51 protein-coding genes (2 of these 51 cut by a window edge) are annotated in these 57,671 nt (G+C 63.9%); 26 read left to right on the forward strand and 25 right to left on the reverse strand.

Annotated elements, in window-relative coordinates; translation table 11 throughout:
- The 4 genes from FJ948_RS25785 to FJ948_RS25800 all read right to left on the reverse strand — a co-directional run.
- Positions 1-414, reverse strand: the 5' portion of a protein-coding gene (locus FJ948_RS25785; RefSeq protein ID WP_140709421.1) for a glucoamylase family protein. The gene continues 927 nt to the left of window position 1, outside the view; 414 of the gene's 1,341 nt are visible here — the first part of the coding sequence; the start codon lies at positions 412-414; its stop codon lies beyond the left edge, outside the window.
- Positions 407-1,885, reverse strand: coding sequence for a glycosyl hydrolase (locus FJ948_RS25790; protein WP_140709423.1), 1,479 nt, complete (start codon positions 1,883-1,885; stop codon positions 407-409). Before FJ948_RS25790 ends, FJ948_RS25785 begins: the two co-directional genes overlap by 8 nt.
- Positions 1,886-1,946: 61 nt before the next feature.
- Positions 1,947-2,699, reverse strand: coding sequence for an SDR family NAD(P)-dependent oxidoreductase (locus tag FJ948_RS25795; protein WP_140709425.1), 753 nt, complete (start codon positions 2,697-2,699; stop codon positions 1,947-1,949).
- Between the two features lie 124 nt (positions 2,700-2,823).
- Positions 2,824-3,633: an IclR family transcriptional regulator gene (locus FJ948_RS25800; protein WP_140709427.1), complete on the reverse strand. Its 810-nt coding sequence runs from the start codon at positions 3,631-3,633 to the stop codon at positions 2,824-2,826.
- 184 nt (positions 3,634-3,817) lie between these two features.
- Between FJ948_RS25800 and FJ948_RS25805 the strand changes: the two genes are divergently transcribed.
- Genes FJ948_RS25805 through FJ948_RS25830 form a run of 6 tightly spaced genes read left to right on the forward strand, consistent with a single transcriptional unit; the run spans position 3,818 to position 10,562 of the window.
- Positions 3,818-4,831 carry an ABC transporter permease gene (locus FJ948_RS25805; RefSeq protein WP_140709429.1) on the forward strand — a complete coding sequence of 338 codons (1,014 nt, stop codon included), beginning with the start codon at positions 3,818-3,820 and terminating at the stop codon, positions 4,829-4,831.
- 4 nt (positions 4,832-4,835) lie between these two features.
- Positions 4,836-5,678 carry an ABC transporter permease gene (locus FJ948_RS25810; protein WP_140709431.1) on the forward strand — a complete coding sequence of 281 codons (843 nt, stop codon included), beginning with the start codon at positions 4,836-4,838 and terminating at the stop codon, positions 5,676-5,678.
- Between the two features lie 3 nt (positions 5,679-5,681).
- Positions 5,682-6,752: an ABC transporter ATP-binding protein gene (locus FJ948_RS25815; RefSeq protein WP_140709433.1), complete on the forward strand. Its 1,071-nt coding sequence runs from the start codon at positions 5,682-5,684 to the stop codon at positions 6,750-6,752.
- On the forward strand, positions 6,749-7,786 hold the full coding sequence (locus FJ948_RS25820; RefSeq protein WP_140709435.1) for a dipeptide ABC transporter ATP-binding protein: 1,038 nt from the start codon (positions 6,749-6,751) through the stop codon (positions 7,784-7,786). Before FJ948_RS25815 ends, FJ948_RS25820 begins: the two co-directional genes overlap by 4 nt.
- Positions 7,787-7,836: 50 nt before the next feature.
- A complete protein-coding gene (locus FJ948_RS25825; RefSeq protein WP_140709437.1) occupies positions 7,837-9,108 on the forward strand; it encodes a CaiB/BaiF CoA-transferase family protein in 1,272 nt (423 codons plus the stop codon).
- A gap of 17 nt (positions 9,109-9,125) precedes the next feature.
- Complete coding sequence (locus FJ948_RS25830) at positions 9,126-10,562, forward strand: NAD-dependent succinate-semialdehyde dehydrogenase (protein WP_140709439.1); 1,437 nt, start codon at positions 9,126-9,128, stop codon at positions 10,560-10,562.
- Between the two features lie 24 nt (positions 10,563-10,586).
- On the opposite strand, the gene FJ948_RS25835 is transcribed toward FJ948_RS25830, so the two are convergent.
- Positions 10,587-11,225, reverse strand: a complete 639-nt coding sequence (locus FJ948_RS25835) for a class II aldolase/adducin family protein (protein ID WP_140709441.1) — start codon at positions 11,223-11,225, stop codon at positions 10,587-10,589.
- Entirely contained in the window at positions 11,225-12,589 is a 1,365-nt protein-coding gene (gene otnK / locus FJ948_RS25840; protein ID WP_140709442.1) for a 3-oxo-tetronate kinase, read from the reverse strand. The genes FJ948_RS25835 and otnK overlap by 1 nt, the downstream gene beginning before the upstream one ends.
- Before the next feature lie 98 nt (positions 12,590-12,687).
- Between otnK and FJ948_RS25845 the strand changes: the two genes are divergently transcribed.
- Entirely contained in the window at positions 12,688-13,458 is a 771-nt protein-coding gene (locus FJ948_RS25845) for a GntR family transcriptional regulator (protein ID WP_181173826.1), read from the forward strand.
- 32 nt (positions 13,459-13,490) lie between these two features.
- Here the strand turns inward: FJ948_RS25845 and FJ948_RS25850 are convergent, their stop codons facing one another.
- From FJ948_RS25850 to FJ948_RS25860, 3 genes are all read right to left on the reverse strand, one after another.
- On the reverse strand, positions 13,491-14,720 hold the full coding sequence (locus FJ948_RS25850) for an aminotransferase class III-fold pyridoxal phosphate-dependent enzyme (RefSeq protein ID WP_140709446.1): 1,230 nt from the start codon (positions 14,718-14,720) through the stop codon (positions 13,491-13,493).
- Positions 14,721-14,838: 118 nt separating this feature from the next.
- A complete protein-coding gene (locus tag FJ948_RS25855) occupies positions 14,839-16,401 on the reverse strand; it encodes an ABC transporter substrate-binding protein (RefSeq protein ID WP_181173833.1) in 1,563 nt (520 codons plus the stop codon).
- Positions 16,402-16,485: 84 nt separating this feature from the next.
- Positions 16,486-18,660 carry an alpha-ketoacid dehydrogenase subunit alpha/beta gene (locus FJ948_RS25860; RefSeq protein ID WP_140709450.1) on the reverse strand — a complete coding sequence of 725 codons (2,175 nt, stop codon included), beginning with the start codon at positions 18,658-18,660 and terminating at the stop codon, positions 16,486-16,488.
- Between the two features lie 465 nt (positions 18,661-19,125).
- On the opposite strand from FJ948_RS25860, the gene FJ948_RS25865 reads away from it, so the two are divergent.
- Positions 19,126-20,424, forward strand: coding sequence for an O-antigen ligase (locus tag FJ948_RS25865; protein ID WP_140709452.1), 1,299 nt, complete (start codon positions 19,126-19,128; stop codon positions 20,422-20,424).
- A gap of 188 nt (positions 20,425-20,612) precedes the next feature.
- Here the strand turns inward: FJ948_RS25865 and FJ948_RS25870 are convergent, their stop codons facing one another.
- Positions 20,613-21,869: a polysaccharide biosynthesis/export family protein gene (locus tag FJ948_RS25870; RefSeq protein WP_181173827.1), complete on the reverse strand. Its 1,257-nt coding sequence runs from the start codon at positions 21,867-21,869 to the stop codon at positions 20,613-20,615.
- Positions 21,870-21,956: 87 nt separating this feature from the next.
- A complete protein-coding gene (locus FJ948_RS25875; RefSeq protein ID WP_140709456.1) occupies positions 21,957-22,634 on the reverse strand; it encodes a sugar transferase in 678 nt (225 codons plus the stop codon).
- 598 nt (positions 22,635-23,232) lie between these two features.
- Here FJ948_RS25875 and FJ948_RS25880 point away from each other — a divergent pair.
- A complete protein-coding gene (locus FJ948_RS25880; RefSeq protein WP_140709458.1) occupies positions 23,233-23,508 on the forward strand; it encodes an exopolysaccharide production repressor exox in 276 nt (91 codons plus the stop codon).
- A gap of 16 nt (positions 23,509-23,524) precedes the next feature.
- Here the strand turns inward: FJ948_RS25880 and FJ948_RS25885 are convergent, their stop codons facing one another.
- The 6 genes from FJ948_RS25885 to FJ948_RS25910 form a co-directional block, all read right to left on the reverse strand.
- Positions 23,525-25,366: an ABC transporter ATP-binding protein gene (locus FJ948_RS25885; protein ID WP_140709460.1), complete on the reverse strand. Its 1,842-nt coding sequence runs from the start codon at positions 25,364-25,366 to the stop codon at positions 23,525-23,527.
- Positions 25,359-26,336, reverse strand: a complete 978-nt coding sequence (locus FJ948_RS25890; protein WP_140709462.1) for a serine kinase — start codon at positions 26,334-26,336, stop codon at positions 25,359-25,361. Before FJ948_RS25890 ends, FJ948_RS25885 begins: the two co-directional genes overlap by 8 nt.
- Positions 26,333-28,255, reverse strand: a complete 1,923-nt coding sequence (locus FJ948_RS25895; RefSeq protein ID WP_140709464.1) for a lasso peptide isopeptide bond-forming cyclase — start codon at positions 28,253-28,255, stop codon at positions 26,333-26,335. Before FJ948_RS25895 ends, FJ948_RS25890 begins: the two co-directional genes overlap by 4 nt.
- Positions 28,252-28,644, reverse strand: coding sequence for a lasso peptide biosynthesis B2 protein (locus FJ948_RS25900; protein ID WP_224690642.1), 393 nt, complete (start codon positions 28,642-28,644; stop codon positions 28,252-28,254). The genes FJ948_RS25895 and FJ948_RS25900 overlap by 4 nt, the downstream gene beginning before the upstream one ends.
- A 109-nt stretch (positions 28,645-28,753) precedes the next feature.
- Complete coding sequence (locus FJ948_RS25905) at positions 28,754-29,053, reverse strand: PqqD family protein (protein ID WP_140709468.1); 300 nt, start codon at positions 29,051-29,053, stop codon at positions 28,754-28,756.
- Between the two features lie 132 nt (positions 29,054-29,185).
- Positions 29,186-29,338, reverse strand: a complete 153-nt coding sequence (locus FJ948_RS25910) for a lasso peptide (protein WP_140709470.1) — start codon at positions 29,336-29,338, stop codon at positions 29,186-29,188.
- A gap of 516 nt (positions 29,339-29,854) precedes the next feature.
- On the opposite strand from FJ948_RS25910, the gene FJ948_RS25915 reads away from it, so the two are divergent.
- From FJ948_RS25915 to FJ948_RS25950, 8 genes are all read left to right on the forward strand, one after another.
- Positions 29,855-30,982, forward strand: a complete 1,128-nt coding sequence (locus tag FJ948_RS25915; protein WP_140709472.1) for a nucleotidyltransferase family protein — start codon at positions 29,855-29,857, stop codon at positions 30,980-30,982.
- A gap of 65 nt (positions 30,983-31,047) precedes the next feature.
- Positions 31,048-32,070: a glycosyltransferase family 2 protein gene (locus tag FJ948_RS25920; RefSeq protein ID WP_140709474.1), complete on the forward strand. Its 1,023-nt coding sequence runs from the start codon at positions 31,048-31,050 to the stop codon at positions 32,068-32,070.
- A 289-nt stretch (positions 32,071-32,359) separates the two neighbouring features.
- Positions 32,360-32,758 carry a hypothetical protein gene (locus tag FJ948_RS25925; RefSeq protein ID WP_140709476.1) on the forward strand — a complete coding sequence of 133 codons (399 nt, stop codon included), beginning with the start codon at positions 32,360-32,362 and terminating at the stop codon, positions 32,756-32,758.
- Between the two features lie 143 nt (positions 32,759-32,901).
- Complete coding sequence (locus tag FJ948_RS25930; RefSeq protein ID WP_140709477.1) at positions 32,902-33,768, forward strand: glycoside hydrolase family 16 protein; 867 nt, start codon at positions 32,902-32,904, stop codon at positions 33,766-33,768.
- A gap of 49 nt (positions 33,769-33,817) precedes the next feature.
- Positions 33,818-35,149, forward strand: a complete 1,332-nt coding sequence (locus FJ948_RS25935; protein ID WP_140709479.1) for a UDP-glucose/GDP-mannose dehydrogenase family protein — start codon at positions 33,818-33,820, stop codon at positions 35,147-35,149.
- Positions 35,150-35,231: 82 nt separating this feature from the next.
- Positions 35,232-36,674: a GMC family oxidoreductase gene (locus FJ948_RS25940; protein WP_140709481.1), complete on the forward strand. Its 1,443-nt coding sequence runs from the start codon at positions 35,232-35,234 to the stop codon at positions 36,672-36,674.
- Between the two features lie 17 nt (positions 36,675-36,691).
- Positions 36,692-37,141, forward strand: a complete 450-nt coding sequence (locus FJ948_RS25945; RefSeq protein WP_140709483.1) for a hypothetical protein — start codon at positions 36,692-36,694, stop codon at positions 37,139-37,141.
- A 65-nt stretch (positions 37,142-37,206) separates the two neighbouring features.
- The gene (locus FJ948_RS25950) at positions 37,207-38,286 is read left to right on the forward strand and encodes a glycosyltransferase (protein ID WP_140709485.1); all 1,080 of its coding nucleotides are present in this window, start codon (positions 37,207-37,209) and stop codon (positions 38,284-38,286) included.
- A gap of 8 nt (positions 38,287-38,294) precedes the next feature.
- On the opposite strand, the gene FJ948_RS25955 is transcribed toward FJ948_RS25950, so the two are convergent.
- Positions 38,295-39,317 (reverse strand): phosphoribosyltransferase family protein, encoded by a 1,023-nt coding sequence (locus FJ948_RS25955; protein WP_140709487.1) that lies wholly within the window; start codon positions 39,315-39,317, stop codon positions 38,295-38,297.
- Positions 39,318-39,369: 52 nt separating this feature from the next.
- A complete protein-coding gene (locus FJ948_RS25960) occupies positions 39,370-40,866 on the reverse strand; it encodes a lipopolysaccharide biosynthesis protein (protein WP_140709489.1) in 1,497 nt (498 codons plus the stop codon).
- Between the two features lie 184 nt (positions 40,867-41,050).
- On the opposite strand from FJ948_RS25960, the gene FJ948_RS25965 reads away from it, so the two are divergent.
- The 6 genes from FJ948_RS25965 to FJ948_RS25990 all read left to right on the forward strand — a co-directional run bounded on the left by FJ948_RS25965 (position 41,051) and on the right by FJ948_RS25990 (position 48,733).
- Positions 41,051-42,223, forward strand: a complete 1,173-nt coding sequence (locus FJ948_RS25965; RefSeq protein WP_140709491.1) for a glycosyltransferase family 4 protein — start codon at positions 41,051-41,053, stop codon at positions 42,221-42,223.
- Between the two features lie 15 nt (positions 42,224-42,238).
- Positions 42,239-43,228 carry a glycosyltransferase family 2 protein gene (locus FJ948_RS25970; RefSeq protein WP_140709493.1) on the forward strand — a complete coding sequence of 330 codons (990 nt, stop codon included), beginning with the start codon at positions 42,239-42,241 and terminating at the stop codon, positions 43,226-43,228.
- Entirely contained in the window at positions 43,228-44,178 is a 951-nt protein-coding gene (locus FJ948_RS25975; RefSeq protein WP_140709495.1) for a glycosyltransferase family 2 protein, read from the forward strand. Before FJ948_RS25970 ends, FJ948_RS25975 begins: the two co-directional genes overlap by 1 nt.
- Positions 44,168-45,136: a glycosyltransferase family 2 protein gene (locus FJ948_RS25980; protein ID WP_140709497.1), complete on the forward strand. Its 969-nt coding sequence runs from the start codon at positions 44,168-44,170 to the stop codon at positions 45,134-45,136. Before FJ948_RS25975 ends, FJ948_RS25980 begins: the two co-directional genes overlap by 11 nt.
- Positions 45,137-45,210: 74 nt before the next feature.
- Entirely contained in the window at positions 45,211-46,107 is an 897-nt protein-coding gene (locus tag FJ948_RS25985; RefSeq protein WP_140709499.1) for a UTP--glucose-1-phosphate uridylyltransferase, read from the forward strand.
- A 235-nt stretch (positions 46,108-46,342) separates the two neighbouring features.
- Positions 46,343-48,733: a polysaccharide biosynthesis tyrosine autokinase gene (locus tag FJ948_RS25990; RefSeq protein ID WP_140709501.1), complete on the forward strand. Its 2,391-nt coding sequence runs from the start codon at positions 46,343-46,345 to the stop codon at positions 48,731-48,733.
- A gap of 55 nt (positions 48,734-48,788) precedes the next feature.
- Here the strand turns inward: FJ948_RS25990 and FJ948_RS25995 are convergent, their stop codons facing one another.
- Positions 48,789-49,871 (reverse strand): acyltransferase, encoded by a 1,083-nt coding sequence (locus FJ948_RS25995; protein ID WP_140709502.1) that lies wholly within the window; start codon positions 49,869-49,871, stop codon positions 48,789-48,791.
- Between the two features lie 135 nt (positions 49,872-50,006).
- Positions 50,007-51,914, reverse strand: coding sequence for a propionyl-CoA synthetase (locus FJ948_RS26000; RefSeq protein WP_140709504.1), 1,908 nt, complete (start codon positions 51,912-51,914; stop codon positions 50,007-50,009).
- A gap of 825 nt (positions 51,915-52,739) precedes the next feature.
- Between FJ948_RS26000 and FJ948_RS26005 the strand changes: the two genes are divergently transcribed.
- Genes FJ948_RS26005 through FJ948_RS26015 form a run of 3 tightly spaced genes read left to right on the forward strand, consistent with a single transcriptional unit; the run spans position 52,740 to position 54,457 of the window.
- On the forward strand, positions 52,740-53,030 hold the full coding sequence (locus FJ948_RS26005; RefSeq protein WP_140709506.1) for a PqqD family protein: 291 nt from the start codon (positions 52,740-52,742) through the stop codon (positions 53,028-53,030).
- Positions 53,031-53,042: 12 nt separating this feature from the next.
- Complete coding sequence (locus FJ948_RS26010; RefSeq protein WP_140709508.1) at positions 53,043-53,477, forward strand: lasso peptide biosynthesis B2 protein; 435 nt, start codon at positions 53,043-53,045, stop codon at positions 53,475-53,477.
- Positions 53,474-54,457 carry a serine kinase gene (locus tag FJ948_RS26015; protein WP_140709510.1) on the forward strand — a complete coding sequence of 328 codons (984 nt, stop codon included), beginning with the start codon at positions 53,474-53,476 and terminating at the stop codon, positions 54,455-54,457. The genes FJ948_RS26010 and FJ948_RS26015 overlap by 4 nt, the downstream gene beginning before the upstream one ends.
- Before the next feature lie 8 nt (positions 54,458-54,465).
- On the opposite strand, the gene FJ948_RS26020 is transcribed toward FJ948_RS26015, so the two are convergent.
- The 4 genes from FJ948_RS26020 to ptsP form a co-directional block, all read right to left on the reverse strand.
- Complete coding sequence (locus FJ948_RS26020; protein ID WP_181173834.1) at positions 54,466-55,488, reverse strand: nucleotidyltransferase family protein; 1,023 nt, start codon at positions 55,486-55,488, stop codon at positions 54,466-54,468.
- Positions 55,489-55,557: 69 nt separating this feature from the next.
- Complete coding sequence (gene dhaK / locus FJ948_RS26025; protein WP_140709514.1) at positions 55,558-56,544, reverse strand: dihydroxyacetone kinase subunit DhaK; 987 nt, start codon at positions 56,542-56,544, stop codon at positions 55,558-55,560.
- 39 nt (positions 56,545-56,583) lie between these two features.
- Positions 56,584-57,006: a hypothetical protein gene (locus tag FJ948_RS26030; protein WP_140709516.1), complete on the reverse strand. Its 423-nt coding sequence runs from the start codon at positions 57,004-57,006 to the stop codon at positions 56,584-56,586.
- 9 nt (positions 57,007-57,015) lie between these two features.
- On the reverse strand, positions 57,016-57,671 hold the 3' portion of the coding sequence (ptsP, locus tag FJ948_RS26035) for a phosphoenolpyruvate--protein phosphotransferase (protein ID WP_181173828.1). The gene runs 919 nt beyond the window's last position; the window shows 656 of its 1,575 coding nt (coding positions 920-1,575); the start codon falls outside the window, past its right edge — the gene reads right to left on this strand; the stop codon is at positions 57,016-57,018.

Genomic DNA, 57,671 nt, shown 5'->3' on the forward strand with positions numbered 1-57,671 from the left:
AAAATAGGCGCCCGCCACCAGCATGCCGGCGATCAGCAGGGCGGTATCCACCATCGACAGTTCGCAGCGCCAGACCCGCAAACCGGTGCGCATGTCGAGGAAGTGGTAGTAGAAACCCTTGTGGCCGGTGACGTCGTGGCCACTGCCTTGCGTGCTGGCCTGGAAAAAACGTAGCGCCGCAAGGGTCAGCCGGGCAGCCGCGTCGCGTGCCATCCAGCCACGTTCGACGCCGATCGGATAGCAGGACAGGGCGAAACCGACGACGGCGATGCTGCACGGTGAATTCGGTCGCGACGTGTCGGCGACCAGCCCGTTGTCGGGGTTCACATTCTCCAGGAAATAGCCGAAGGCGGCGCGTTGATAGCGGTCCAGCAATTCGTCATCGGCCAGCGCGGCGGGATCTGCTCTAAGCAAACGACAAACACTCCAGCCTGATGGCCGCAACGCCCTGCGCAGGTACGGTGACATCGAACAGAACGGTATGATCGCTAAAGGCGATCGCTTGCGCCTGTTCCGGCATCGCAGAGGCCGCATGCAAATGCTCTACCATTGCTGGGCTCAGGTAATCTGGACTTCCCATTGTCAACCATAGCGCCTTGGGGTTGGCATTTGCTGCATCGACGCGTCGGATAGTCGCCGTGCCGGGCTGCCGTGCATTCTCAAGATGAATATGCACGGTCTCGTTCGCGATCGGATGCCGAGGCAAGGCGAAGTTGGAAATCAGCACGGTCAACGAATTTCCGTCGCGCACACACCAACTGTCGACGGTGGGGTGATTGCCTTGCGTGGACAGGATTTCGGTTCCAAGGCCATGCAGCATTTCGAAGGCACGGTAAGCCGGTTTGGCGACGCCGTGAAGGTTCATCAGGCCGAAACCGCCATGAAAGGGCCGGGATGGAAAATAATTCTCTTCGAAAATATCCGAAAACGTCCAGTAGCTGTAGCCCTGAACCAGCCCTTTCGCCTCCATGACCGTCTTGATGATGAACGCGGCGGCATAAGGCTCGTCGTGCATGTGGTCGCGCGGGTTCGACGATGTGCACCATTCGGTGTAGTAGAGCGGGCGGTCGCCTGCCTGCCGTCGCGCGGTGCGCGCTTCCTCGCGCAGGACGCTTCGCCTGCTTTTCGAGAGCTGGGCTTCGGTGTCGTCGCCAGGCTGGCCGAAGGCATCGGTTGGATAATGGTGGGTGCTGACGAAGTCCGCGGGAAGGCTGTTCTGGCCACAGTAAGCGATGAACTCATCGATCCAGGCATTGTCGGCCGTGGCTGGTCCGCCGACCTTCAACTGCGTGTCAACGGATTTGATAGCTCTTGCCGTGTAAGCGTATAGCTTGAAATAGTCATCCTGTTTGCCGCTGCCGAACGCCTTGAGATTGGGCTCATTCCAGACCTCAAAGAACCATTGCCGCACTTCGTCGAGGCCGTAGCGATCAACCCAGTGAGCGACGAGCTTCGAAATCAGCGTCGACCACTGATCGTAGTCCTTCGGTGCGCTGACATTGGCGCGATAGCGGAAGGCTATCTTTCCGGACGACGACAGCATTGTCGGCATGAAGCTCAGCTCGACGAAGGGGCGCATGCCGATCGACAGCAGGAAATCGAAGATTTGATCGGCATTGAAGAACGAATAGAGCGGCTGGTCGTCCTGGTCGATGAGCGTGCCCATGTCGTCGTCGAGCAACCCGTGAAAACGGACGTGGCGAAAGCCGAGTTCGTCGTGCGCCCGGCGCATCTGCGCCTGCCAATCCGCGCGCAGGGCGAGCGTCGCGTGGCCGCTGCCGATCGTATGTTCCCAGAAATGGGGGAATTCCTCGCCCTGGACGCCGAGATCGCAGCGAAAAGTTGCCCGTGGAACTGTCTGAAATGGCTGCTCTAAACATTCCATCGCTGACTATACGCCGGCCCTGACATATTCGTTGCCTGCTCACGCGGATTTGTAGTTGCCCTCAGTAAGTGGCGCGGCCGCCGGACACGTCGAACACCGCACCCGTGGTGAACGAGCATTCCTCGGAGGCGATCCATGCGATCAGCGCCGCCACTTCCTCGACCTCGCCGAAGCGCGCCATCGGTATCTTGGACAGCATGAAGTCGATGTGCTCCTGGCTCATCTGCTTGAAGATGGCGGTGCGCACGGCCGCCGGCGTCACGCAATTGACCGTCACCTTGGTCTTGGCCAGTTCCTTGCCGAGCGACTTGGTCAGGCCGATCACCGCCGCCTTCGAGGTGCTGTAGGCGGAGGCGTTGGGGTTGCCTTCCTTGCCGGCGATCGACGCGATGTTGACGATGCGGCCATAGTTGCGCTCGAGCATGTGCGGCACCAGCGCCTTGTTGCAGTAGAAGACGCCGTTGATGTTGATGTCGATGACCCCACGCCAATCCTCGGCCGAATAGGCCCAGGTCGTCATGTTCGGGCCGGTGATGGCTGCGCTGGTGACAAGGATGTCGACGCCGCCGAGGGCCTCGATCGTCGATTGCGCGGCAGCCTCCACGCTTGCCGCATCGGCAACGTCCAACGTCACCCCATGCAGGGAGGTAATGACGGCTTTCGCCTGTTCGATCTGCGCGGGATCGCGATCCCAGACGCTGACGCGCCCGCCTTCGTCGACGATCCTCTGGGCGACCGCGAGCCCGATGCCCGAGGCGCCGCCGGTAATCACCGCCGACCGGCCGGCGAAGCGTCCCGCGAAATTCATCGGCATGTTGTTCTCCCGTCCATGTTGGCTGAAGCCTGCACGCGTGATGGCCCGTCATCGGGACTGTGAGGTGACCGCCGGCCGACTTCAAGCCGGCATGCGGCCGGATCGTCTGGGCCAACCGGCCCGATTACGGCGTGCTTCCCTCGAGCTGGTCGCGCAGTGCTTCCACCATCGCCACCAGCGCCGGGCCGATTTCGGCATGCGCGCGGGTCTCGGTGATGATTTCGCCGATGCCGCCGCAGGTGATGGCGACCAGCGGCGAGCCGTCACGCGGACGGAACGGCACGCCGACCGCGTGGATATAGCTGTGCCAAGCCCCGAACGAGGTCACGTAGCCGAGCCGCGCATGCTGGGCGATGGCGTCCTCGATCGCCGTCGCTATCATCGCGGCCTTGTCCGGCTCCGCCTCCTGCAGCGCCCGCACGAGACTGGCTCGCTCGTCGGGCAAAAGTCCTGCCGCGTAGGCCAGTCCCATAGAGGTCTTCCAGATCGGCAGGTACGAGCCTGGATTGAGCCGCAGCGTCACCAGGCTCTCCGACCGGCAATTGGCGAGGTAGACCATGTTGAGGCTGTCGCGCGTGCCGATCGCCACTGCCGCGCCGGTCAGGTCAGCCAGGGGCTGCATCAGCGGCCGCGCGATGTGGACGACGGCACTGGAGCTCAGCGCCGAATAGCCGAGCGCCACGGTCGCCGGCCCAAGGCTGTAGCGGCCGAGCTCCTTGTCGTAGAGGAGATAGCCGAGTGCGCTCAGCGTATAAGAGATGCGCGACACCGTGGCCTTCGGCAGACCGGTGCGCGCGATGATGTCCTGGTTGCCGAGCGAGGTGTCGCCCGGCCGGAAGGCGCGCAATATGCCGAGGCCGCGCACCAGCGACGAGGAAAGCTGCGCGCCTTCACCGTCAAGTTCGGCCTCATCCCGGGTCGCTCGCTTGCGCACGCTGGTGGTCTTTCTGGCGGAGTGTCCACCTGTCAGGCCGGTGCCTCCGGCGGTACAGTCAAAAATGAAATTAAATTCCATTTATATTGACAGCGGCTTTTGCAGCCTGTCAATATGTCCCCTCGATGGCATCTTCCAGCGCCTTGTGCCATCTTACGAAGCCCGTCCTTGTGAAGGTAGCCACGTGTCCCGCTATATTTTGCGCCGGCTTATCGCGATGCCGTTCCTGGTGCTCGGCATCGTCACCATCGCTTTCCTGATCACCACGGTGACCAAGGGCGATCCGCTGACCGCGATCGTCGCCGAACAGCAGATGAACAATCCCGAAGTGGTCGCCGCCGCCAAGGCGCGCTGGGGTTTGGATCGGTCCTTGCCGGAACGCTATATGATATATCTTGGCAATTTGATGAGCGGCGACCTCGGTACGTCCTTCATCACCAAGCGCAATGTCGGCACCGATATTCTCTACCGCTTGCCGGCAACGCTCGAACTGGTTTTCGCCGCCATGATCTTCGGCACCACGCTCGGCATTGTGCTCGGCGTGCTCGCCGCTTATTTCCGCAACAGCCTGATCGACCACGGCGCGCGGCTGTTCGCCTTGTTCGGCTCGTCGCTGCCGGTGTTCTGGTCGGGTCTCGGCCTGCTCTTCATCTTCTCGGTCATGTTGAACTGGCTGCCGGGGCCGGGCAGGCTGGATGCCCGCCTGCCGCTGCCGCCCGGCATCACCGGTTTCCTCACCATTGATTCGTTACTGGCCGGCAACCTCACTGTCTTCAAGGATGCGCTGTGGCATCTGCTTTTGCCGGCCTTCGTGCTCGGCTGGACGGTGTCGGGAACCATATCGCGGCTGGTGCGCGCCAACATGCTGGACGTGATGAGCCGCGAATTCGTGCTCACCGCGCGCGCCAAGGGAGCGAGCGAATTCCGCGTCGTCATCGTGCACGCGCTGCGCAACACAATGGTGCCGACCCTGACCGTCATCGGCTATTCCTTCGCCTATCTGATTACTGGCGCGGTGCTGACCGAGACCATCTTTTCCTGGCCGGGCATGGGTTCCTATGCCGTCGAGGCGGCGCGCGCGCTCGATTTTCCGGCCATCATCGGCGTCACCATCGTCGGCGGCCTCGCCTTCCTGGTCACCAACCTCGTCACCGACATCCTCTACGTCGTGGCCAACCCGCGCGTCAGGCTGAGCTAGCGCCATGACGGCAGTCGTCACGAAATCCCGTTCCGCCGCCATTCCCGAGTGGCTGACCGCGCCCTTGGTCATCGGCACGGTCGTCATCCTGTTCTGGCTGTTCATGACCGTGTTCGCCAATCTGGTCGTGCAGTTCGATCCGCTCGAAATGGTGGCGCGCCGCCTGCAGCCGCCGAGTTGGGCGCATTGGCTGGGTACCGACGCGCTGGGCCGAGATGTGCTCGCCCGCACTCTTCACGGTGCGGCGCATTCGCTGCCGATCGCGGTCCTGGTCGTTGTCTCGGCCGTCGTCATCGGCTCGCTGCTAGGCGCGATTTCCGGTTTCGTCGGCGGCCTGACCGGCGCGGCGATCATGCGTCTCGTCGACGTCACCCTGTCCTTCCCGCCGATGCTTTTGGCCATGGCCGTCGCCGCCTCGCTGGGGCCGGGCCTTGGCAATGCGGCCATCGCCATGGAGCTGGTCTGGTGGCCGGTCTATGCCCGGCTGATGCGGGCGCAGGTGCTGGAGGTGAAGGAGCGCGAACATGTCGAGGCGGCGATCGCCGCCGGTGCCAGGCCGAGCCGCGTCCTGTTCAAGCATATTCTGCCGCTCTGCTGGACCCCGGTGCTGATCAGCGCCACCATGGATCTCGGCCAGGTCGTGCTGCTCGCCGCATCGCTCAGCTTCATCGGCCTTGGCGCGACGCCACCGACGCCCGAATGGGGCTCGATGATCTCCGACGGCGCCGTGCATTTCTATCAATGGTGGATCGCTTTCGGCCCCGGCGTCGCCATCCTCACCATCGTGCTCGGCTTCAATTTCATAGGCGACGGTCTGCGCGACATTCTCGATCCAAGGTCGGACTAGGCGATGAGCGCACAGCTATCCTCCGTGCGCTCCGGCGCGGCCGAAATGCCAGGCGAACCGCTGCTGTCCATACGCGGATTGCGGGTCGGGTTCCGCAAGGCCGGCAGCCAGTTCGAGGCCGTGCGCGGCATCGATCTCGACGTCGCCAAGGGCGAGGTCCTCGGCATTGTCGGCGAGTCCGGCTCGGGCAAATCGGTCGGCATGCTCGCTGCCCTTGGCCTGACGTCGAAGAACGCGGTCGTCACCGGTTCCGTCCGCTTCAAGGGCGACGAACTGGTCGGCAAACCGGCGCGCGAAATGCGCAAGATCAGGGGCGCGCGCATCGCCATGATTTTTCAGGATCCGCTGTCGTCGCTGAATCCTGTGATGACCGTCGGCGCCCAGATTGCCGAAGCTGTCAGGCTGCATCAGCGCGTGACCCGCAAGCAGGCCATGGCGCGCGCGGTCGACCTGCTCAACCTGGTGTCGATCCCGCAGCCGGAACGCCGGGCCAGCCAGTATCCACACGAATTCTCCGGCGGCATGCGCCAGCGCGCGGTGATCGCCATGGCCGTCGCAAACGATCCCGACCTCCTGATCGCGGACGAGCCGACCACCGCGCTCGACGTCACCGTGCAGGCGCAGATCCTGGCCGTGCTGCGTTCATTGCAGGAGCGGCTCGGTCTCGGCCTGGTGTTGATCACCCATGACCTCGGCGTCGTCGCCGGCCATGCAGACCGTGTCGCGGTCGTCTATTCCGGCCGTGTCGTCGAGCAGGCAACGGTCTCCGAACTCTTCGCCGATCCCCGCCATCCCTATACGCGCGGCCTCATCGCCTCGATCCCCAATTTGGAGGAAAGCCGTGAGCGGCTGTTCTCGATCGATGGCGCGCCGCCGGCCCTTGGCAGCTTGCCCGGCGGCTGCGCCTTCCATCCGCGCTGCATCCATGCCGAGGCACGCTGCCGGGAGCAGGACCCGCCATTGCTCGACCTGGGCGGCCGGTTCTCGGCCTGCCATTTCGCCACGACCTTGCCGCCCTTCCATGGCGCCTCGCTGGCGGCGGCAAGCCTGGAGACGGGAAGCCTGACCCCATGAGCGCAGCGGCCGAACACAAGACCGAAGCACAATTGGCCCGGGCGCCCGCGCTGTCGGTCCGCCATCTCGTCAAGGATTTTCCGGTTCGCGGCGGGCTTGTCTTCGACCGCGCGGTCGCGCATGTGCGGGCGGTCGCCGATGTCTCCTTCGACTTGGCTCCCGGCGAGACGCTCGGCCTCGTCGGCGAATCCGGTTGCGGCAAGTCGACCCTCGGACGCTGCCTGATGCGGCTGATCGAGCCGACCAGCGGCGAAAGCTGGTTCCGCGGCCAGAACCTTCTGGCGCTGAACCACGAGGACATGCGCCGGATGCGGCGTTACATCCAGCTCGTCTTCCAGGATCCATATGGGTCGCTGCATCCGCGCATGCGCATCGCCGACAACATCGCCGAGCCGCTGCGCATGAGCGACATGTCAAAGGCGATCCGCCGCGCCCGCGTCGCCGAACTGCTCGAACTGGTGCGGCTCAATCCGGAGCACGGCAAGCGCTACCCGCACGAACTCTCCGGCGGCCAGCGCCAGCGTGTCGTCATTGCCCGCGCGCTCGCGCTCAACCCGCAAGTGGTGATCCTCGACGAGCCGGTCTCGGCGCTCGACGTGTCGGTACAGGCCGGCGTGCTCAACCTGCTCAAGGATATCCAGCAATCCTTCGGCACCTCCTATCTGTTCATCGCCCATGACCTGTCGGTCGTGCGGCACATCTCGCATCATGTCGCGGTGATGTATCTCGGCAAGATCGTCGAGATCGCGCCGGCCGCCGAGCTTTATTCCAGGTCGCTGCATCCCTATACGCAGGCGCTCTTGTCGGCGGTGCCGCTCGCCGATCCCGAAAAGGAACGCAAGCGCGAACGCATCGTGCTCACTGGCGACGTGCCGAGCCCGCTCAACCCGCCATCGGGCTGCCGCTTCCGCACACGCTGCTTCAAGGCGCAGGCGATCTGCGCCTCGGTGGAGCCGCCACTTGGGCCATCCGGCGAAAAGCACCGGGTCGCCTGCCACTTTCCGGAACCCGTCAACGCCTTCAAGGCTGCCTGACGAGCCTGCGAGGGCCGTCGCCACAATTACCCCGTGAAGGAATCTCGATCGTGACTGAAGACCAGCCCAACGACGCCGGCACGGCAAGCCGCAAGCGCCTGCCGCTGGAAGGCATCAAGGTGCTCGACCTCTCGCGCGTGCTCGCCGGCCCGTGGGCGACGATGAGCCTTGCCGATCTCGGCGCCGAGGTGTGGAAGGTCGAGAACATCGATGGCGGCGACGACACCCGCGCCTGGTCGGTTCCGAGCTACAAGGGCGTCAGCACCTACTACCTCTCCGCCAATCGCGGCAAACAGAGCATCGCGCTCGACATCAAGAGCCCGCAAGGCCTGGCGATCGTGCGCGAGCTGGCGGCCAAGGCCGATATAGTCGTCGAGAATTTCCGCGCCGGCACCGCCGACCGCCTCGGCGTCGGCTGGAAGGAACTCAGCGCCTCAAATCCGCGCCTGATCTACTGCTCGATCTCTGGCTATGGTCAGACCGGGCCCGATGCCAACCGTCCCGGCTACGATTTCGTCATGCAGGCCGAAAGCGGCCTGATGGCCATCACCGGCGAGAGCGAAGGCGAGCCGATGCGTGTCGGGGTCGCCATCACCGACGTGGTCTGCGGCATGGTCGCCACCCAGTCGATCCTGGCCGCGCTTTTCGAGCGCGCCACGACAGGCAAGGGCCAGTTCCTCGACCTGGCGCTGATCGATTGCGCGCTCTCGCTGCTGATCAATGTCGGCAGCGGCTATCTCAACACCGGCCGGGAGGTCACCCGCTACGGCAACGCGCATCCGACGGTGGTGCCCTATCAGATATTCGAGGCTGCCGACGGAGGCTTCGCGCTCGCGGTGGGCAATGATCGTCAATTCGCCGCGCTCTGCGAGAAGGTGGTCGGCCTGCCGCATCTGGCGAAGGATCCGCGTTTTATCAGGGCAGGGGCGCGCGCCACCAACCGCGAAGCGCTGATCCCTGAACTGGCTGAAGCCTTCGTGACCGAAACGCGAGATTACTGGATGGCGGCCTGTGCCGCGGCGAGCGTGCCGGCCGGAACCGTGAAGTCGATCCCGGAAGTCTTCGACAGTCCCAACGTCCGCGAGCGCGGTCTCGTCCACACCTTGCCGCATCCGCATTTGGGTTCCGTCGCCATGGTGCGCCCGGCGCAGGGGCTGGCCGCGCAGCTGACCGCCGATTTCACCGCGCCGCCGATGCTCGGCCAGGACACGGCGGCCGTGTTGACCGATGTCCTCGGCTACAGCGCTCAAACCATCGAGCAACTGATCGGCGCTGGCGCCATCGGCGTTTACACGCCTGCCGCCGAGTCCGTTTCCGCCTGACCTTAACGGAGCCTGCCATGTACCCCGACGTCCATCTCCACATTGACGGCTCATGGCGGCCGGCGCGCGATGGCCGCACCATGCCCATCATCAATCCGGCGACGGAAAGCCAGCTCGGTTCGCTCGCCCATGCCGGTATCGATGATCTTGACGAAGTGCTCGCCGCCGCCGCCAAAGGGTTCGAGACCTGGCGGCGCGTCTCGCCTTTCGATCGCTCCAAACTGATGCGCAAGGCCGCCGACATCCTGCGTGGGCGCAACGAGCACGTCGCCACGCTGATGACGCTGGAGCAGGGGAAACCGATCGCGGAATCGCGCATGGAGGCTTTCGCCGCCGCCGACATCATCGACTGGTTCGCCGAGGAAGCGCGCCGCGCCTATGGCCGCATCGTGCCCCCTCGGTTCGAGGGTGTCAGCCAGACGGTGGTCAAGGAGCCTGTCGGCCCGGTGGCGGCCTTCACGCCCTGGAATTTCCCGCTCAACCAGGCGGTGCGCAAACTTTCCGCCGCACTTGCCGCCGGCTGCTCGATCATCGTCAAGGGTCCGGAGGAAACGCCGGCTTCCCCCGCCGAACTGGTGCGCGCCTTTGTCGATGCCGGCCTGCCCGATGGGGCCGTTCAACTCGTCTACGGCACGCCGGCCGAAATCTCGGCCTATCTCATTCCCCATCCGGTGATCCGCAAGATCTCCTTCACAGGCTCCACCCCTGTCGGCAAGCAGCTGGCATCGCTTGCCGGTCTGCACATGAAGCGAGCGACGATGGAGCTTGGCGGTCACGCGCCGGTCATCGTCCTGCCCGACGCCGATCTCGACCGCGCGGCCCGTTCCATGGTGGCGGCGAAATTCCGCAATGCCGGCCAGATCTGCGTGGCGCCGACGCGCTTCCTCGTCGACCATGCCGTCTATGACGAATTCGTCGGCCGCTTTGCCGAGGCGACCGGCAAGATCAAGGTCGGTGATGGCCTGGCCGAAGGGACGACCATGGGGCCGCTCGCCAATCCGCGCCGCGTGCAGGCTATGGAGGAACTGGTCCATGACGCCGTGCAGAAAGGCGCCGAGCTCGTCACCGGCGGCAAGCGCATCGGCAATTCGGGCTATTTCTTCGAACCGACAATCCTGTCTGGTGTCGGCACCGATGCCCGCGCCATGAATGAGGAACCGTTCGGGCCGCTGGCGCTGATGACACCGGTGGGCGGACTGGACGAGGCGCTCGCGGAAGCCAACCGGCTGAACTACGGTCTCGCCGCCTATGGCTTCACGCGGTCATCGGCAAGTGCCGCGAAAATGTCGTCGGGCATCGCCAGCGGTATGGTCTCGATCAATCACTATGGCCTGGCGCTACCGGAAGTGCCGTTCGGCGGTATCAACGATTCCGGCAATGGCACCGAGGGCGGCGCCGACGCGCTGGAGAGCTATCTCAACGCGAAGTTCGTCTCACACTTGCAAGTGGAATGAGGCGAAGCGTGTCCGGGGGCCAGCTTACTTCTGCTGGCCGTAGGTCTTGTAGCGGCCGCGAATGGCGGCAAGCTCGCTACCTTCGATCAGCACCGGCGTGCCGGCACTGCGCGCCAGCAGATATTGCCGTGCCAGGGTTTCGAGCTTGATGGTGCGGATGAGCGCCGCGCCGAGGTCGCCGCCGAAAGCGATCATGCCGTGATTGGCGAGCAGGCAGGCATTGCGGTCCTTGAGCGCGACGACAGCGGCCTTGGCCAGCTCGCTTGACGCGAACAGCGCGTAATCCGAACAGCGCACATCGTCACCGCCGAAGCCCGCCACCATGTAGTGGAACAGCGGCAGCCCTTCGCGCAGGCAAGACAGCGCCACGCAATGGTCGGGATGCGCATGCACCACGGCGCCGGCATCGGGGAAAGCCTTATAGATTTCGGCGTGCATCTCCCACTCGCTCGATGGTCGGAATGGGGCGTCCCAGGACCCGTCGAGCCGCATCGGCACCATCTGCTCGGGCCGGAGCGCGCTCGTGGCGATTCCCGTCGGCGTGATCAGCATGCCGTCCGCCGTGCGCACGCTGATATTGCCTGTCGTGCCGACATTCATGCCGCTGGCGTCCAGCGTCTCGGTCGCCGCTATCAGCGCCGCGCGCGCGGTCTCGATATCCATCACGGTGCTTTCCCTGTGGTGGCCTTGACTGGCGGCCATGTGCCGATGGCCGGCGCGATGGCGCTCGACCGTGTCATGTCTTGCAGAACGTCCGCGAAAATGTCGGGACCGCCGAGCTTTCCCGATTTCAGCATCAGCGCCAGCGGATCCCCGGGCAAACCGGGGAGGTCGGCGATGGCGCGCGACAGACCGGGACCTTCATAGGCGCCCATGGCGATGCGGTCGATGCCGAGCGCCTTGACCACCGAGCCGGCGGTCTCGCCGCCGGCGACGACCAGCCGCCTCACGCCGAGGTCGCGCACCAGAATTCGTGCGATATCCGCCAGGATCTCTTCTGCTTTCGCGGCCACCGCCTCGCGGCCATGCGCCCGCTGCAGCGCCTCGACACTTGCCTGCGGTGCGGTCGTGGCGATCGCGATCATCGCATTGGGCAGATGCCGTTCGGCAAAGGCCCGCGCCTGCGCCACGACATCGGCGCCGGCGAAGGCGCTGGCAAGGTCGATCGTCAGCACGGGATTGCCCTGCGCGAAGCGGTCGAGTTGTTCGATGGTGCGGTCGGCAACGCTGCCGGCAAGCACTGCCGCCGGACCGTCCACGGCTGGCAGACCGGCTGGGACGAGCTCTTTCCTGTCGAGCAATCCGTGCGCCAGCCAGGCCGGCGGCAGATGCGCCGCGACCGAGGAATTGCCGGTCATCAGCGGCAGATCGAAGGCCGCTTGCGCGATTGCCGCCAGGTCGCACTCGCGGATTGTGTCGGTGACCAGCAGCGTCTCGCCGCGCGCGCTTTTCTCCCGCATGGCAGCCCGGATCGCTTCCGGGCCGGCATCGACGGTGAGGTAAGGCACCAGCCCGGCCTTGCCCCTGCTTTGCACCTGCAGGACACGCACCAGATTGGAATCGGTCATCGGCGTCAGCGGATCGAAGCGCTTGGGCGATTCGGCCAGCAATTGCGCGCCGCCGAACATATGGCCCTGATAGACCGTGCGGCCGGTTTCGCACAGCGCTGGCGTGAAAAGGGTCACGCTGCCGCCGAGCCGGTCCAGCAGCGCCTCCGCGCACGGACCGATATTGCCGGTGGGCGTCGAATCGAAGGTGGCGCAATATTTGAAGAAGATCTGCCGCGCGCCCGCTTCGACCAGGCGGTCGGCGGCCTCGATCACCTGGCGCACCGCGTCGGCGGCGGCGATGACGCGGGTCTTGAGCAGGATCACATGCGCTGTCTTGCCGGGCAGGATCGGTGCTTCCAGCCCGACCGTGCATCCGGTCGCAACGCCGCGCGCCACCAGCATGGAGGCGAGTTCCGTGCCGCCGGTCAGGTCGTCGGCGATGGCGCCGAACAGAAGGGAGGGCTTCGACGCGGTCATGCGGCTCGTTTCCTTGCCTCATTGATGTCGATGGCCTGTCTGATGTCGGTGGTCAGGCCGCACGTGATATCATATACACAGCCCGCTCGACGCGGGTGATGCCTGCGCCCCGGCAAGGACGGAGACTGGATGTGACTGCTTCCATCGCGCCTATCGCGCGCGACAATCTGACGACCCGCGTTTACGAAGAGCTTCGCCGCGCCATGATGGAAGGCCGTTTCTGGCCGGGCCATCGCTTCAAGATCCGCGATCTCGCCGCCAGCCTTCAGGTGTCCGAGACGCCGGTGCGCGAGGCGCTGATGCAGTTGGTGCGCGAGAAGGGCCTCGAGATGGAGGCCGGCCGCTCGATCAACGTCGCCCAGTTGTCGCTCGCCCGGTATCTGGAGCTGCGCAGCATCCGCCTGCACCTCGAAGGCATGGCCGGTGCCGCGGCCACAACCCGGATCGAGCCGCGCGAAATCGACCGTCTGACGGTGGTGCATGAGAAGCTGATTGCCAACGAGGACAATGGCCGCTGGTTCGAGGCCGTCCGCGACAATTGGGAATTCCACCACTCGATCTACCAGGCGGCCGGCATGCCTGAACTGCTCGCCATCATCGAGGGCATTTGGCTGCGCAACGGACCGCTGGTCAACTATCAATACCCGCATGCCAGGCCGACCTATGACGGCCGCCACCGCCATCTCGACATCTTGGATGCATTGCGCGCGCGCGACGAGAACGGCGTGCGCAAGGGTATCCAGCAGGACATGCTCGAAGGCGGCCGCCTGCTGGTCAAGGTGCTGGAACGGCTGAATGATGGCTCGGTGACGCCCGAAGAGCTGCGCGCGGCGGCCCAGAACGGCCGCCTGGTTTCGGCGGCCGGCTGAGCCTTTTCCACGCACGCGCGGCACGTGGCAGCTCACGCTGCATTCGCGGCGGCGGCCATGCCGGCGTCGGCGGCCTGCAGCACGAGGTCGATATCCCTGTCGGTATGGGCGGCGCTGAGGAACATGTTGTGCCGGGGGTGGAAATAAGCGCCCTCACGCAAGGCCGCCGAGCAGAAGGCATTGGCCAGTTTGAATTCGGCGTCGCCATCGAAGAGCACCATCGGCATCGAGGAGGGGCCGGTCTGGCGAAGCAGCAAGCCGTGCTTTTTCGCTGCCACGTCGAGGCCTGAACGCAGCCTGTCGCCGGCCTGCGTCATGCGGGTTACCGCGCCCGTGTCGCGAAGCGTGTTGATCGTGGCGATGGCCGCCGCCATGGCGACGGCGCCATACCAGAACGAGCCCGTTACATAGACCTTTGTCGCGGCTTCGCGGAAACGGTCGGTGCCGGTGATGGCGGCAAGCGGATAGCCATTGGCGATCGCCTTCGAGAAGGCCGACAGATCCGGCCGCACGCCGAGCGGTTCCCAGCTACCGCCGAGATCGACGCGGAAGCCTGCCCGGACATCGTCGACGATCAGCGCCGCGTCGGCGGCGGTGCAGAGCTCCCGTGCCCGTTTGGCGAAATCGGCCGTCGGCAGCTCCTGGTCTCGGGCGATGTCATGCCGGAACGCGGTGACGACGACGGCGGCAAGGTCGTTGCCGGCCTGCTCGACGGCTGATTCCAGGCTGGCAACGTCATTGTAGTCGAAATGGATGAGATGGGCGCGGTCCTCTGCGGTGACGCCGGCGAGCGAGGGCGTGCACCATGGCACCGCACCATGATAGGAGCCACGCGCGACCAGCACCTTGCGTCGTCCGGTGCCGGCGCGCGCGATGGTTACGCAGGCCGTGGTGGCGTCCGTGCCGTTCTTCTGCAGCATCGCCCAGTCGGCATGGGCGACGGTCTTGACCAGCAGTTCGGCGAGCTCGACCAGCACTTCACCGGGGCCGTTCATCGCGTCACCGAGGCTGCGCTGCCGTGCGGCCGCTTCCTCGACTGCCTGATGGTGGTGGCCGAGAATGTTCGGCCCCCAGCTGCACATCAGGTCGATGTATTCGCGTCCATCGACGTCCCAGACCCGGCAGCCGTCGGCGCGCTCGAAGAACTGCGGATAGGCGGAGCCGAGATAGCGCGTGGCCATGTGCCCCCACATGCCGCCCGGAATGACCGAGGCGGCACGCTCGCGCAGCATCTGGTCCTTGGAGTTGATCAGGGAAGGCATCGGGAGATCTCCGCTCTTTGATATATCATATATTAATATGAATGCTGGAAGCCCACGATTTCCGGCATTCCAGGGTGGAGAAACGGGGAGGCGTATGGCCTCCCCGCCATCTCGTCGTTCAGTGGCTGAGTTCGGCCAGCGGCAGGTTGCAGCAGGCGCTGTAGCGCACGCCCTTGACGTCGGACTTGTAGGCCAGGATCAGGTTCGGACTGACCAGCGGCAGGATGACCCTGTCCTTGATCATCTCTTCGCCGGCCTGGTGCCAGAGCTTGGCGGCCTCATCGCCGCTCGCCGCGAGCGCCGCCTTGTAGAGTTCGGACTCCTTCGGGTTGAGCACCGACGGCTCGCGCTCCGCGCCGGCGCGGCGTGCCCACGGGCTGCCCTTGGTCATGGCGAAATACTCGATGTACTGCGAGGTGCCGTAATAGTCCGGCGCGTAGAACACGGCCGTCATCGGGATGCCGTCGCCATTGATGCGCTCGCGCCAGTTGGCGAAGGGGATAGGCTGCAGGTCGAGCTTGATGTTGACCTTGGCCAGATCCTGCTGGACCTTCTGCATCAACAGCGACAGGTCGACGCCGTAGACGTTCATGCCCGGGAAGGCCGCTTCCATCTCGAATCCGTCGGCGTGGCCGGCCTTGGCCAAAAGGTCCTTTGCCTTGGCGAGGTCATAGGGCTGCGCCTCAAAGCCCGAGCCGCCGGGGAAACCGAGCGGGATCGGCGCGCTGATCAGCTGGCCCTCGGAGCCGATGGTGAAGTCGAGGATGCTGGGGCGGTCCAGCGCCAGCGAGATCGCCTCGCGCACCTCGGGCGTCAGCGGCACCTTGTTGGCCTTGGCGCCCGGCGACAATGCCACGTAGATGAAGTTGTAGGAGGGCACCGTCTCGATCTTGACGTCGCTGCCCGTCATCGTCTTGGCCGTGTCGGGATCGATCTGCATGGCGATGTCGGCGGTGCCGCTCTGCAGCATCTGCGCCTGCGCCACGGCGTCCTTGGTCTGACGGATGACGACTTCGCTCAGCGCCGGTGCCTTGCGCCAGTATTTGTCGTTGCGCACCAGGCGCACTTCCGAATTGGGCTCATAGGATTTGAGCACGAACGGCGCGCTCCCGGCCGAATGCGCCAGGAACCAGGCTTCGGCATTGTCGGTGGTCGAAGCGTCCGCGCCGGCCTTGGCGCCGGCTTCGGAAGCGACCTTGCTGTTGACGACGGCCGTGTAGGGCGCGGCGGCGATATTGAGGAATTCCGAGCTCGGCGCCACCATCTTGACCACGACCGTATGCGCGTCAGGCGTCTCGATCGAGGCGACATTGTCCATCAGGAACGAGGCGCTGCCCTTCAGGTTCTTCAGCCGCTCCCACGACCATTTCACATCTTTGGCCTCGACCGGCGAGCCGTCGGCGAATTTGGCGGCCGGATCGAGCGTGAAGGTGAAGCTGGTCTGGTCGGCATTGCCTTCCCACTTGGAAGCCAGCAGCGGGATCAGCTTGTTGTCCTTGTCCAGCGTCAGCAGCGATTCATAGACGCTCGAATTGTAGATCTGGCAGGTGTCGCAAAAGGCGCGGTGCGGATCGAGCGAGTTGAGGTCGATGTTGCGCGCGATGACCAGAGGCTTCTCGCTCTGCGCGAAGGTCGCGGGTGCCCAGAACGCACTGGTGGCCAGAAGCACGGCTGCCAGCATTGTTGCCCTGGTCTTGTGTCTCGGTAGCATCGTCATGTCCATTCTCCCATTTTCTTGTCGGATCGTTGTGGCAATGCGTTCGCTCTACCCGCCCACGCCAGTGAGGGATCGAAGCGCGGCCTTGAGCTTGTCGGCGCCGCCCAATGCGGCCCGGTTCAGCGGGGCCGATACGACAGGAGCCGAGAGGCTTCCCGTCACATGCAGGATCTCGTGGTCGAGATAGTCGAACACGCGGTCCTGAATCTCCTGCGTCAATCGCCCGCCGAGCGACAGCCCGCGCTGCACCTGTTCGACGATGGCGACCCGGTTTGTCTTGCGGATAGAAGCTTCCACCAGCGGCCAGTCGAGCCCGGTCGGGTCGAGGCTGCGCAGGTCGATGATCTCGGCATCGACGCCGCTTTCCTCGGCCACCTGCATGGCCAGCGAAACCATGCTGGCGCTGGTGAGCAAGGTGCAGGCACTGCCCGGCCTGACGATCTTGCCTTTGCCCAATCGCACGCAATAGTCGCGGTCGTCGGTTGGTAAGGGACCTTCGCTCGCAAACAGTTCGACATGTTCGATGACGACGACCGGATCGTCGCATTTCAACGCCGAATTCATCAGGCCGACATAGTCGAAGGGCGTCGTCGGCGCGACGATGCGCCAGCCCGGATAGAGCGCGAACAGGCCGGACGGATCGCCCGAATGCTGCGAGCCGTAGCCGGTGTGCGGCGACACCCGCACTCGCACCACGATCGGTACCGGAAAGCCGCCGCCGAACATGTGGCGCACCTTGCTCACCGCGTTGAACAACTGATCGGCCGCGACCAGGCAGAAGTCGCCAAACATGATCTCGACGATCGGACGAAGGCCGCAGAGTGCCGCGCCAAGCGCCACGCCGACAAAACCGTTCTCCGCGATCGGCATGGCCAGCACGCGTTCGGGCCAGCGCTCCAGCGCGCCCTTGGTGGCGCCAGACACACCGCCGCGCAGCCGATGCACATCCTCGCCCATGATGACGATGCGCGGGTCCTGTTCCATGGCGCGTGCGATGACTTCCGACGCGGCGGCCATGAACTTGACTGGCCGGGTCTCGGCCGGCGGCAGGTCCTCGATTTCCAGGAAATGCTCGTCCTTCAGTTCCGACAGGTCGCCGCGGATCTGGTTGTCGACCTCTTCGGCGCTTGGCCACAAATGATCGGGAATGCGCAACGCATTGCCGCTGGTTTCGGTCAGTGTGTCAGCTGCGGTGTTGACCACCTCCATGACGCGCTGCTCAAGGGTCGCGAGATCGGACCCATTGAGCACGCCCATCGTCTTCAGGCGCGCCGCCATGGTGACAAGCGGGTCGCGTGCCTTCCAGGCATCCTCCTCGGCGCGCGTGCGATAGCCGAACTCGCTGCCCGGCCGTGCGCCGCTCTGATGCAGGAAGCGGTAGCAGAGCGCTTCGACCAGCACCGGGCCGCCTTCCTCCTCGATCGTGCGCCGCGCCTCGCACATGGCGTGGTGCACGGCCAACACATCCATGCCGTCGCATTCGATGCCGCGAAACCCCAGCATCGGACCGCGTGAGGCGAGACGCGTCTCGCGCGTCTGCTCGTTGACATGGGTGGAGACGGCATAAAGATTGTTTTCGGCGAAGAAGATGACCGGCAGCCTGTAGAGTGCGGCTATGTTCATCGCCTCATAGGCCGGACCCGCCATCATCGTGCCGTCGCCGAAAAAGGCGACCGAGATGTTGCCGGTGCCGAGCAGTTTGTCGGCCAGCGCATAGCCGGCCGCATGCGGCAGGTTGCCGCCGATGATGGCACTGGTGCCGGGAATGCCGGAGGCGTCATCACGCATGTGCATCGAGCCGCCGCGCCCGCCGCAATAGCCCGCATTGAGGCCCATGATCTCGGCCATCAGGCCGCGCACCGAGCCCTGCATGTCCGGATTGAAATCGTCGCGTAGCGGATCGAATTGCGGCGGCGTCCGCGCGTTGACCAGCTTTGCCAGCACCTGATGGTGGGCGCGGTGGGTGCCGTTGATGCGATCGCCGGTGCGCAGCATGGACATCGCGCCGACCGCCGTGGCCTCCTGCCCGATGCTGGCATGCGCCGGCCCATGCACCAACCCGGCATTGGCCAGGTCGAGCACCTTTTCCTCGAACCGGCGGATCAGCAGCATCTGGTGGTACCAGCGCACCAGGCTCGGTACCTCGGCGCTGGCCCAGTCGGACTCCCCGACCTCGAGCCGCGACCAGGGCGCCGATGGCTGGATCGCTGTCTGCTGGACCATTTACGCTAGTTCCATTCTGGTAGATGATATATCAAATATTTTCTCACTCGATTGCGGCAGGTATTTTCTGGGCACCGGCATCGCTTTGCGGATCTGCCCGAACAAATGGAATTAAATTTCATTTTTCGTGCGAAGCCGAGACTAAGCCGGGACGGCGCTGTTTCGCAAGAGGGAATTTTCGGGACATCCGACCCGTCGGCACACCGTTTGGTGTCGTCTTCGGTTCGGCCGACGCTGTTTGTCCGATTGCCGTCCGGCTTGTCGATGGCCGTCCGATGGCCAGGCGATCTCTCGGCGATCGCCCGGCTGTAAGACAAGGTGACCGGATTTGCCATTGAGCGTGGGGTGCGATAGGTTATATTGCACTGCACAATGGAGACGCCGTTTCTTGTACGCCCCTGTTTGCGGATATGCCGGCTGGTTTGCGGCCTGCCGGTTCCGGGTCGTGTCGACGGGACCCTTTAGATGAAAATTCCCAAATCCCTGCTCGTCGATCCCGAGAAGAATTCGGTCTATGGCAGCTTTGCCGTTGCCGTCTCGATCTGGGCGTTCTCCTATTCGGTCATTTTCGGCCAGGTGCTGATCCTGGCTTATTATGTCGTCTGGCTTCCGCTCATCCTGGTCGACTACCGGCGCTTCCTCAGGCAATTGTCCAGTGCCTGGCTGCCGCTGCTGTTCGCGGCCTATGTCTGCTTCTCCGTGTTCTGGTCGCAGGCGCCCGGCATCACCGCCAGGACGGCGATCCAGTACTGTTCCCATATCGCCTGCGCCTATGTCGCGGCGCGCGCCATCAGCGTGCGTACCCTGACGATAGGCGCCCTGGTCGGCATATTCTTCGTCCTGCTCTATTCGCTGAAGGTCGGCGCCTATTCCGAGGATGTGCTTGACGGCACCTATAATTTCGTCGGCGCCTTTGCCTCGAAGAACCAGATCGGCTTCGTCGGCTCGCTCGGCATCTATTTCTCCGTCGTGTTCCTAGCATTTCTGCGGCGTGGTCGGCTGAGCTTCATGCTGACCGTGCCCGTCGTGCTGTTATCGGCCTATGTTCTGGTCGTTTCGCATTCCGCCACCTCGATGGCCTCGATACCGGCGGTTCTGGCGCTGGTGGCGCTGCTTGCGATGAGCAAGCTTTTGTCGCGGCGCTATCGCCGGGTGATCTTCCTGGTCGGCGCCGGCATGATCGTCGTTGTGGCCATCGTCGCCCTCAATCTGGGGCTCATGGACTTCGTGCTTGGCATCTTCGGCAAGGATTCGACGCTCACCGGGCGGACCTATCTGTGGGAGCAGGGCTGGAACGCCGCGATGCGGTCGCCGATTCTCGGCGTCGGCTACGCCGCCTATTGGGTGCAGGGCTTCGCCGAGGCCGAGCGGCTGTGGAACGAATTCTACATCAGCACCCGCACCGGCTTCCATTTCCACAACACCTATGTCGAAGCCCTTGTCGAACTCGGCTTCACCGGGGCGGTGCTGATATCGCTGATCATGCTGCGCACGCTCTTCGGCCATATCGCGGCGGTGGTCTTCAAGACATGGCAGGCCGAGTCGGTGGTTCTCATCGGCGTGATGGTGCTGCTGCTCATCCGCTCCTTCGTCGAGGTCGAGATCCTCAACCCCTACATCATGGGTTCCTTCCTGATGTATTTCAGCTTCTTCAAGCTGGCGCGGCTGCCGGTCACCCGCACGCGATGGTCCCCGTCTTTCGAGCCGGCGGATGCGAAGGGCACAGAGGCGGCCTGGCCTCACCGTACGGCGGCGGCCGAGTAAATGCCGGCCGTCCGCTAAAGCAATTCCAGGAAATGTGTAGACCGGGTTTCCATCCGGAACCGGGTCGACAGCTCTGGGTTTCGCGGCTTGCAATCCCACCAGCAAAAACTCCGCCGGGCAGGCCTGGCGGAGTTTGAAGTCTTGCGTTCTGGATCGAAAGCGCCAGGTCGCGCCAGGATTTCCGCGCCCTACTGGCTGGCGAGCGGCGCCAGCTTGATCTTGATGACATCGCCAGGCAGCACCAGCGTGTCTTCCTTGGCTGCGATTTCGCTGGTCTTGCCATCGACATTGCGAACCAGCGAATAGAGCAAGGTAGGCTGCTGGTCGTTGGTGATGGCGGCCGTCGTCGCGGGATCGCTGGCCTGGGCGATCAGGCCTTTCTGCATATTCGCCTTCAGCGCGGCCTCGTTCAGGTCGGCTTCGGTCTGCTGCCGGTCGGCGGCGAGGCTCGAGCTCAACGTGTTCTGGGCATCGATGGCGTCCTGCGTCGCCTTGCTGATCGCCTGCTTGGCGGTGAGGATGGCCGTCTCATAGTCCAGGATCTTGCCCTGCAGGTCGGTGACGGACTGCTGCGAATCCAGCAGCCGCGCATTGGCGACCAGGCCCTTCTGCGCCAGCGGACCGATGCTGGCGAGCTGCTGTTGTGCCAGGTCGACCTGCTTCTGCTGGTTGACGATCTTCTTCTGCAGCGATTCGATTTCGGCCTGCAGCACACCCTTGAGATCGTCGAGCGCCTCGAGCTTCAGCTTCAGTGCCTTCTGGTCGGCGGTCAGGATCGTCATCTCGTCGGCGATGATGGCCGGCAGCCGTGGATCGCCCTCGACCTCTTGTGGCGCTTCAAAACTCGCCTTGCCGGCCAGATCGGCATCGATACGGGCGCGTCTGACGATCAGCCGGACGCGTTGATCGTCGGAGATATCGAAATTGCCCTTGGCGGTCACCAGGTCCTTGCCGAGCTGGGGGCCGTAGTCGGTGTTGCGCCTGATGCCGCCTGCGACGCTGATCGCTTTCAGTACCGTCAGATCGGGCACAAAGGGAAACTGGCCGGGATTCTGCACTTCGCCCGAAATATAGAACGGCCGGAACTGCGCCATTTCGACGGAGGCTTCAGGCTTGTCCGACAAAGCAAGCTTGTGCTGCAACGCCTCGCCGATCGCCGTGGCGACCTCCGCGGTGGTCTTGCCGGCCGCCGGCAATTCGCCGACGAAAGGCACCGACAGCGTGCCGGCCGGGCCGACCGTGTATTGGCCGTTGACCGACGACCAGTCGCGGAACGTGCTTTCGACGGTCTGCCATTCGGCGATGCGGATGGTGAGCTTGTCCTGGGAGCCCAGACGGTAATCGTCTGCCGAGGCGAACTGGGGAAAAGCGAGCGACATCGCAAGGCACGTGGCCACGAGCCGCGAGCGGCCGGAAAACGGGCCGCTGCCAAAGGCTTCGAACATGTCTATCTTCAACTGAACGTTCCGATCCGTTTTAGCCCCATCGCCCGATGAGCTTGCCGCCGGATGTCTGCTTACACAGTCCGCCGATCAGTAAGAGCCGCGGGACATCCAGACGGCCGGCACGGTCCGGATGATGATACGAACGTCCTCGAACAACGACCAGTTCTCGACATAGTGGCGGTCGAACGCGACACGGCTGTCATAGGAGACGTCGTTGCGGCCGCTGACCTGCCACAGGCCGGTCAGGCCGGGCCGCGACTTCAGATAGTAGACCGCCGCGCTGCCGTAGATTTCCAGTTCGTCGCGAACCACCGGGCGAGGTCCCACCAGGCTCATGTCGCCCTGGAGGATGTTGATGATCTGCGGCAATTCATCGAGGCTGAGCTTGCGCAGGACCGCACCGACGCGGGTAACACGCGGGTCGTTCTTCAGCTTGCGGGTCGCTATCCATTCCGCATTGGCGTCTGGATTGGTCGCAAGATAGGCGGCCAGCACCTTGTCCCCGTCCGGAACCATGGTGCGGAATTTGAGGCAGGAGAACAGCCGTCCTCCACGCCCGATTCGCCGGTGCCCGTAGAAAATCGATCCGCCATCGGAGAATTTGACGAGCAGCGCTATCATGATGAACAGCGGGCTGAGCGCGATCAGCCCGGCCAGCGACCCGGCGATGTCGAAACTCCGCTTGATGAGGCCGCCGATCGGCGGCGGAAAGTCGGTGTCAGCCTGCGAAAAGCCCGCCGTGGCCGACTTGGCAATATCCCTCATACGGAAACTCCATGCGGTGAACGAATGGTTGACCGCACGATACCAAAAAAATGCTGCAGCGCAACACACAATTTCCCATCGAATTGAAATAGTCGCGTCATGAATTGACTAAATAATAAGCTCGGTCTGCACAAATTTCGAAATCTTTAGCACATTTGTGACAATAATTGGGCAAGGGCAAAAAAATCGAGACCTTTTTGAGGCGTTTCCTAGGCGGCGCGTTCTAGGCTCCTGTGGTTGGGGCTATAGGGTGCTTTAGCTAGATGCCATACTCGAAACTATTCAGCTAAAATACTACCTAATATTAAAGATTGTACTCACGGTCTCTGACGGCTGCAGGTTGAGTGGAGTGCGGTCGCGTGCGTTGCAGCATGGCAGAGTCGAACGCGTAAGCTCAATCAAAAATATGTGCGGTTGCCCTTGCCGCCTTCTGCTCGCCTTAATAGAATTGCAAATTATACCTGTCACGGTGGCGACAGGTTGAAAGGCCGGAAGCAACCGGTCGAGAGCGGGTGGTTAACAAGCCCGCATCACAAGGGACGGCGCTCGGGTGGGGCTATCGTTGGATATACCCGAGCCGGTTTATGGGCTGTTGGGTATGTCGCTTCCAAAATTCATCGTTGGGATGCTTTTCGCGCTCGCGATCGTCGTCGCGTGGTCCTGGCTGGGTGGGGCTTCGCTTGGCACGACGCTGTTGCGCGTCGTCATCTGCGCCGTGGTCATCCAGGCCGGCTACTTCGCGGTTGTCTACGCCATGATTGCCAGGAGCGAGCCGACGCCGGCCGACAGGCTGCGCGAAGCCGAGAGAAAGCAGAACGCCCCCGAAGTGTCCGAGGGCGAGAAGCTGGGCAGCGCTCGCCGTAGCTTGCATTAAGCCCAAGGGGCCGCCCTCAGGCCACATCGGCGGGCTCGGCCTCCGACTGTTCTCCCGACAGCATCCTGGACAACCGGCTCCCCGGCTTCGCCTTGAGGCGCTGATACTGCCCGACCTCCACGACGCGGCCGTCCTCCATCGCCACCACCCAGTCGGCGAAAGCGATCATCGATGGCCGGTGCGCGATGGTCAGGATCGTCATTGCGCCGCGCAGGCCATCGATGGACCTGGCGATCAGCGACTGGTTCTGCCAGTCGAGCGCGCTGGTGGCCTCGTCCAGGATGAGCAGCGAGGGTTTGCGCAGCAGCGCGCGCGCCAGCGCGATGCGCTGCCGCTCGCCGCCGGACAGCCGCACGCCGCGGTCGCCGACCACCGTCTGCAGCCGCAGATCCAGCCGTTCGACGAACTCGCCGGCATGGGCGGCACGCAACGCGATCCACAACTCCTCGTCGCTGGCCTGGGGCGCGGCAAGACGCAGGTTCGCCGCGATCGTGTCATGCAGCAGGAACACATCCTGCGGCACATAGGCCACTTGATCGCGCCAGCGCCGGCGATTGCCGGCATCGATCTCGACGCCATCGACGAGGATCTTGCCGGCGGTCGGCTCGAGCAGGCCGAGCAGCATGTCGGCGATTGTGCTCTTGCCTGATCCGGACGGGCCGATCAGCGCCGTGACCTTGCCGGCCGGAAGGCCGAAGGTGATATCGCTCACCACCGGTTTGCCGGCATCGTCGTAGGTGAAGGAGACGTCGCGAATGTTCAGCCCCGTATCGAGGGCCAACTTGCGCGTGTCCCCCAACCCGGCATGGCCTGGCTCCCGCTCGGCGTCGAAACGGGCCTGCAGGCCACGCATTGCCGTATAGGCGGGCAGGTTGATCAGCACCTGCTGTGCCTGCGTCTGCATGTCCATGAAGCGCGGCGCGATGCGCATGAAGACCAGCAGCAGCACGACGATCTCGGCCAGCGACAGATTGAAGCGGACCAGCGCCACATAGATGAAGACGCTCAAGCCCATCACGCTCGCCACCTGGAACACGGCCGTGCCGATCGAGGAGTTGCGGACATAGGCGATGTTGTCGGCCTTCATTCTTTCGAGCGTTGTCTGCAACTGCGCGAAATAGCTGGCCTCGACGTTCAGGCTCTTGGCCACCTTGATACCGCCGAGAAATTCCGAGACCGTCCGGTACTGGTCCTGGCGATTGCTTGTCAGGACACGGCCAAAAGCGGTGGCCCGTGCGCGAAACGGCTGCAGCGCGACAAACATCAGCATGCCGATGACCACCGCGAACACCGTCATCACGGGTGAGATGAACATGGAAATGATGAGATAGCCCGCCAGCAGCACGGCGATCTGCACCAGCATCAGCAGCGAGAAGGCCGCCCCCTGGACGCGGTCGATGTCGCCGGTCAGGGCATGGTCCAGGTCGGAACCGCGCATGCGCGTGAACACCCCCCAACGCGCCTTGCCGATGCTTTCGAACAGGTTCATGCGCAAGCGGTTGATGAAATCGAAGAGCAGCCTCGCCATGTAGACCGACTTGAAGCGGTTGAAGGCTGCCTGAACGGCAACAAGCCCGACCAGCGCACAAAGCACCGTGGTCAGCTGCAGCGTTCCTCCGGGCACCAGCCAGCGCACGAAATCGATGTTCGGCAGCCTGACCGCGAAATCCTGGTCGGCGCGGCCGACCAGATGCAGCAGCGGCACCAGCAGCAGGATGGAAATGCCTTCCGTCAGGCTGCCGAGGATCAGGAACAGCAGCGCCGTCCAGGTTCGCCGCCCGCCGATCTGAGCAATGACGGCGCCGAACGCCGCGACGTCGCGAAACAGCGACAGGCTGAAGACCGATGACCTAGGCATCTCCAGCCAGTTCCTTTTCGATCAGCGCCACAGCCTCGCCGATCCTGTCGATGCCGGTCGGAACGTCCAGCCGGCACACGCCGACATGGTTAGCGATTGCTGAACAGTGGCGAAGATGCACCGCCGCGAAATCGCCGGAGAGCGCCGCCCGGCCGAAACGCGTCACGTAGGAGAATCTGATGATGGCCGGCAAGGCCGCGATGTGAGGCAGGGGAGTAATCCCGGCGCTTTGGCCGCGCTCGAGAATATAAATCCTGGCCGCCGGCACTCTGTTGTCGGAGAAGGCGCCGTGCAGGCGATGTTGCATCTTCTCGATCGCCGGATGCACTTGCGGCCGCACCTGCGCCTGATCGAGCGGAATCGCCGCCGCGGCATCGGCGGCAAGCTTGATCTGCGGAAAACCCGGAACGATCATCGGCTGGCTCGGCTCCGCCAGATCGAGCGCCACGACGTCGTCGGTAAGCAGATCATGTCCGGCCCGGATCAGCGCGCTTGCCGTCGTCGACTTGCCGGCGCCCTTGTCGCCCATGAAGATGGCGCCCTTGCCGGCCACCGCAATGGCGCTGGCATGCAGAACCAGCAGGCCGCGCTGGTGCAGGAGCAGCGCCAGCACCGGCCCCAGCAACGGGAAGGCAAGCAGGGCGTCGTCGACGCCCGGCGCGGGCTCGACATCGATGCGTCTGGCATCGCTGATCAGGAAGGCGCCGACGGCCTCCCAGGCCAGATATTGCCGATTGGGTTCGAAGCGGAAGATAGTCGCGGCATCGGGCGCCTGCTTCGGCATGTCGATAGTGCCGAGGGCAATCAGGATATCCGTCGCCGCCGGCTCCGCGGGCTCCAGCTCAGGCAATGATACGTCGGACGCAATGGTCAGGCCGTAGGCGCGGTAATAGCGTCGTTGTCCCGCGATCCTGCCGTGCCGGGAAAGATGATCGAGATCGCCGGCGAACGGCTCATGGCGAGACATCATGCGGGGCTCCCGCCATGCTGGACCTGCCGCAGCCACAGCGACAGGGACACCGAGCGCCAGACATACTGGACATCGAGCGGCGCCGCCTGCTCCGGCTGGCGCAGCAGCCGTGCATAGGCTGCGCTCACCTGAGGCAGGTTGACATAGGGCGCGATGCGGCCGGTGTCCGAAACGAGAAGCTGTTCCAGGAGGTCGCGATGATTGCGCACCATGCCGTTGACCAGGTTCGCGGTGAAATCGATCTTGTCGCGCCGCCACTGGACCGCCGCCGGCAGGATGCCCTCCATGGCCCGGCGCAGCACATAGCGGCCAAAGCCGTGACTGAGCTTCTCCTCGCCCGGCAGCCCCAGGCAGAATTCGACCAGCGGCTTGTCCCAGAACGGATAACGCGGCTCGACGCCGAAATTGGCGGCGGCCTTGTCCAGAACCTCGAAGGAGTGCGGGACATAGCCGTTGGACAGGATCCAGCGATGGCTGAGCGCGTCGCTGGCCTGGACGCCGGGTGGCATATAGCCAGCCCGGTGGAACCGGTCGATGAGCTCGGTTCGCCTGGCAAGGTCCGGATTGATCAGGTCGCGCCAGCTCCGGCCACGCCGCGTTTGGGCAGGTTTGCGTATTCTGTTGAGGGCCCGGTTCCCCAACTGCCTCAGCTTGGCGATGCGCCAGGCGGGCCCGTAAATAGTGAGGAACTGGAAATAGAGGCCGAGCGTGCTGTCGCCATAGGTGTTGGAGGCGCTGCGGACCTCGCGCCACAGATCCAGCCATCTGCCGCCATTGGCAAGCTCGTGCAGATGGCCATGCCCCTGCGAGACGACCTCGTCGCCGCCGTGGCCGTCGAGGAGCACCTTGATGCCCTTGGCGCCCGCCGTCCGGTAGATACCGCGGGTCAGCGTCAGGCCCGGCGCCAGGAAGGTGCCTTCCTGCTCCTCCAGCACACGGTCGAATTCAGCGAAAGGCGCATAATTGCCGACAGGGATCAGCGTCGGGTCGGTGTTCCGCTGATCGAGCACGGCATCGATGAAGAAGCGCTCGTCCATCGACGAACCCTTCTCGAAAATCAACGAAAAGGTCGGCAGTTTCGGTTTCCGCTCGGCGGCGTTCCGCAGGCCGGCCACGCACGCGATCGAGGAAGAATCGAGGCCTCCGCTCAGCATCGCGCCGACCGACGGACTTCCACGCATGCGATTGCGGACCGATTGCGAGAACAGATGGGCGAATTCCTCCGCGGCATCGGACCGCGACGCTCGCTGCGATGGCTCGATCTGCCAGTATCGGCGCAGCACCACGCGTTGCGCGGTGACGGTGAGGCTGTGACGCGCTGGCAGAGCGAAGACGTCGCTATAGGGCGTGGATTGCGGGTCGTCGGGCAGCCCGGCCAGGAATCCCGAAATCCGGTGTTCGCTGATGCGCGCGCCGACCCCCTCGGCGCCGAGGATCGGGCCGATCTCGGAAGCAAAGGTAAAGCGCTGCTCGGCCGCGTGGTAGTAGAACGGCTTGACCCCGAAATGGTCTCGCGCGCAGAACAAAAGCCGCCGCTCCCCATCCCAGATGGCAAAAGCGAAATCGCCTTGCAGATGCATGGGGCAGTCTTCACCCCAGCGCAGATAGGCCCGCATCAGCAATGTCGCATCGGCGACTGAGCTGTCCCTGATGCCGAGCCTGGCGAGCAGTTCGTCGCGGTTGTCGAGCCGGCAGTCGGCGGTGATGGCGAGCTTGCCGCCAGCCATGGTCAGCGGCCCGGGGCCGGCTCCCTCGGTCGTGTTGAGCCAGGCGTGGCCAAGCGCGATGCCGCTGTCCAGCCACCATGAGCTTCCGTCGGGGCCGCGATGGCGCATGCGCGCCAGCATCTGTTGGATGCCGCTCGCCGCTTCAGCCGGCGCGGGGCCCTCTCGCAGCAGGATTCCGGCCACGCCACTCATCGGCTGCCGTGGTCGACCAGATGCGCGAAACCATCGACGGATCCGCCAAGCACGATGTGGTCGTCGCTGACCAGCCAGGCATGTGCTTTCAATTGTTCGCCCGTGCCGCGCTCGATGCCGATGCGGATATTCGAGGCGTTGCCTTGGCGCGCGAGCAGGTATTGGCCCGAAAGCGCCTGGGTCAGGCATGTGGCGCCCGGCACGAACCGTGCGGCCGCCGCAACCCCCCAGGCGACAAGCCGCAACTCGCCCATGCTGGCGCATTGGCGCGCGTTGAGCCGTGTCACCATCGCGCGGACGCGGTTGTAGGAGAACAATGTCAACCCAAGCCGGACGGTCGCGACCACCAGCAGGCAGCGGCACAGGAAAAATGCTTCCGAGCCGCTCAAGGACAAAATCCTAGCCAGGCTCCGCCGCCCAGGCCGCTGCTTCATCGGCGTCGGGGTTCTCTGCGTCACAGGTCTTTGCCGCGCAACCATGGCCTTTTGCGACACCTGCCTAGACGAGTGCCTCATGCTCCAGCCTCGCAAGCCCGTTTTCCGCCAGGCCCTTCAGCAGGGCGTCGACATCGGCCTTGCAGCGGTCGGGATCGACATTGTAGCGCGCAAGGACGGCGCCGCGGATATCGGCGATCGGCCTGGGTTCCTGGATGAGTTCCCAAATAAAAGCGCCGACGCCGTTGAGGCTGTAATAAATATTGGATTTCAGGTTGAGAAGCGCGAGGCCGCCGCCGAATTCACAAGCAACGGCGTCCTTGGTGGCCTTTACGCAATCGTGCTCGGATGGGTTCCAGTTCATCCTAAAACCTCGTTTAACACACGGTTTACGCGTCATCGTTCAATGGAAAGTCGGGGATTTTCATCCCCGGCTCCATTTTATTTATCTTCGATCCTGGAGGCCCAACGTCATTCCTCCAGAATCAGGATAGTCTCAAGAGAACGTGAGGTCGCCAATTGGCGTATGCGCGGGGAACGACGCATCGATCGCCGTGTTGCCGCCGCCGCCCTGTGTGATGGTCTCGATCGAACCATGCACGGTCAGGTTTGGCGTTTCGTACTCCTGCCTTTCAACATTCTGTTCCATTTTACTCTCCTATCGGGGACTGGAAACGGCCTGTCGATTGCCGTCAGCACTTTCATGCTGCAGCGCAATAGCTGCATGGCAGCATTTATGAGTCAAGCCTGATTTACCTCTGGTTAATCAATTCCGGGTTGCGAGTGTCACCATGTGTGTGGAGGATGCTCAAAATTCGGCCGTTTTTGCGTTGAAAACGACGTAACTGAACATTGTTGTGGCACTTTTACTAAACTGTTGATTTTGCTTGCATAAAAAAATTGCAAAGCTGGTGCTTTTTTAGACGGGCCTGAAAAAGGTCAAATTTCCTTGGCTTTCTCTGTCGGTCGCCGGCCGACCGGCTCAACGGAGCCGGAATTTTGCTCGGTCGGCGCCGCTCTTCGGGATTGGCCAGGCAAACGCTATGGTTGCAAAACTCCGTGGTGCGAAAGGAAAGGCTTTACGGCGCCGCGGTTTTTGAGGATGCTTTGCTTCGCACTGCAGCATACGCGTCGCGCAAACCGCTTTTTGGAGACTGTGCGCTCAATGGCCTTGCCGGAAAGCTCCTATGAAAGACTCCGCGCCGCCGACTGCGCCGACGAGATCGCCTATGTGCAAGCGTGCTTACGGGGGTATTTCGGGGGGGCGGCGACGGCCGGCGACGTCTCGACGCCGGGCCTTTCCGACGCTGCCGTCGCTGATATCGCCAGGCTGAACAAGGTCGCCACCTTCGTCCTGAAGGCACTGTCGCGCGCGCCGGCGCATGAGAGGCCGGCAGAACTCTTCCAGTGGCTCGAAACCTATCGCAGGAGGACAGTCTCGATGAACGCCGCCTGCCTCATGGATTCGATAGCCATCCACGAGGCGCTGCACGACAGGCGGATCGATTTTGTCTTTCTGAAGGGGCCGTTCCAGCAGCATTTGCTCTACGACGATCACTTCATGAAGCCTTCGGGCGATGTCGACATACTGGTTTCGCCTGCCGGCTTCTTGAAGGCGCGCGAAGCGCTGCGCGCGATCGGCTATGAGGTCTCGGGCAAGTCACGCTCGGTCTGGTGGGTCCGCTTCCTTGGCGAACAGCACATGATCCGCGGCAACGGGCCGAAATCATCCACGGTCGACCTGCATTACCGGCTCCAGCAGCCCGGCTCGCCGAGCCCGCGCGATTCCGACGGGTTCCTGCGGCGAAAACGGTTGGTCGAAATCGCCGGCGCCGAAGTCCCCTTCACCTCGGCCGCCGACACGCTGATGCTGTCCTGCATCAGCGTCGCCAAGGCGCTGTTCAACCGCGAACCTTGCGCCGGCTATGTCTGTGATATCAGGGCCAGCGCCAGCCGCCTTGGCGAGGCCGATCAGCAGCGTGTGCTCGATGCCGCGGTGAGCCAGGGACTGGACGACACCTTGCTGCTCGGCCTGCGCGCCGCCGATGTGCTGCTGGGCGGCACCGGCACGCTTCTGTCGGAGCGGGCAAAGCCCATCCTGTCGCGCATCGGCAATGAGGACCTGCTCAGCATGGTCATCGCGCCATGGCTGTCGTCGTTGCGCTGGCCGCAGCGGCGGACGGTGTTGTGGGAATTGTGCGGCCGGGCACCGGTCCGCTACCTTTCCGAGGCAGGCTGGGCGGCGTCGGCCGACATCAGCCGCCGGATCTTCGAACGGCCGGCCAGTCCTTGATGGCGGTGGATATCGGACGCGTACAGGGCGAGGGCAAAACGGAACCTGTGCAAGAGGCAAATTCCATGTCGACGACGAAATCCGAGGTCTGTGTGATCATCGCGGCCAAGAACGCGGCGCGCACCATCGCGGTTGCCATCGCATCCGCGCTGCAGGAACCGGAAGTGGCGGAGGTCGTCGTCGTCGACGACGGCTCGACCGACAATACGGCCGAGGTCGCCCGCTCGGCCGACGACGGCAGCGGCCGGCTTGCGGTCATGCGTCTCGACGTCAATCGCGGCCCGTCCTTTGCCCGCAATGCCGCGATCGCCGGTTCGCGAGCCCCGTTCATCAGCATTCTGGATGCCGACGATTTTTTCCTCGAGGGCCGGTTTCGGACCCTGTTTGCCGGCGCCGATTGGGATTTCGCCGCCGACAACATCATGCTCATCAGGGATGATGCGACCGGGGACGCGACCAAAATCGTCGCCCCGGATTTTGCCGCCGAGCCGGAATTCCTCGATTTCGAACGTTTCGTAGAAGGCAACATCTCCAGGCGCCGCGTGCAAAGAGGCGAACTCGGTTTCTTGAAGCCCGTCATCAGCCGTGCCTTCCTGGACCGCCACGGGTTGCGTTACGACGAGAGCCTGCGACTGGGCGAGGACTACGAACTCTACGCGCGCGCGGTCGCCCATGGGGCGCGGTTCAAGGTCATCCGCTCCTGCGGCTACGGCGCCATCGTGCGCGCCGATTCGCTCAGCGGCCGCCACAAGACGCAGGACCTGAAGCGGCTGGCCGATGCGGATCTGGCGCTACTGGCCATTGACAGCCTGCCGGAAGGGTCCAAGGCGGTCCTGAGGCGGCACGAGCGGCATGTGCGCGACAAATACCGGCTGCGCAATTTTCTCGACGTGAAGGCCGAGCGGGGCCTGGCGTCGGCCGCGGCCTATGCATTCGCAAGCCAATCCAACCTCGTCCCCATCGTCCAGGGCGTGGCATCCGACAAGATCGAGGCGCTGTTGCGAAGTGTCGGTCTCGTGTCCAGGAACAAGCACGTGCCGCCGCTGCGTTTCCTGATGGCCGGAACCAGCACGGGCAAGGGATCCTGAGGCGCCGGGAGCATTCGGGTTGCCTGCCGGCCACGAGCCCACCTCGCAATCATTTCGATCGGATTTATGAGTTTACGAATTGGGTGGTTGCCTCGCGGCTCCGGGGATGGCAGTCTATGCTGCGGTGCAGCAAATTGAACGACCAGCCGAACTGGCCCCCCGATCGGACTGGTCCGAAGTCTCTCTTCGTCAGAGGAGACGGACGGCGCGGTACGAGTTTTTCAGCCCCCGTTGCGGGGATTGGCCAGAAGCCGGCTCAGAAAGCCGGCGATGACGGGAATTTAAGTTCATGGCCTCGATATTCGGCTTCAGATCAAGGGATCCGGCCCGCGACAGGCACACCGACGTCGCGCGCCTGGACCGGTTGGCGAAGCTGTTCGAGCAGATCGCGGCCGAAATCGATGCCGAGAAAACCGGTCTGGAGGTCCGCTACCGCAAGGAGGCGACCAACGCGGCCTTCCTCGTCGAAGCGATGGAAAACGGCTCCGCCTCCGACCGCCGCTCGTCCGAAGTCGGTGCCTTGACGCAGTCGATCTTGAACAGCGAGCGCCGCATCGCGGCATTGGCGCGCCAGGGCGGCGCAATGCGCGAGCTCCGTCATTCGCTGGATATGGTCTTCGACGACCATGCGGCGCACGATTCGACGACGGTGGGCCAGATCAGGCAGCAGGGAGCCGGCCGAGGGTGAAAGTGGCTGCGCGGGACAGTTACGATAGAGTTGATGCGGGGCTGGAAGTCGGGAGGGGGATTGAAGAGGTCAAGGTTGGCCCGTTTGGAAGCGGTTCAAACGTCGACTTTGGGTTGGGGACACAGCGCAAAGGTGAGTTTGTCATGAGTTCGGAACCAAAAACCATGTCCACGACAGCAATCGAGCCCCTTTCAAGCCCGCATTTCGGCCGGCGGTCCGGTCTGGCGGTTGCTTTGCTGCTCGCCGTGCTTGGCAGCCTGTCGGCAAGTCCGTCTCATGCGCAGGACATCCAGTCCGCGCCCTCTTTCGTCGACGACTTCAAGAGTCTGGATCGTGGACGCTGGTACGTTTCAGACGGCTGGACGAACGGCAGCCATCAGAATTGCACATGGTCGAAAGGTCTGGTCGAGCTTTCCGATGGCGTTCTTTCGCTCGGTTTCGCGAAGCAGAAGACCAAGGATCGCGAGTTCGCCTGCGGCGAGATCCAGACCAAGCAGCGTTTCGGCTACGGCACCTATGAGGCGCGGATGAAGACCGGCGCCGGCTCCGGCCTCAACGCGGCTTTCTTCACCTATATCGGTCCGTCCGACAAGCAGCCCTGGGACGAGATCGACTTCGAGGTCCTGACCAAGGATACGTCGAAGGTGCAGGTCAACGCCTATATCGGCGGCAAGGGCAAGAACGAGAAGCTGGTCGACGTGCCCGGCGGTACCGACAGCGCCTTCAACGACTACGCTTTCGTCTGGGAGAAGGACAGCCTGCGCTGGTATGTCAACGGCCAGCTGGTGAACACCATCACGGATCCGGCGAAGCTGCCAAGCCATGCCCAGAAGATCTTCTTCAGTCTTTGGGGCAGCGACACGATGAAGGGATGGATGGGGACGTTCGCCGAGCCGGACGGCAAGGTGTCGCTCCAGGTCGAGCGCGTCGCCTTCACCGCGCTCGGGGAGCCCTGCCAGTTTCCGGAATCGCTGGTATGCAGCGTAAAAGAGTTAGGAAAGACGAATTGAACCGGCCGGACCAGAAACGGCTCCACGCCCTGGACAGGAATGAAACCGAATGAACTTGACGGTGTTTGGAATTGGCTATGTCGGCCTGGTGCAGGCGGCGGTGCTTGCCGAGGTTGGCCACCAGGTTGTCTGCGTCGACGTCGACGCAAGCAAGGTGGAGCGGCTCAACCAGGGCTTTGTCCCGATCTTCGAGCCAGGCCTTGAAAGCATCGTCAGGGAGAACCACGCCGCCGGCCGCATCAAATTCACCACCGATGCGGCGGCCGGCGTCAGGCATGGCGAAATCCAGATGATCGCGGTCGGCACGCCGCCCGGCGAGGACGGCTCGGCCGATCTCAAATATGTGCTGGCGGTCGCCGAGACCATCGGCCGCGAGATGGATACCGCCAAGATCGTCGTCGGCAAGTCGACCGTGCCGGTGGGCACCTGCGAAAAGGTAAAGGCCAGGATCGCCGAGACGCTGAAGAAAAGAGGCCGCGAGGATTTGAGCTTCGATGTCGCCTCCAATCCCGAATTCCTCAAGGAAGGCTCCGCGGTCGCCGATTGCATGAAGCCGGACCGCATCATCGTCGGCACCGACAGCGAGGACACCGAGGCGGTGATGCGCGAACTCTACGCGCCCTTCAACCGCAACCACGAGAAGATGATCGTGATGGACGTGCGCAGCGCCGAATTCACGAAATACGCCGCCAATTGCATGCTGGCGACCAAGATCAGCTTCATGAACGAGATGGCGAACCTCGCCGAGCAGCTTGGCGCCGACATCGAGGAGGTGCGCAAGGGCATCGGCAGCGATCCGCGCATCGGCTATCACTTCATCTATCCGGGTCTCGGCTATGGCGGCTCGTGTTTCCCCAAGGACGTCCGCGCCCTAATCAAGACCGCCGAGGGCGTCAAATTCGACGCCAAGCTGCTGCGCGCCGTCGAGGAGCGCAACAACGACCAGAAATCCGTCCTATTCGACAAGGTGCACCGCTATTTCAAGGGCAACCTCAAGGGCAAGACCTTCGCGCTCTGGGGCCTGGCCTTCAAGCCCAACACCGACGACATGCGCGAGGCGCCCGCGCGCGTGCTGATGGAGGCGCTCTGGAACGCCGGCGCGACCGTCCAGGCCTATGACCCCGAGGCCATGCAGGAATGCCAGGCCATCTACGGACTGCGCGACGACCTGATGCTGTGCGGCACCAAGGAAGCGGCGCTGCGCGGCGCCGACGCGCTGCTGATCGCCACCGAATGGAAGAGCTTTCGCGCACCGTCCTTCGATGCGCTGAAGGATGCACTGACCACGCCGGTCATCTTCGACGGTCGTAACCTCTATGATCCCAAGGTCGTGGCGCGGCACGGCATCGAATATCACTCGATCGGCAGAATGGCGGCATGAGGCCCGAGACGGATAAGTCCGAAACAGGATCGGATGGGACAGTCAAGACGAACGCGCCCGGCGCGGAAAGGAGTCGCAACTGATGGTGCTGGACGTAAAGCCCGAGCAAGTCACCAAGGATCATTTCGATGTTGTCGCGATCGGTTCCGGCTTCGGTTCGGCTTTCTTCCTGCATGAGTTCGCCAATCGGCGTAAGGCGCGCATCCTGATCCTGGAATGGGGACGCCACAACACGCATGAATGGCAGCTCGACCAGAACGCCAACACCGACATAGGCGACGAGACGACCTACAAGACCAATTCCGACAAGCCGTGGAATTACACGATCGGGCTGGGCGGCGGGACCAATTGCTGGTTCGCGCAGACGCCGCGGTTCCACCCCAATGATTTCAGGCTGAAGAGCACCTATGGCATCGGCAATGATTGGCCGATCAGCTACGACGATGTCGAGCCGTTCTATTGCGACGCCGAAGACATCATGTCGATCTCGGGCGATCCCGACATGGCGGCGATGCTGCCGCGCTCGAGGCCGTTTCCGCAGCCGCCGCATCGCATGTCGACGCCGGACAGGATGATGAAGGCGGCCCAGCCCGGTCAGCACTTCGTCATGCCGACCGCGCGCGCCCGCGTGCCGACCGCGCAGCGCACCTCCTGCTGCGCCAACCTGCGCTGCTGGCTATGTCCGGTCGATGCCAAGTTCACCGCCAACAACGGCCTGATGCATGTCTTCGAGCATCCCGACGTTTCGGTCTGCCTCGGAGCCGAAGTGCGGCGGCTCGATCACGCCGGCGGCACGGTCCGTTCGGTTGCCTTCGTGAAGGATGGTAAGGAATATCAGGTCAGCGGCGACCTTTTTGTTCTCGGCGCCAATGCCATCCAGAGCGCGGCGATCATGCTGCGCTCCGGCCTCGGCGATGAATTCGTCGGCCGGGGCCTGCACGAATCCTATGGCTGGAATTTCGAGGTCTATCTCGACGGCGTCGACAATTTCGACGGCAGCACCATCACAACCGGCCTGAATTTCGGCCTCTATGACGGTCCGCACCGGTCCGAGCACGCGGCGGCCCTGGTCTATTTCGAGAACCGCTGGCAGCACGGGATGCGCGCCGAGAAGGGGCGGGTGCGGCAGACGCTGCCGCTGGTCGTGGTCACCGAAAACCTGCTCGATCCCGAGAATTTCGTCACTCTCGACGAGGATGACAACGCCTTCGTCTCCTTCAAGGCGCCTTCGGATTACGCAGTCAAGGGCATGGCCCGGGCCCTGGACAAGTTGCCTGGACTGCTCGCCCCGCTGCCGGTGGAACGTCTCTTCGACCGTGGTATCCGGCCGTCGGAATCGCATGTCCAGGGCACGCTGAGGATGGGCACCGGTCCCGCCGATTCGGTCATCGACAGCGACATGATCCATCACCGCTTGAGAAACCTGGTTGTCGTCGGCACCAGCACCTATCCGAGCTGTTCCTGCGCCAATCCGAGCCTGACCGCCGCTGCCTTGTCCTTGCGGGCGGCGAGCCGGATCGCGTGAGAAGAGGGAGCTAACTGATGATCGAGATCACGCGGCGTTCTGTACTGGCCATCATGGCTGGCGGAGTTGCGTCGACGGGCGTGGCCTACGCCGCCGTGTCCTCGTTTTCGGACGAGGATCTGATTCGCGTCACGCTCGAAAAATATCTCGGCAGGTTGAACATACGCATCGAGCATCTGCAGCAGTTCGTGCTGGAGTTCCGCAACCGCAATCCGTGGATGTTTCCCAGCGAAAAACTAGGCGACGCCGTCACCTTGCTCGAGACGGCGAAGCTCAGTCATGCACGCCAGTTGTTGCCGAAACAGAAGCAGCGCGACCTCCGGCATTTCGACCGCTGGGTCGTCGCCGAATTCCACATGTTGACGGACTACGCCTGGCGCAGTTCACCCAATGATCCCATCCGGTTCACCGGATGGCAGTCATGCACGAATCCGTTCGCGACGCTTGATCCGCCAAAGACTGCCTGAGGTCTTCGGCGCGGCCCTTCATCGAGCCGGGGGCAATGAAACGCGAAAAGACAGGAGTGACGACCATGAAAGTTCTTTTTGCAGGCGGCAATGGCTACCCGCCGGAGTTCAGCGGCGGCGTCCAGTCGAGCACCCACCACCTGGCCGAGCAGCTGATCGAGCATGGGCATGAAGCCGCGGTGCTCGCCGCCCTGTTCGGCGACGGTGTCTTCGGCTTCAAGGCGCGCGCCAAGATGAAGCTCTTGCGCCAGCCCGCGGTCGTCGACAGCTTTCCCGGCTATCCGGTGATCCGGGCATGGTTCCCCTGGGAGGCGGCAAGCTTCGCCGTCAACCGGGTGAAGCCTGATGTGGCGGTGGTCCAGTGTCACAAGTCGGTTCCGCTCGGCAAGGCGCTGCAGGCCAAGGGCGTGCCGCTGGTCGTCTATCTCCGCAATGTCGAGTTTCACGAGCTGGGCGGCGACCTGCGCGAGTTGGGCTCTGCGCTCTACATCGCCAATTCCGAGTTCACCGCGCGCACCTATGCCAGAGAGTTCGGCATCGAGGCGGCGGTGATCCCGCCGACCATCAATCCGACGCACTACAGCACGCCGACCACGGGCCAGTTCGTCACCCTGATCAACCCCTATGAGGAAAAGGGCTTCGAGCTTGCGGTGCGCCTTGCCGGCGCATGCCCCGAAATCCCGTTCCTGTTCGTCGAAAGCTGGAAGCTGGAGGACGACCACCGGGCGCGCATCGAACAGACGATCGCGCCGCTCGGCAACGTCACCCTGGAAAGCCGCACCAGCGACATGAAGACGGTCTATGGCCGCACCAGGATCCTGCTGGCCCCCAGCAAGTGGGAAGAGGCCTGGGGCCGGGTGGCGTCGGAAGCCCATTGCAGCGGCATTCCGGTCGTCGGCTCGCGCCGCGGCGGCCTGCCCGAAGCGATCGGCCCCGGCGGCGCGGTGCTCGACTATGATGCTCCGCTCGCCGACTGGGTCGCGGCCGTCAGGCTCCTGTGGAACGACAGCAAGGAATATGATCGCGTCTCGGCTCTCGCGCACAGCTTCGCCGGCCGGCCGGAACTCGATCCGGACCGCCAGTTCGTCACCTTCTTCTCGATATTGGACAAGGCCGTTCAGCAGCGCGCGCGCCAGGCCGCGTAGCAACCGCGTCAGGCCAGGCGCTTGACCCGGTTCTTCAGCGTTTCATAGCCGCGCGCGCCAAGCAGGGTGCGCGCAATGGTCTTGGCGGCGCTCTTGCGGCCTTCCTGCGAGTTGATCTGCCGCAGCCTTGCCGGCAGGTTTCGCGCGGCCTGGCCAAGTGCCGGCAGCGACAACGCATCGGGAAAACTGACCATGTGCGTTTCGACGCACAGGACCGGTTTGCCCGACAGTTCCGTGATCCTCAACGCCTGGGCATGCTCGCTTTCGATGAACAGGATGGCATCGGATTTGCGGTAGAAATCGGCCTTGAAACTGCCATGCGCGCCAAGCCGCTGGCGCTCCGCCTTGCTCGGCAGATCGAGCATGATGAGCTTGTCGTACCGGATCTCGTGCTTGGCCAGCCACGCCTCGGTCAACGCGCGGTATTTCTCGAGCCGGCTGGTGACCAGCCAGCCGATCTTGTGGGTCGCGGCATGAAGCGGCCGCGCCTCGCTGAGGAACTTTTCATAGGCCGGACCGTCGTCGTTCTCGGCCTCGGTCGGATCGAGGCACAGCACCCCGTCTATGTCGACGCAGCATTGCGCCAGGAATTTGTGATGCATGAAGTTCCACTGGAACATGCGCGGATGCGGCACGACCTCGAAGACAATATCGGTCTCCTGATGCTGCGGCTCGAGGCCGAAGACGGCGGAGAAGATGAAGTCGGCCTCGATGCCGGCGCCCTTGATGCGGGCACGGGCGTCGCGCATGGCATTGCCGCCGGCGACGCTGTCGTCGATCACCAGCACCTTGCGCATGTCCGAGACCTTGCGGTCCAGCGCGGCGCGGCGCTTGGTGATGCCGGACGTGTAGACGCGGCCTTCCAGGAAACTGTCCAGATCGGTCATCGGGATGTTGGCCGCGAGGCTGACCAGCGTCGCCGCCAGCACGCCGCTTCTGGGAATGCCGACCACAAGGTCGATATCGCGCGGCAGCCGGTGAAGGTTGCTTACGATGGCGTCGTTCATGTCGGAGATCGATCGGTAATGCATGGATCGGACCTGATGCTCGGGTGGATATTGGTAACGGTCGAAAGCGCCGAAATTATTGCGCCTCGCGCGGCGTCGCGGCCGGCGTTCTTGCCGGCAGCATTTTCAAGGCCTCCCGCAAGGCTTCGCGGCCGGCCGGGAAGGCCATGGCGATGACGATCGTGATCGCGTAGGCCAGGACGGCGCCGCTGGCCAGGGCGACGACATGCTGCTGCGGCAGCATCGGCTTGACCAGCCAGACCGCGCCCAGCGCCAGATGTGCGCCAAGCACGAACGGCGTTGCCGCGTGCAGCACATGGCTGGCTTGCAGCGGTCCGCTCCTGCCGACATAGAGCCACAGGAAGGGCGTGCGCAGATACTCGCTGACCGCATAGGCGACCGCCACGCCGAGCGCGCCGTAAGGCAGGCCGAGCGCGAAGGCGAGCACCGACGTCACCGCCGTGACGATGCCCCAGCGCATGAAGTCGCCGGAGCGGCCCTGGCTGACGAAAAGCCATCCGGCGGGATTGTTGAGCGGCTGCAGCAGGCCGGCAAAGCCGAGCGCCAGGAAGATCGAGGCGCTGGCGCGCCATTGCTCGCCGAGCACGAAGGGAATGAGCACGTCGGACATGGCGGTGGCGAAGGCGACGCCGGGCAACGCCACCAAAAGGATCAGCGGCATGACGCGCAGATAGGCGCTGCGATAGCGGTCCGGCTCGTCCTTCAGCCGCGACAGCGCCGGCACCATCACCTTCGACAGCGGATTGGTGATCTGGCTGAGCGGGAACAGGAGCAGCTTGTAGGCGCGGTCGTAGAGGCCGAGCTGAGCTTCACCCCAATATTTGCCGATCAGCACATTGTCGAGGTTGCGGGCGAAGAAATTGGCGAAATTGAAGCCCGTGATGCCGGCACCGAAATTGATCAGCTCGCTGATGCCGGCGACCTTGCGCGGCATGCCCGGGCGCCAGCGCGAGCTTGCCCAGTAGCAAAGCGTCGGCAGCACCGCGCCGGTCAGCGTGCCGGCAAACAGCGCCCAGTAGGAGCGGTCGATGAAGGTCCAGGCGATCGATACCGCCAGCCCCGCGACGGCGCCGGCGACGTCGATGATCGCCAGGCGGCCGAACTGCATGCGGCGCGTCAGCAGCGCCAGGTGCTGGGCGCCCAGGCCGTAAGCCAGGATCTGCAGCCCCAATGCCGCCACCAGGCCCGTGACGCGCGGCTCGCCGTAGAAGGCGGCGACCAGCGGGGCGGCGCCGGCGAGCACGCAGGCCAGCACCGCGCTGACGGCGACGTTGATCCAGAAGAGGTAGTTCACCTCCTCATGCCGGATGCCTGACTTCTGGATCGTCGCCTGGGTCAGGCCGAAATCCTGGAACAGGGCGATGAAGGCGAGCACCGGCGCGCACATGGCCACGACGCCGAAATCCTGCGGCGACAAGAGCCGCGACAAAACGATGACCGATATGATCTGGGTCGCGACCCGCACCGATTGCGACAGAGCGGTCACGACGGCGCCGCGGCCGACCGATTTGCGCAGGGAGCCTTCTGGCGGATCGAATGGATTGGCTTCCAAATTCAGGATTCCTGATCTTTGCGCGGATTCCGGAGCCCGAAATCCACAACCGCCGCCGACCACAAACTACGGCAATAATTTTGCAGTGCAACAGAAAACGTCGATCGTCGCGCCAAAAATGTTGCGATGCAGCAAGAGCTGTACTAGGCTTCCCCTGGGTGGGTCAAACAGCGGTCGAGTTTTCATGCTGCATGTCTTGTACCTGGTGCACGATGTTTCCGATCCGGCGGTTCGCCGGCGGATCACGATGCTCCGGACAGGTGGCGCGCGGGTCACCCTGGCGGGCTTTCGCCGCACCGCCACCCCGATCGCCGATATCGAAGGATTGCGGCCGATAGACCTTGGCGCGACGCGCGATGGCCGATTCGCCCAGCGCCTGGCGGCCGTTGCGAAAGCGGCGGTTTCGATAGGTTCGAAGCTGGGCGGCATGCCGAAGCCCGATCTAATCATAGCACGCAATCTGGAAATGCTGGCGCTGGCCCGCCGCGCCCGGTCGGCCTTCGGCGCTACGGTGCCGATCGTCTATGAATGTCTCGACATTCACCGCTTGGTGCTTCGCGACGATGTCCTGGGCAAGGCGCTGCGCGCCAGCGAGCGCCATTTGGCGCGGGACGTGAAGCTGCTGGTGACCAGTTCGCCCGCCTTCATCGCCAATTATTTCAAACCCTTCCGCCAGGTCGCGGCACCGGTCGAACTGGTCGAGAACAAATATTTCGAGGCGGCGGCCATCCTGCCTGGCGAGCATGAGGCGATGGAAGCACCTGTCGCCCCGCCATGGCGGATCGGCTGGTTCGGGGCGTTGCGTTGCCGCCGCTCGCTCGAACTGTTGGCCGGTTTCACGCGCCGCATGGAGGGCCGGTTCGAGATCGTGCTGCGCGGCCGCCCCGCATTGTCCGAATTCCCGGATTTCCATAGCTTCGTCGATGCCGAACCGTATCTGTCGTTTCGCGGGCCCTACCGCAACCCGGAGGACATGGCGGCGATCTACCAGGACGTCCATTTTTCCTGGGCGATCGATTTCTTCGAGGAGGGGCAGAACTCCGAATGGCTGCTGCCCAACCGCCTCTATGAAGGCTGCCGCTTCGGCGCGGTGCCGATCTCGATGGACAACACCGAGACCGGACGGTTCCTGCGGCAGCGCGATATCGGCGTTCTGTTGCCGCAGGCCACGCCCGAGGCGCTCGAAACCGCGCTTGGCAGCATGGAACAGCACCGCTTCGCCAGGCTGAAGGCGCGCGTGCTGGCCCACAATCCGAGGATGTGGAGCTACGATCGCGGGGACTGCAGCGCCCTGGTCGAAAAACTGCGCCGCCTGACCACCGTGCGCGAGCCGCTCGCGACCGAGGCCCTGGCATAGGATGAACATCGCCCGATGACGCAAGCGCATGCCTCCAGCCTGATCGTGATCCCCTGTCTCAACGAGGCAACCCATATCGGTGCGCTGCTCGACCAGCTCTGCCCGGCGGCGGCACGGCTTGGCGCGCGGATCGTCGTTGCCGATGGCGGCAGCACCGACGGCACGCTGGCCATTGTCGGTGAGCGTCAGAACAACGATCCGCGCATCATCCTGCTTCACAATGAAAAGCGCATCCAGAGCGCGGCGATCAACCTGGCGGTGGCCAGATTTGGCGAGGGCGCCCACTATCTGATCCGTATCGATGCCCATGGCGGCTATCCCGACGACTATTGCGACCGGCTGGTAGAGGAGGCGCAGGCCACCGGCGCCGATTCGGTCGTGGTGTCGATGCTGACCAGCGGCAGCGGCACCGTGCAGAAAGCGGCGGCGGCGGCGCAGAACTCCAAGCTCGGCACCGGCGGCTCCAAGCATCGCCACCTCTCCGCCGGGGAGTGGGTCGACCACGGCCATCACGCGCTGATGCGGATCTCGGCCTTCCGGGCCGTCGGCGGCTATGACGAGACGTTCAGCCACAACGAGGATGCCGAACTCGACTATCGGCTGAGGCAGGCCGGCTACAGGATCTGGATGAGCGGCAGGACGCAGATGGTCTATTACCCGCGCACTTCGCTGCGCGGCCTCTATTTCCAGTATCTCGGCTATGGCCGCGGCCGGGCCAAAAATGTGCTGAAACACCGTGTGATCCCGAAGGTTCGGCAAATGGTGCCGCTGGCCGTCTTCCCCTTGGTTCTTCTGGCGGCTTTCTCCTTCGTGCACTGGATCGCGGCGCTGCCGCTGCTGCTGTGGGCGGCGGTGTGCCTGGGCTACGGCGTGGTAACGGCCATCAGCCAGCGCAATGCCGACATCGCGCTTGCGGGCGTTTCGGCGATGATCATGCATTTCGGCTGGTCCGTCGGCTTCTGGCTGCAGCTTCTCGGCCTTAACGCGCGGCGGAGGGCGGCGTGATGGCGGTTCAGGCCGGGAATCGCGGCATCGACATCGGCGTGTGCACGTTCCGGCGGCCGGAACTCGCCGACACGCTGCGTTCGCTCGCCGCCATGGAGATGCCCCGAGGTTTCGATATCAGTGTCATTGTCGCCGACAATGACGACACGCCAAGCGCGCAGGCATTGGTGATGGCGCTGTCGCAAGAATTGAAGCTGCCGCTCCGGTACCGGCATTGTCCGGCGCGCAACATCTCGATCGCCCGCAACGCTTGCCTCGATGCAAGCGAGGCGGAATTCCTGGCCTTCATCGATGACGACGAGACCGCCACCGCCCGATGGCTCGCCGAACTGGTGGCGACAGCCGAAGAAAGCGGCGCCGCCGCGGTTCTCGGCCCGGTGCGTGCGCTCTATCGCCCGGATGCGCCGGACTGGATGCGCCGTGGTGATTTCCATTCGACCTTGCCGGTCCGCGTGGGTGGCGAAATCCGCACCGGCTACACCTGCAACGTCCTCTTGCGCATGGGATCGGACAGTCTGCGCGACCGCCGCTTCAGCCTGGCGCGCGGCCAGACCGGCGGCGAGGACACCGAATTCTTCGACCAGATGCACAAGGCAGGCGGCCGGATCGCCTTTGCGCCGGAGGCATGGGTGGACGAGGCTGTACCACGGGCCAGGGCCGCGTTCGACTGGCTCAGCCGCCGTCGCTTCCGGGTCGGCCAGACGCATGGCCGTCTGCTCGGCCAGAACACCGGTGGCCTCGGTTTGGTGAAGCAGCTAGGCCTTGCCTCGGCCAAGGCGCTCTACTGCTTTGCCGCCGCCCTTCCTGTTCTTGTCAGCCCCGTGCGCAGGAACCGCTCCGTACTGCGCGGCATCATGCATGTCGGCGTCGTCAGCGGCCTTGTCGGCATCCGCGAACTGCGCCTCTACGGCCAGCCTTCACCAGGGGAAGGAGGCAAGCGTGCGGCCTGAACCCTCCTTCGTTCCCGATGTTTCTTTCGTGATTGCCGCCTACAACGCCGAGGCGACCCTTGATCGGGCGATCGCCAGCGCCATCGCCCAGAAAGATGTCAGCGTCGAGGTCATCGTCGTCGACGACAAGTCGCGCGACGCCACGCTCGACGTGGCGCGGGCCTATCCCGAGCATATCGTGCGTGTCGTGGCCCTGGAAAAAAACAGGGGTCCCGGCGGCGCCAGGAATGCCGGGGTCGACGCCGCACTTGGCAGATGGATCGCGGTTCTCGATTCCGACGACGCCGTCTTTCCCGGCCGCATCGCCGCCATGATCGATCGCGCCGAGCGGGCGGATGCCCAGATCGCCGTCGACAATCTCCAGGTCGTCCGTGAGGACGGTGTGGTCGAGGACGCGATGTTCCCGCGCCAATATCTGGAAGACCTGCGCGAGATCTCGCTGGCCACCTACATCGCCGGCAACGTCGTCTTCGAATCGAAGTTCAATCTCGGCTACCTCAAGCCGATCTTCCTGCGCCGTTTCCTCGATGAAAACCGGCTGCGCTACGACGAGAAACTGAGGATCGGCGAGGACTACATCTTGTTTGCCGAAGCCCTGGCCATGGGCGGCAGATGCGTGGTCGAGCCTGATGTCGGCTATGCCTATCATATCCGCAGCGGTTCCATCTCGCGCGTGCTCGAGCCTCATCATGTCGAGGCGATGCGCAAGGCGGATGCCGAATTCGCTCAAACCCATCGGATGGACGAGGCCGCCCAGGCAGCCTTCGCCCGGCGCGGCCGCAGCCTGCGCAAGGCGGCGTCGTTCCTGGCGATGGTCCAGCACATCAAGGCGCGGTCCCCGCTCAAGGCGATCCGGACGGCGCTCAGCGACCCGGCGGCGGTTAGGCATATGGGCATGCCGATCGCCGTGCGGCTGCGAAGAGTAGCGGCACAGTTTGCCGTGGGGGTGGGGAGGTGAAGATGCAGGCACATGGAGGGATTTTTCGTGGCTTGTGAATGGACTGTAGTCGATCTCCTCAGAAGGAATTTGCGATGAAGAAAATCAGGAAGGCCGTGATACCGGTGGCGGGGCTTGGAACACGGTTCCTGCCGGCGACCAAGTCGATGCCGAAGGAAATGCTTCCCGTCGTCGACAGGCCCGTCGTCCAATATGCGGTGGACGAGGCCTTCGAGGCCGGCATCGAGCACATCGTCTTCGTCACCGGCCGCAACAAGGCGGTCATTGAGGACTATTTCGACCTGCATCCGGAATTGATCGGAACCCTTGAGCAAACCGGCAAGAAAACCCAGTTGGAGGCGCTCGAAAGCATGCTGCCGGTGGCCGGCGCCACCTCCTTCATCCGCCAGCAGTCGCCGCAAGGCCTCGGCCATGCCGTCTGGTGCGCCCGCGAGGTGATCGGCAACGAGCCCTTCGCCCTGCTTTTGCCTGACATGGTCTCCTTCGGCGGACGCGGATGCCTGGCCGAGATCACCGACCTCTATGCGCAGACCGGCGGCAACGTCATCGCCGTCGAGCGCTGCGAGCCGAGCGAGACCAATAAATATGGCATCGTCGGCCGTGGCGCCGACATTGGCGGCGGCTTCGAGGTGACGGCCATGGTCGAAAAGCCGGCACCGGCCAACGCGCCGTCGAACTTCTACATCAACGGCCGCTATATCCTGCAGCCCGAGATATTCCAGCTTCTGGGCAACCAGCAGCGTGGCGCGGGGGGCGAGATCCAACTGACAGACGCCATGGTCCGCCTGTCGAAGGACCAGCCGTTCTTCGCCCAGCCTTTCAAGGGCCGCATGTTCGACTGCGGTTCGAAGGAAGGCTTCATCCAGGCCAACATCGCCTTCGCGCTGGCCCGCGACGACATGAAGGGCCCTGTCTTCGAGATGCTTCAGGAGTTCGTCCAGTCGCATGAACGCCAGGAAGAAGCCGCATAATGCCCATCTTTCGGGAGTATTGCCGGATGGCTGGCGGCGAGGGGCCGACAGGCCCCGCCGTCTGGCACGAAGCTTGCGTTGCCTCGGGGCAATACTCCCGATCTTCGAGGCGCCTGGGAGCCAAGGCATGATCCCGAAACGCGGAATGCGTTTTTAAGAAAAGATCGTGCTCGAACAGTGAGATAGAGCCATACCGACCCACCGGAATGGAACCCACTCTAGAATTGGACCGAAGATGAATTACGCCAACTTTCCTCTCGACAAGAGGATGCCATTGCCGAATTCGGACGCAGGAGACGGCGACGACTTCATCGACGTCGAGCGGCTGCTTGGCATGGCCGCGCGGCAAGCCAAGGTCGTTGGCGTGTGCGCCATCATCGGTCTTTTCCTGGGCATGCTCTATCTGCAGACCACGCCGCCCAAATACGTCTCGATCTCCAGCGTGCTGATCGACGAGGGCCTGAACAAAATCGTCGACGACATCTCGGCGGCGTCCACGACCATGCAGACCGATTCGGCGATCCTGAGCCAGATCGAGATCCTGACCTCGACGCGGCTCGCCGCCGTGGTCGTCGACAAGCTCAAGCTCGACCAGAACGATACGTTCATGAACCCGCCGCAGTCGGCCCTTGCCCAGGGCGTCGGCATGGTCCGCGGCCTGATCCAGTATGTTCGTCCGAGCAGCCCGGTCATGCCGGGTGTCGGCGACGTCTCCAAGCTCGATCCTGCCGCGCGCGATGCGCTGATCGCCGCGTCGCGCCGCGACTATGCCATCCTCAAGCTGCAGAACGAGATCCGGGCCGACCGCGTCGGGCGAAGCTACGTCATCGCGCTTGGCTACCAGGCGACGGATCCGGCGCTGGCGAAGGCCATCACCAAGGCCTATGCCGACGCCTATCTCGCCGACCAGCTCGATGCCAGCTTCGACGCCACCGAGCGCGCGGCGGTCTGGCTCCAGGGCCGGTTGACGGAGTTGCGTGAGAGCTCGCAGCAGGCGTCGCTGGCGGTCGAGAAATTCAGGGCCGAACACGGCCTGTCTGCCAACAGCGACGGACAATTGATGAGCGACAAGCAACTCGCCGACCTGAATGCCCAGCTCATCGTGGCGCAGGCCGATACCGCGCGGGCCAGCGCCCGCTACCAGCAATACAAATCGATCGTCGACAGCGGCTCGGAAAACGCGTTCAAGGATGCCGCCATATCGAGCGACCAGCCAAGCAGCTCGGTCATTGCGGCGCTCAAGACCCGCTACCTTGCGGTTTCCAAACGGCAGCAGGATGTCGAGGCGAATTTCGGCCCCCAGCATCCGCAGGCGGTGGCGCTCGCCAAGGAGAAGGCCGACATATCGGCGCAGATCTTCGGCGAACTGAAGCAGCTGACCGAAAGCTACCGCAACGAGTATGAGGTGGCGCTGGCGCGCGAAACCGCGCTCAGGGCCAATGTCGCCGCCGCGCAGGGCAAGAGCTCCATCGACAACCAGTCACAGGTCCAGCTGCGTGATCTCGATCAGAAGGCGACGGCACTCTCCACGCTCTACCAGACGTTCCTCGGACGTTACGAGGAAGCCGCCCAGCAGCAGTCCTTCCCGGTCGGCAAGATCCGCATCATCTCGGATGCGTCGACGCCGCTCGCCGCCTCGAGCCCGCGCACCATCATCGTGCTCGGTCTTTCGCTGGTGCTCGGCGTGCTGATGGGCGTCGGCTTCGGCGGCCTCAACGAGTTCAACGAGCGGTTCTTCAGGACCGGCGAGGAAGTGCGCGACCGCGTCGGCCTAAAATTCCTCGGCTACCTGCCGACCATCGGCAGCAAACCGACCAAGGACGACAAGCCGTCCGAAGGGCCGGCGGATGCCAAGGTCGCCAAAACGCCCGCCGCCATCGAAAGGCGCGCGCGAATGCGCGTCAGCATCGACGCTCCGGCATCGATGTTCTCCGAAACGTTGCGCAGCGCCAAGATCGCCTTCGACGTCGTGATGGAAGGGCAAGGCAGCCGTGTCATCGGTGTGATCTCGGTTCTGCCCGGCGAAGGCAAGTCGACGGTCGCGGCCAATCTCGCCGGGCTGCTCGCCGCCAATGGCGCCAGGACCCTGCTCATTGACGGCGACATGCGCAATCCGGGTCTCAGCCGCAGCCTTGGCATGGAAGCCGAGCAAGGGTTGATGGAAGCGGTGGTGGGCGGCCAGACCTGGCAGTCCGTCGGCAAGATCGACAGGCAGACCAAGCTCGCCATCATTCCGGCCGTGTCGCGCGGACATTTCTCGCATACCAGCGAGCTTCTCTCCTCGGCCGGCATGCGCCGCTTCATCGAGAACGCCAAGGAGACGTTCGAATACATCGTCGTCGACCTGCCGCCGCTCGGGCCGGTGGTCGACGCCAAGGCCTTCGCGCCGCTCGTCGACGGCTTCGTGCTCGTCACCGAATGGGGCCGCACGCCGCGCGCCATGGTGCGCTCGATGCTGGAATCCGAACCCTATGTCGCCAACAAGATCGTCGGCGCGGTGCTGAACAAGGTCGATCTGAAGAAGCTCGCCAAATACGGATCGTTCGGCGCGTCGGAAAAATTCTTCGACAAGTACTCGAGCTACTATCTCGACAAGTCGGAAGTGCGGGCGAAGACAGGGGCCTGATATCGGACGCTATATCAGGCCAGCCGCGTTTGATCGCGGCTGGAAATTGCGCTGCCTACGCAGTCCTGAGCCGATAACGGAACACCGTATGGTCGAGCAGCCGCCGGATACGTGGCTCGGCCTCGGTCGCCACCAGCCAGCTGGCCGCGATCATGGTCGCGGCGACCATTGCCATCGACAGGAGATACGGCAGCCCGGCGCGCACCATGGCGCCGAGCATCGCCGCGCCGATGACGTCGTGGATCAGATAGAGCGGATAGGTCATCAGGCCGATCCGGCGCCAGCCGCTCCAGCTGAGATCGAGTTTGAGCGACCACGCCATCAGCGCGATGGCCACGAGGAAGATCAGGATAGGCGGCGCGTAGGGCATCACGGCTCCGACCTTGATGCCGTGGACGTCGACGGAGCTGGCGATCTGCAGCACGCCGCCGCCGAGAAACAGCAGGCAGAAGCAAAGGCGAGGAGCGGTCACCGCCTTGAACCGCATCAGCCACATGAGCACGCCGACGGCGAAGAATGCGCCGTGATGCACCAGGATGAGTTGCAGCCAGCGCGTCTCGGCGAAATCGGACCAGCCGAGCGGATAATAGAGGCACCAGAACAGCGTGCTGACGAGGCCGATGACGATGGCGACCGTCTCCATCAGATGGAAGCGGCCAAGCCGCAGAAGAATCCAGACGACGGCGTAAAAGGCTATCTCGATGCCGAGCGTCCAGTAGACACTGTCCACCCACGGACCGTAGGGCGCGAACAGCGCCGTTCGGGCGAGCCTGACCACCGCATCGGTCGGCCAGCTCAGGCCGATCAGCAGCAACAGCGCCGCGGTGATCGGCGCGCAGATCCAGACCGCCGGCGCCAGCCTTTTGACCCTTGCCTCGAAGAAGCGCAGCGGCGTCGAATTCTCGGCGCTGAAGGCAATGACGAAACCGCTGATGACGAAGAAGATCTCGACGCCGACCCAGCCGGAGCCGACCCAGGCGCCGATACCGGGCTGCGCCGGAACGCCGCCCGTGGCCTGCGCCGAGATGCCGTCGGGATAGGCCCACACCCAGAAGCCGTAGTGGTAGATCATGACCAGCACGGCGGCGAGAAACCGCAGGATGTCGATGCCACCGAACGTCGTCTTTTGCTGAGCCATGCGATCCCGTCGAATGGCCCCCCAACGGGAACTGTAAGGCGGAATGCTGCATTGCACAATCAGCGATTGTGCCCTGTGGCCATCACAAAGTTCGCCGCGCCGCAACATCCGGGACGGCATGCGTCGCCGGTCGAATCAAACCCCGATCCCGCGCGCTTTCATGGCGGCGGTGATCTCGTCGATGATGGCCGGGTCGTCGATGGTCGCCGGCATCGTCCAGTCTTCCCTGTCGGCGATCTTCTGCATGGTGCCGCGCAGGATCTTGCCGGACCGTGTCTTCGGAAGCCGTTTGATCGTCACCACGGTCTTGAAGGCGGCGACCGGACCGATACGTTCCCGCACCAGCGCGACGACCTCCTGCTCGATGGCGCCGCCATCGCGCGCGACACCGGCGTTCAGCACCACGAAGCCGAGCGGAATCTGGCCCTTCATCGCATCGGCGATGCCCACGACGGCGCATTCGGCGACATCGGGATGGGCGGCCAGCACCTCTTCCATGGCGCCGGTCGACAGCCGATGCCCGGCGACGTTGATGATGTCGTCGGTGCGGGCCATGACGTAGAGATAGCCGTCCTCGTCGATCATGCCGGCATCGGCCGTCTTGTAGAAGCCGGGGAACTCGTCGAGGTAGGCTTGGCGGAAGCGGTCGTCGGCATTCCATAGCGTTGGCAGGCAGCCGGCCGGCAGCGGCAGCTTGACCACGACATTGCCCAGCGTGCCGCGCGGCACCTCGTGGCCGGCATCGTCGAGCACGCGGATGTCGTAGCCCGGCATAGGCACCCCGGGCGAGCCGTATTTCACCGGCAGCAGGCCGAGCCCGGCGGGGTTGATCGTCATCGGCGAGCCGGTTTCGGTCTGCCACCAGTGGTCGACCACCGGTACGTCGAGCTTCTGCTCCGCCCATTTGATGGTTTCGGGATCGGCGCGCTCGCCGGCGAGGAACAGCGTGCGGAATTTCGACAAATCGTATTTCGGCACGAATTCGCCCTTGGGGTCCTGCCCCTTGATGGCGCGGAAGGCGGTGGGCGCGGTGAACAACGCGACCACGCCATGCTCCGCGATCACCCGCCAGTAGGTTCCGGCGTCGGGCGTGCCGATCGGCTTGCCTTCGAAGAGCACGCTGGTGCAGCCATGCAGCAGCGGGCCGTAGACAATGTAGGAATGGCCGACCACCCAGCCGACATCGGACGCCGCCCAGAAGACTTCGCCCGGCTTGACGCCGAACTCGTTGTCCATCGTCCATTTCAGCGCGACCATGTGGCCGCCATTGTCGCGCACGATTCCCTTGGGCTGGCCGGTCGTGCCCGAGGTGTAGATGATGTAGAGCGGGTCGGTGGCCAGCACCGGCACGCAGTCGACATTGGCGCCGGCCGCCCGTTCGCGGGCGACGGCGTCGGCATAGTCGATGTCGAAATGGTCCTTCAAATCGCAGCGCAGCTGGTCGCGCTGCAGGATGAGGCAGGCCTCCGGTTTATGGCGGGACATCTCGATCGCTCTGTCGAGCAACGGCTTGTAAGCAACGATCCGCCCTGGTTCCAGGCCGCACGAGGCGGAGATGATCAGCTTGGGCCTGGCGTCGTCGATGCGGGTGGCAAGCTCATGCGAGGCAAAGCCGCCGAACACGACCGAATGCACGGCGCCGATGCGGGCGCAGGCAAGCATGGCGATGGCCGCTTCCGCCACCATCGGCATGTAGATGATGACGCGGTCGCCCTTGGCGATGCCACGGTTCTTCAGCACCGAGGTCAGCGCCACCACTTCGCGTTTCAGCTCGGCATAGGTGAATTTTTTCACGGTGCCGGTAATGGCGCTGTCATGGATCAGGGCGATCTGGTCGGCCCGCCCGCCGGCGACATGCCGGTCGAGGGCGTTGTAGCAGGTGTTGCAGGTCGCGCCGGTGAACCAGCGGCCATAGACGCCGGCGGCGGCATCGAACACTTTGTCCCAGGGCGAATACCAGTCGATGGCCTCGGCAGCGTCGGCCCAGAACTTCTCCGGGTCGCGTTTCCAGCCGTCATAGACCTCATGATAGCGTGAAGCCATCCATATCCTCCCCAGGAACCACCTGCCGTCCTCGCCATAGCCTATGTTGTTTCCTCCTGACATGTCTCCCTGCATTTTCGTCTCAGTCAGCGTCTTGTCGCGGAAATGGCTTTCGCCGACCCATGACGGGGCATCTCGACCATCTGTTTCGATCAGGTCCCGGTGGGCCGGCACAGCCGATTGTTCGGCAAGCTTCAAAGACACCGGCAAGGCGTCCAAGCGCTTCAAGGTGACCAAGCGCTTCAAGGCAGGGCAGTTAAGGCTCTTGGCTTCCACCTGATGCTGCAGGGACAGGACTGCAAGCCTGCCGGAAAGCCGGCGTGCTGGTGCGGCGCTTCAGCCAGGGCTTTGAAGGGGCGCGATCGCCGTGTCATCGCGGACAATCACGGTGAGCGACCTGCCGATAGCCGACTAACGAACGGGATTCATTGGCCAAAAATCGATCGCGCTAGATCGGCAAGGCAACAAGCATGAGGCCGACGCCGCCGAAGATCAAAATGGCCGTAGCCAGAGCCTTTCGGTGACGTTCGAAAGTCGTCGGTGCCCGCTCCCAATTGTAACGCATACGCTATCTCCCCAAGACCCGGGGGGTTCTTACCTCACCTTAGGGAAGAAAAGCAACGGTCCTGTCCGTCGACGCGCTTGCCTGGAGCGTCGTTCCGACGACTATTTTCTGGGATGATTTCGGCAGTGGACGGATTTCGCGGAGTTACAAGAGGCTGTCGCGGACATGACCTTGCACTGGCCATCCCCGGCCGCCGATAGACAGCGCCCCGCCGCCGCGCTATCTCATTTCGGGGTTTGCATGGCTTTTTGGGGTTCGTGATGGAAATTGCCTCTGGGACGGTTCTGCGGCTGGCGGACGATGCCTCGGTCCAGCACGTCGGCGACGGCGCGGTCGTGCTTTTGGCGCGCAGCGGCCAGCTCTATACCTGCAACGGCACGACCGAAGCCTTTCTCGACAAGGTGGATGGCGCGCGCAGCCTTAGCCAGATCGTCGGCCTGCTTTGCGAGGAGTTCGAGATCGACAAGGGCACGCTTGACGAGGACATGGCTGCGCTGGCCACCGAACTGGTCTCGGAAGGCATCCTGGCCGCGCCAGGGCTTGATGGCTGATGGTGCGTGTTGATGGCGGATAGTTCTCTCCTGCGCGCCTTGTTTCGCTGCCATCTCTGGGCAAGCGCGCGGCTGATGCCGGTCCTCATTGCCAACCGCAGCTTCGAGGAGGTGCTGAAATGGGCGCCGCTCGCCTCACCGACGCCCTATCGCGGCTTGCCAGCCGCCTACATTGTCGCTCGCGTCCACCGCACTGTCCGCCATCCCTGGCTGATGCGTGACCGCAGATGCCTGCGCGAAGGGCTGCTCGGCCACCGTTTCCTGCGCCTCGCCGGCTTCGACCCGGAGTTGCGCTTCGGCGTCGATCCGAAGTCGCTGCAGGCGTCGCGGCTGTCGGCGCATTGCTGGGTTTGCCTCGACGGCAGACCGGTGGTCAGCGACAGCCTTCCCGGCATGGTCGAGATTTATCGCCACCATGACCGTGACACCAAGGTACGCGCCGCTTGACCAGAGCTTGCGCGTTCTACGATCTCAATGGCCAAGTGCTCGGCATATCGGCCGAACGCGCCGAACTGTGGCTGGACTTCGACAGGATGCTCGCCAGCCTGCGCATCGAAGGTTCGCCCGAAGCGGATTTTCATCTCGACATCGCCGAAACCCAAGCGCTGGACGAGATGCCAGCCGGATCGCTGGTCTTCGAGGGTGAAATACCGGACGACGGCTATTGCCGGATGATCGCCGACGGCGCCAGCGTCCATCTCGTCTTGCCGGGACGCCAGACCGTCGAGATCAACGAGAAGGGGTGGGCGAGGCTTCGCATCGTACCCGACAGCAAGTCTGCCTGGACGCCGTCGATGCTGATGCTGGACGCCGCTCTCGACGCCGGCGGCCAGCACATGCTGCACACGGCGGGCCTGACCTTGCCGGGCCGCGACGCCGTCGTGCTGGTCCATGCCCCGAGCGGCACCGGCAAGACCACGACCTCGCTGGCCCTGGCAACGCAAGGTTTCGGCCTGTGCTCCGACGACGCCATGATCCTGGATGTCGCTGGCATCGCGCCCGTTGCCTGGGGTTTGCCGCGCCACGTCAAGATCCATGAGAAGACCGCGCGGATGATCCCGCAGGTGGCGCCATGTCTCGGGCCGTCCTGGGACCGCAATGGCGAACAGGCGGTTTCGCTGGAAAAGCTGGGCGGGATCGTGAAAATCGAAACCCCGACCGCCCGTCCGGTGGCCGCGCTCCTGCATCTCGCGCGATCCGCCGACGAAGAGACCCGGCTCGTGCCGATGGCCAAGACCGACGCGACGGTGGCGCTGGCGATGGACAATGTCCGAACCGGCGCGACCGGCCTGCTGCCGCTGCAGAAACGCCGGCTGGCGACGATCGGGAAGCTGGTCTCGTCGGTGCCGACCTTTACGCTGGAAGTGGGCGCGCGCCCGGCCGATGCGGCGGCGCTGATCAGTGCTGCATTGACATCACAGGATTGACGGTCCCTTCAAGCGGCGTATGGCCTGGCCTTGGCCAGCCGCTGGATCCAGCGAAAGGCATCGCGGCGCAGGCGCGAGCCGATCTTCTCCCTGGAATTGACCCTGAGCAGCGTGTTCGTCGTGATCAGCTTCTTGGCCAGCCGTATCGACAGGTCGGGCTTGATCCGTCCAGCGAGTTCGAGCGCGTGAGGTTCGTCGAACAGCCGGCCGGTCACGTTGAGCACGATCGCCAGTTCGAGTTCGATGCCGGTCATACGGGCAGCGTCGAGCAGGCGTTCCTCCGCTTTCGGCGACTGTAGCGCCCGCACGCCTTGCAGCACGTCGACGCAAAGCTGCAGCCGGTGGAATTTATGTCCCCCCGCCGCATGCACGATGGCGATCGTCAAAAGCGCCGCCGGCGCGTCCGTCGCGTCGCCGTCAATGATGCCCAGTTCGCGAAACCCCAGCGACAGGCGCCGCCGCATGCCGGTGTCGTGCACGAGGTCGCCATGCAGTTCGATCATCAGGCTGGAATTCTCCTTTTCCAGCCATTTGAATTCCTGCAGCTGGTAGGATTCGGCCTCGTTGCTGCCAAGCTCGAAGCCTGACGCCGCGATCACCTGGTTCGCCGGCGCGAGGTTGGCCGGCTCGACGAGGATGTCGATGTCGGTGAACGGACGGTCCGAGACGTTGCGGTAGAGTTTTCGCGCGAAGACCGGGCCCTTGACGATCCGCGCCGGAATGCCTTCCGCCGCCATGCCCTTCATGATGCGGTCGCCATGATACTGCAGCAGCATCGATTGGCCGGTGGCGATCGTCGCCTTCTGGCGCAGGTCTTCGAGTTTGTCCTGCAAGCCGGCGTCCGGCGGCAGGTGCGCGTCGCCGCGCTCCCTGAGCTTGCGCAGCATGATCGGCAGGATGCCGTGGAATTCGGCATTGTCGAGCAGCGCCGACAGTGCCTTCGCAGACAAATTGTCCTCGACCGCCGCAGCCTCCGGATCGGCGTAGCGCAGCAGAAGTCTTTCTTCGGCGGAGGTGAGGGAGGGCAGCATCAATCCGGGCAAATCCATCGCTAAGTGGATGCCCAGAATGGTTGCAGAAAAGGGCGACTGAAGCCAGCCTTACATGCCCCAGCGTAGCGCCGCCGTGTGGACAGGCGCATCCCACCAGCCCGTCAATTCCTCGTCGAGCAGGGTCAGTGTGATCGAGCAGCCGGCCATGTCGAGCGAGGTGACATAGGGACCGACCAGCGAGCGGGCAATCGTCACGCCATGCTGCTCGAAAATCCGGCGGGCGCTGTTGTACATCAGATAGAGCTCCATCAGCGGCGTGCCGCCGAAGCCGTTGACGAACAGCAGCGCGGGCCCTTTCGCCCTGTCGCCGAGATCGCCCAGGATGGCGGCGCAGATTTCCTGCGCGATCGCATCGGCGCTTTTCAGCCTGTCGCGGCGGCGGCCGGGCTCGCCATGGATGCCGACGCCGAATTCCATCTCGCCATCGCCGATGTCGAAGGTCGGCTTGCCGGCCGCCGGCACGGTGCCGCTGGTCAGCGCCACGCCCATCGAGCGGGTCGCGGCATTGACGCGGTCGCCCAGCGCCTTGAGCGGCTTCAGCGCCATGCCATGTTCAGCCGCCGCGCCGACGATCTTTTCCACCACCAGCGTGCCGGCGACGCCGCGCCGTCCGGTCGTATAGGACGAATTCTCGACGGCGACGTCGTCATTGGTCACCACTTGGAGGACGCCTTCCGACATTTCCGCCGCCATGTCGAAGTTCATCACGTCGCCCTCATAGTTCTTGACGATGAAAAGGCAGCCGGCGCCGGTGTCGACGGCTTGCGCGGCCGCCAGCATCTGGTCCGGCGTCGGCGAGGTGAACACCTGGCCGGGGCAGGCGGCGTCCAGCATGCCATGGCCGACAAAGCCGCCATGCAGCGGCTCGTGGCCGGAGCCGCCGCCGGAGATCAGCGCCACCTTGCCCGGCTTGAGGGCCTTGCGGCGGAGGAATTTGTGCTCCTCGCCAAGAACCAGGATGTCGGCATGGGCGGCCACGAAACCGTCGAGGCTCTCGGTCAGCACCGTGTCCACCGAGTTCATGAATTTCTTCACGGCCGTCTCCTCCCAAAATAGCCTGGCATCAAGGGTCGATCAGCCATTCTTGCCGGTGATGCTGGTGACCTTCTGGATGAATTCGTTGATCGCGCGGTCGAGCGCCGCATTCTGCTTGTCATCGCCGAAATCCGGCACGATCAGCGAAACGTGCCTTGTCTTGCGCGCGCCCGCAGCGACCGAGATCTTTCCGGGATGTGCCTGGTGATAGGCGGCGAGAAACTGGTCGCGCTCGGCTGGGCTGAAATGGCAGACGGAAAAGATGGCGGGCAGATGCTTTGACGGGATCGGGATTGAATAGGCGGGGCTCGAAATCTGAGTGACGAAGCTGCGGTGCTTGCCGAGCGCGTCGGCCAGGCGCTGGCGCATGCCCGACGGGCGCTGGTCGATGACCTGCGACAGGATCGTCTTGTAGGCGCGGATCGCCTCGTCGGAGCTGGGCTCGGGTTTGATGTCGACCATGCCAGCCGCCTAGACCGGAACGTCCGCGATGGCCGCCTTGGCCATGGCGAGTTGCGCCGGCGCCACCGAGAGGTCGCGCAGGCCGGCCTCGAGCAGCAACGGGATCGAGGCAGGATCGCCGCCGGCGTCGCCGCACAGGCTGACGGGAATCCCGTTCTCCCGTCCGAAGGCCGCGACCGAGCCGATCAACCGCAGGACGGCTGGATGGCGCACGGAGTTGAGATGCGCGACCGCTGCATTGTCGCGGGCCGCCGCCATCACATATTGGGTGAGGTCGTTGGAGCCGATCGACAGGAAGGCGACGCCGGCGAACGCCTCCGGCGCGATGGCCACCGAAGGCACCTCGACCATGATGCCAAGCGGCGGCATTTTGTGCGCGACACCGCGCGCGGCGAGCGCCGCCCGTTCCTCGGCGAACAGGGCGGCGGCGCGGTCATACTCTTCTGATGTGGCGATCATCGGAAACATGACTTTGAGATTGCCGTGTGGCGCGGCGCGCAGCAATGCTCGGATTTGGATACGGAATATGTCCAGCCTGGCCAGCGACAGCCTGATGCCGCGCAGGCCGAGGAACGGATTGTCCTCTTCGACAGTGAAGCCCGGGACCGGCTTGTCGCCGCCGGCATCGACGGTGCGGATTGTCACCGGTTTCTCGCCGGCCCACT

This window comes from Mesorhizobium sp. B2-3-12, from assembly GCF_006442205.1.
Lineage (GTDB): Bacteria > Pseudomonadota > Alphaproteobacteria > Rhizobiales > Rhizobiaceae > Mesorhizobium.

Bases quoted from the DNA above. Each gene is read 5' to 3' on its own strand.
- FJ948_RS25790 (WP_140709423.1), bottom strand. From the start codon at position 1,885: ATGGAATGTTTAGAGCAGCCATTTCAGACAGTTCCACGGGCAACTTTT.
- FJ948_RS25795 (WP_140709425.1), bottom strand. From the start codon at position 2,699: ATGCCGATGAATTTCGCGGGACGCTTCGCCGGCCGGTCGGCGGTGATT.
- FJ948_RS25810 (WP_140709431.1), top strand. From the start codon at position 4,836: ATGACGGCAGTCGTCACGAAATCCCGTTCCGCCGCCATTCCCGAGTGG.
- FJ948_RS25815 (WP_140709433.1), top strand. From the start codon at position 5,682: ATGAGCGCACAGCTATCCTCCGTGCGCTCCGGCGCGGCCGAAATGCCA.
- FJ948_RS25820 (WP_140709435.1), top strand. From the start codon at position 6,749: ATGAGCGCAGCGGCCGAACACAAGACCGAAGCACAATTGGCCCGGGCG.
- FJ948_RS25830 (WP_140709439.1), top strand. From the start codon at position 9,126: ATGTACCCCGACGTCCATCTCCACATTGACGGCTCATGGCGGCCGGCG.
- FJ948_RS25835 (WP_140709441.1), bottom strand. From the start codon at position 11,225: ATGGATATCGAGACCGCGCGCGCGGCGCTGATAGCGGCGACCGAGACG.
- otnK (WP_140709442.1), bottom strand. From the start codon at position 12,589: ATGACCGCGTCGAAGCCCTCCCTTCTGTTCGGCGCCATCGCCGACGAC.
- FJ948_RS25845 (WP_181173826.1), top strand. From the start codon at position 12,688: ATGCCTGCGCCCCGGCAAGGACGGAGACTGGATGTGACTGCTTCCATC.
- FJ948_RS25850 (WP_140709446.1), bottom strand. From the start codon at position 14,720: ATGCCTTCCCTGATCAACTCCAAGGACCAGATGCTGCGCGAGCGTGCC.
- FJ948_RS25855 (WP_181173833.1), bottom strand. From the start codon at position 16,401: ATGCTGGCAGCCGTGCTTCTGGCCACCAGTGCGTTCTGGGCACCCGCG.
- FJ948_RS25860 (WP_140709450.1), bottom strand. From the start codon at position 18,660: ATGGTCCAGCAGACAGCGATCCAGCCATCGGCGCCCTGGTCGCGGCTC.
- FJ948_RS25865 (WP_140709452.1), top strand. From the start codon at position 19,126: ATGAAAATTCCCAAATCCCTGCTCGTCGATCCCGAGAAGAATTCGGTC.
- FJ948_RS25870 (WP_181173827.1), bottom strand. From the start codon at position 21,869: ATGTTCGAAGCCTTTGGCAGCGGCCCGTTTTCCGGCCGCTCGCGGCTC.
- FJ948_RS25875 (WP_140709456.1), bottom strand. From the start codon at position 22,634: ATGAGGGATATTGCCAAGTCGGCCACGGCGGGCTTTTCGCAGGCTGAC.
- FJ948_RS25880 (WP_140709458.1), top strand. From the start codon at position 23,233: ATGTCGCTTCCAAAATTCATCGTTGGGATGCTTTTCGCGCTCGCGATC.
- FJ948_RS25885 (WP_140709460.1), bottom strand. From the start codon at position 25,366: ATGCCTAGGTCATCGGTCTTCAGCCTGTCGCTGTTTCGCGACGTCGCG.
- FJ948_RS25890 (WP_140709462.1), bottom strand. From the start codon at position 26,336: ATGATGTCTCGCCATGAGCCGTTCGCCGGCGATCTCGATCATCTTTCC.
- FJ948_RS25895 (WP_140709464.1), bottom strand. From the start codon at position 28,255: ATGAGTGGCGTGGCCGGAATCCTGCTGCGAGAGGGCCCCGCGCCGGCT.
- FJ948_RS25905 (WP_140709468.1), bottom strand. From the start codon at position 29,053: ATGAACTGGAACCCATCCGAGCACGATTGCGTAAAGGCCACCAAGGAC.
- FJ948_RS25910 (WP_140709470.1), bottom strand. From the start codon at position 29,338: ATGGAACAGAATGTTGAAAGGCAGGAGTACGAAACGCCAAACCTGACC.
- FJ948_RS25915 (WP_140709472.1), top strand. From the start codon at position 29,855: ATGGCCTTGCCGGAAAGCTCCTATGAAAGACTCCGCGCCGCCGACTGC.
- FJ948_RS25920 (WP_140709474.1), top strand. From the start codon at position 31,048: ATGTCGACGACGAAATCCGAGGTCTGTGTGATCATCGCGGCCAAGAAC.
- FJ948_RS25925 (WP_140709476.1), top strand. From the start codon at position 32,360: ATGGCCTCGATATTCGGCTTCAGATCAAGGGATCCGGCCCGCGACAGG.
- FJ948_RS25930 (WP_140709477.1), top strand. From the start codon at position 32,902: ATGAGTTCGGAACCAAAAACCATGTCCACGACAGCAATCGAGCCCCTT.
- FJ948_RS25935 (WP_140709479.1), top strand. From the start codon at position 33,818: ATGAACTTGACGGTGTTTGGAATTGGCTATGTCGGCCTGGTGCAGGCG.
- FJ948_RS25940 (WP_140709481.1), top strand. From the start codon at position 35,232: ATGGTGCTGGACGTAAAGCCCGAGCAAGTCACCAAGGATCATTTCGAT.
- FJ948_RS25945 (WP_140709483.1), top strand. From the start codon at position 36,692: ATGATCGAGATCACGCGGCGTTCTGTACTGGCCATCATGGCTGGCGGA.
- FJ948_RS25950 (WP_140709485.1), top strand. From the start codon at position 37,207: ATGAAAGTTCTTTTTGCAGGCGGCAATGGCTACCCGCCGGAGTTCAGC.
- FJ948_RS25955 (WP_140709487.1), bottom strand. From the start codon at position 39,317: ATGCATTACCGATCGATCTCCGACATGAACGACGCCATCGTAAGCAAC.
- FJ948_RS25965 (WP_140709491.1), top strand. From the start codon at position 41,051: ATGCTGCATGTCTTGTACCTGGTGCACGATGTTTCCGATCCGGCGGTT.
- FJ948_RS25970 (WP_140709493.1), top strand. From the start codon at position 42,239: ATGACGCAAGCGCATGCCTCCAGCCTGATCGTGATCCCCTGTCTCAAC.
- FJ948_RS25975 (WP_140709495.1), top strand. From the start codon at position 43,228: ATGGCGGTTCAGGCCGGGAATCGCGGCATCGACATCGGCGTGTGCACG.
- FJ948_RS25985 (WP_140709499.1), top strand. From the start codon at position 45,211: ATGAAGAAAATCAGGAAGGCCGTGATACCGGTGGCGGGGCTTGGAACA.
- FJ948_RS25990 (WP_140709501.1), top strand. From the start codon at position 46,343: ATGAATTACGCCAACTTTCCTCTCGACAAGAGGATGCCATTGCCGAAT.
- FJ948_RS25995 (WP_140709502.1), bottom strand. From the start codon at position 49,871: ATGGCTCAGCAAAAGACGACGTTCGGTGGCATCGACATCCTGCGGTTT.
- FJ948_RS26000 (WP_140709504.1), bottom strand. From the start codon at position 51,914: ATGGCTTCACGCTATCATGAGGTCTATGACGGCTGGAAACGCGACCCG.
- FJ948_RS26005 (WP_140709506.1), top strand. From the start codon at position 52,740: ATGGAAATTGCCTCTGGGACGGTTCTGCGGCTGGCGGACGATGCCTCG.
- FJ948_RS26010 (WP_140709508.1), top strand. From the start codon at position 53,043: ATGGCGGATAGTTCTCTCCTGCGCGCCTTGTTTCGCTGCCATCTCTGG.
- FJ948_RS26020 (WP_181173834.1), bottom strand. From the start codon at position 55,488: ATGCTGCCCTCCCTCACCTCCGCCGAAGAAAGACTTCTGCTGCGCTAC.
- FJ948_RS26030 (WP_140709516.1), bottom strand. From the start codon at position 57,006: ATGGTCGACATCAAACCCGAGCCCAGCTCCGACGAGGCGATCCGCGCC.